Genomic DNA, 57,671 nt, shown 5'->3' on the forward strand with positions numbered 1-57,671 from the left:
GCGATGTTCTCCGGCTTCCACTTCTGGTGGCCGAAGTTCACCGGCAAGATGCTCGACGAACGCCTCGGCAAGATCACTTTCTGGACGCTGTTCATCGGCTTCCACGGGACGTTCCTCGTCCAGCACTGGCTGGGCTCGAACGGAATGCAGCGCCGGATTCCCGACTATCTGGCCGTGGAAGGGTTCACGTTCCTCAACACGGTCTCCAGTATTTTCTCCTTCGTACTAGGGCTGTCGCTGCTGCCGTTCTTCTACAACATCTGGAAGACGGCCAAGTACGGCAAGAAGGTCGAGGACGACGACCCGTGGGGTTACGGGCGCTCACTGGAGTGGGCGACATCCTGTCCGCCGCCGCGGCACAACTTCGTCGTGCTGCCGCGGATTCGTTCGGAGTCGCCGGCGTTCGATCTGCATCATCCCGGTATCGGGACCGCGGAGAGGATTCTTCGGTGACCGCGATGGACGACCGGGCGGTCGATGCGGGGGCGCTGATCGCTGAGGTGGAGGGGCATCTCCTGATCGAGGCCACCTTTGGTGACGGGCGCCTTGCCGCTGCGCGTTTCGCTCGGCAGTTCGGGTGGCTGACGGAGGGGCAACGGGCGGTGCTTGAGGAGCGGTTCGTGGAGGAGTACGTGGCGCTGGCGCGGGCTTCCTGGAGGTGGACGGCTCGGCGTGGGGTGGAATTGCGGGGTGAGTACGAGGGGGTGTACCGCGGGTTGCGGCGGCGGGTCATCCTGGGAGCGGCGCTCGGAATAGCAGGCCTCGTCGCCACGGTCGGCCTGCTCTCCCTAACCCGGTAACGAGGGCGCGCCCATGAGCATCGCCGTCTGCGGCTACGTCGTGGCTGGCCGCGCAGTTCCCCGCGCCCCTAAAGACAAAGGACTGCGCCGTTCCCCGCGCCCCTAAAAGACAAAAGACTGCGCCGTTCCCCGCGCCCCTGGGTGGGACGGGGCGCAGCCCCTCCCCGAGGGGCGCGGGGAACTGCGCGGCCAGCCCCCACCGGGACCGCACCCGAAGACACACGCCCTACCGCCGGTCACGCCACCGCGATGCGGAACCCGCACCCCTCCAGGGGCGCGGGGAACTGCGCGAACGGCCCCCACCGGGCCGCACCCGAAGACGCGCCCGGGCGGTGGCCGCCGGTCAGGCCACCGTGATGTGGATCGTCATCTCGTCGGCCCCGGGCGTACCCACCGTCTCCACGGTCACCCCCGTCCACCTGCCGTCGGGCAGATCGAGCGGCGGCTCGGTCTTCTCTCCGGCCGTGTTCCTGTCCCCGAACGGGTACAGGTCGTCGCTGTCGCCCCGGTTGCCCCGGCCGAACATCCGGGAGAGGTCGCCCCGGCCGTCCGCCTGGAGGAGTTCGATGGCCAGGTTCTGCTCGTCGTTGACGTTGTCGATCGACTCGTCGACGACGTACACGGCGACCCCCTCGTCGGGCAGGAACGCGTCCTGCCCACGACGGCGCCGGTACTCGACGAGGATGTACTGGCTGTCGGACATGGTCCCGGGGTTCTGGACGAACACCGCGCTCCCGTCCTCCGCGGCGGGCCGCAGCCTGATGTCGCGGGTGGTCTTGTTGACCACCTGGGGTTCGATCCAGCCGTGGAACATCCGCAGCATGGCCGTCGGGAACACCGGGGTGAGTCCGCCGTTGCCCCAGGAACCGCCTGCCATGAGGCAGTAGTTGCCGAGGCCGGCCGACCGGGTCAGCTGCTGCTGCCCGGTGTCGTAGTAGTCGGCCCAGCGCGCCGCGAGGTGCCCCCACTCGTGGGCGCAGACTCCGACCGCGCAGTCCTCGGGCACGGTCAGGAACGTACGGACCGACAGGCCGGGCGCGACCTCGACGCCGTCGGGGATCGTCCACTTGAGGCTCCACAGGTCGCCGCGCTGGGTCGTCTGCTCGGCGCCGCGTCCGGCGTGGATGATGAACAGGGCGGTGACGACACCCTCGTTCAGCGCGTCGAAGGAGGAGAAGTCGACCCCTGCTTCGCGGGCCGCCAGTACGGCGTCACGCGCCAACCCCTGTGTGTTGCGGGGGAAGTTGGCGTTCATGCCCGAGTTGCCGTCCGCGTAGAACGACAGCGGCTGCGGCATGCGGAACCAGCCGTGCACCGCGCCCTGGATGTCGATGCCGGTACTGGGCGAGGTGTCGAAACCGCTGACCTGGCGGTAGAAGGAGCGCATGCTGCCGCTCGGGAACTCCTCCAGGCCGAACAGCATGCTGTCGTAGTGGCCGGGGCCGTGATCGGCCTCGTGCGGCTGGTCGGGGAAGTCGACGAGCAGCACCAGCGTCCTTACGGTGCCCCGGAGTTGGGACGCGGGGCGGGTGATCAGCTGCTTGTCGGTGCTGGGGCCCGGGTCGATCGACCCGTCGTCGAGACCGACGAGGTTCTCGCCGCGTCGGCCCGCGCGCCATATGGCGTAGTACTCCTCGAAGGTCGTGTTCCTGGGCAGGCGGCGTTCTTTGGTCAGTTCGAGATAGCGGGCGTACAGCTGCGCCAGGGCCTGCGGTGACAGCGGTACGGGGCAGGCGGCGGCGCAGTCGTGCGCCGGCCGTACAGGGCTGAGCGTGTGACGCATCAGGCACCCCCTTCAGGGGACGAACCCCTCTTTGCCGGATACGGAGGATCCAGAGAAAACCGGCCTTGATGAGGCCTTGTGCCCTCTCATATCCGGGGGTGTCCATGGTGTCAACATGGCTCCACGGCACGGACGTTGGTGCCCGTCAAGCGGAACTCCGCCGTCCTGGCACTGCGGAACTCCGCCGTCCTGGCCCTGCCGAACACCGCCCCTCCCCCCGGCCGACTGTCGGCCTCCCCCGGCCGGCCGTCAGCCCACCGTCGTCGACGCCCAGTTCGCCAGCTCGGTCCGCGCGGCGTTGAGCAGCGTCGCGGACGGGGCCGTCGCGCCGTTGGTGACCAGGGCGTAGTGCAGGACGCCCGACTCGGCGGCGGTCAGCAGGAGGCGGCGGCTGCCCGTGCCGCCCGGTTCGCGCGCGGCGGCGATCGGGGTGGTCCTGGTGTACGCGGGCGGCGAGGCCGTCACTCCGAGGTCGGAGACGACCGTCGTGGAGGCGGTGGGGAAGGACGCGGGAAGGTGCAGTTCGGTGGGTTCCGCGCTGCCGTCCGAACGCCACACCTGGAGCGCGTACTGGCCGGAGCCGACCAGTTCGGCCACGCGCGGCAGCGAGCTGGGGACCGGGTTCCAGGTGAGGGTGGTGGAGCCGTCGCGCGAACGGTCCTCGTAGGTGAAGGCGACCGTCCTTCCCGCGGTGGCGCTCGGGTAGATCCGGTCGAGGAGCCGCGCGTCCTGGCGCAGCACGGCCGTCCCGGAGTCGTCGAGGCGTACGGCGGAGAGGTCCTCGTCGTTCCAGGCGTCGCCGGTGGTGAGCACCTTGTCGGGGTTGCCGTTCATCAGCTCGCGGTGACGGCCGTTGTAGATGTCCCACTGCCACTGGGAGCCGGACAGGACGGGACCGGACTGGGTGGGGCTGGTCCACCAACTGCCGCCTTTCACACGGGAGTCGAGGGCCTGGTACATGGCTTTGAGGACGGTCGGGGCCTTGTCGGAGACGGTGCCGGAGAGGGGGTGGCCGAACTCGCTGACGATCGCTGCGGTGCCGGTGGCGGCGGCCCGGTCGCGCACGGTGCCGAAGTCACCCGCGTACTGCCCGTTCTCCGCCTTGCCCCACATGAAGACGCCCGAGATCGCCTTCTGGTCGTAGAAGTGGGTGTTGAAGACATAGCGCGGGCCGAGCGTGCCCGAGTCGAGGAGGCCGCCCTCCTGCTTCTGGAAGTCGATGTTGGCGTTCCAGAAGAGGTTCGGCTCCACGAAGGCGGGCTTGTCCTGCCAGCCCGCCGCGTCCATCCGCGCCCGGAACTTCACGTAGAACGGCCAGAGCACGTCCTTCTCCCAGGCCCGGCTCGTCTGGCCCGAGTCGTAGACGCCCGCGTGCGGTTCGTTGTACGGGTCGAAGCCGACGACACCGGCGAACTGGGCGTCGGTCAGGTGCTGTTCGACGTACGTCATGGTGGTCTGCGCGGTGGTGAGGAAGGCGTCCTGGAGGCCGTACGTGTTGTGCCAGAAGTCGTACGACGCTTCCGTGACGGCCGCGTTCGAGGTGATGTTCTGGCCCCAGAAGGGGCAGATGCCGCAGTACTCGTCCGGGTAGTCACCGGCGTCGACGGCCCACTTGGGGGCGCCGTCGCCCGTGTACCAGCTGTCGGGGTCGAAGAGGTGGCGCGAGTAGAGGTCCTGGTGGAAGTCGGGGTAGATCCGGATCCCGGCGTCCAGGAAGGCTCCCATCTGGGCCGTGGCCGCGGCCAGGTACGCGGTGTCGACCTGGCCTCGGACCGGTTCGGCGTACGCCCAGGAGAGCAGGAAGCGCACCGAGTTGCCGCCGCCGAGGGCGCGCAGCGCGATCGCGGACTTCCTGGCGTCGGCGACGGAGGCGAACGGCAGGCCGTTGTTCTCCGCCAGCTTCGTCTCGCCGGAGACGTTGTAGCCGCGCAGCACGACCTCGCGGCCGAGCCCGTCGGTGAAGCGGCCGCTTTGGACCGTGAGGGTCGCGGCGGCGGCCGGGTCGAACCACAGGTCGTCGGGGAGGGCGGCGGCGGACCGGGCTCCCGCGGTCGACAGGAGACCGGTCAGGAGGACGAGGACGCCGAGCAGATGCACACGCAACTTCGACATGTACACAACAGTCCCGCGCGCATCTTCAACCCGTCAAGCATCCTGACCTGAGAGTAAGTCACCTTTTTTGAAAGGTAGTTGTGGTATTCGGCCGTCGCCGGACCAGGCTTCCCGGTCTTCGAAAGCCGGACGCTCCGAAGCCGCCCCAGGACGGATTAACGCTCAACAAAGGCCTGTCCGGGCACTCGCCCCTCCCGGGACACGGTTCTAGAGTGACGCCCATCACGTCCGGTGGCTGATTTCCCACGCACCCTCGCACGGTTCCCTGGGAGGGCACATGACCCGAATCTCGGTGACGGTGGACGGCACGAAGTACGAGGACGAGGTCGAACCCCGTCTTCTGCTGGTCCACTACCTGCGTGACCGGCTGGGCCTGACCGGTACGCCCGTCGGTTGCGACACCTCCAACTGCGGGGCCTGCACGGTCGACCTGGACGGTGTGACCGCGAAGAGCTGCTCGGTGCTCGCGGTCCAGGCGGACGGGAGCGAAGTGACCACCGTCCAGGGGCTCGCGGTGAACGGGGAGTGGCATCCCCTCCAGAAGGCGTTCCACGAGCGGCACGCCCTGCAGTGCGGCTACTGCACCCCCGGCATGATCATGGCCGCGCGCGACCTCCTCCGGGAGAACCCGGCGCCGAGCGCGGACGACGTACGCCATGCCCTGGAGGGCAACCTCTGCCGCTGCACCGGCTACCAGAACATCGTGCGCGCGGTCCTCGACGCCGCCGGCTCCACCGAGCCCTCCGCCCAGGAGGTGGCCCCATGAGCGAGCGGACCGGCGAGCGCGAGGTCGGACGGTCCCGCCCCCGCAAGGAGGACGCGCGGCTCGTCACCGGACAGACCAACTGGACCGACAACATCGGCGTCACCGGCCTGCTGCACCTGTCGATCCTGCGCAGCCCGATGGCACACGCCCGCATCGAGCGCGTCGATGTCTCCCCCGCCCTCCAACGGCCCGGTGTGGTCGCCGCGTTCACCGGCCGCGACCTCGCCGAGGGCCTGGCCTCGCTGCCGTGCGCGTGGCCGGTGACCGAGGACATCGTCCTGCCCGACCATCCGGCCGTGGCGGTGGACGAGGTCAGGTACGCGGGCGACCCGGTGGCGGTCGTCGTGGCCCGCGACCGGTACACGGCCGCCGACGCGCTCGAAGCGATCGAGGTCGACTACGAACCCCTGCCCCCGGTGCTCGATTTGGAGGCCGCGCTCGCGGACGACGCCTCGCTGGTCCACGCGGACAAGGGGACCAACCGCTGCTACGTCTGGCCGCTGGCCACGGGCGAGAGCTACGAGACGGTCAGGGAACGCGCGGACGTGGTCCTGCACCGCCGCTACCACCAGCAGCGGCTCATCCCCAACGCCATGGAGCCGCGCTCGGTCGTCGTCACCCCGCTCGCCGCGTCCGGCGAGTACACCGTGTACTCGGCGACGCAGATCCCGCACGTCCTGCGCGTGATGCTCTCCATGGTGACCGGCGTCCCCGAGCACAAACTGCGCGTGGTCGCCCCGGACGTCGGCGGCGGCTTCGGCTCGAAACTGCAGGTGTACGGGGAAGAGGTCATCGCCCTCGACCTCGCCCGGCGGCTGGGCCGGCCCGTCAAGTGGACCGAGTCCCGCTCCGAGGGCTTCCTCGCCACCCACCACGGGCGCGGCCAGATCCAGGACATCGAGGTCGCCGCGACCGCCGAGGGCAGGCTACTCGGCCTGAAGGTCGACCTGCTCGCCGACATGGGCGCCTATCTGATGCTCGTCACGCCGGGCATCCCCATCCTCGGCGCCTTCATGTATCCGGCGATCTACAAGATGGACGCGTACGAATTCACCTGCACCGGTGTGTTCACGACCCGGACGCCCACGGACGCGTACCGGGGTGCCGGGCGCCCGGAGGCCACGTACGCCATCGAGCGGATCATGGACGAGCTGGCCGTCGAAGTGGGGCTGGATCCGGTGGAGTTGCGGCGCCGGAACTGGATCGGGCACGAGGAGTTCCCGTACACGTCGATCGCGGGGCTGACCTACGACAGCGGCAACTACGAGGCCGCCACCGACAAGGCGCTCGCCCTCTTCGGGTACGACGAGCTGCGGGCCGAGCAGGCCAAGCGCAACGAGAGCGGTGACTCGGTCCGGCTCGGGATCGGTGTGTCGACGTACACCGAGATGTGCGGGCTCGCGCCGAGCCGGGTGCTGCGGGATCTGCGGTACGGGGCCGGCGGCTGGGAGGCGGCGAGCATCCGGATGCTGCCCACCGGCAAGGTCGAGGTGGTCACCGGGACCAGTCCGCACGGGCAGGGGCACGAGACCTGCTGGAGCCAGATCGCCGCCGACGTGCTCGGGGTGCCGTTCGAGGACGTGGAGGTCGTGCACGGCGACACCAGGTCGGCGCCGCAGGGCATGGACACGTACGGCTCGCGGTCGCTGGTCGTCGGAGGCGCGGCCGTGCACCACGCGGCGGAGAAGGTGGTCGAGAAGGCGCGGAAGGTCGCCGCGCATCTGCTGGAGGCCGACGAGCGCGACCTCGACTTCGCGGACGGCGTGTTCTCGGTGAAGGGGTCGCCCGAGGAGCGCAGGACGATCCAGGAGGTCGCCTTCGAGACGTTCTCCTCGCACGACCTGCCCGACGGCATGGAGCCGACCATCAACGCCGAGCACCTGCTCGACCCGGAGAACTTCTCCTACCCGCACGGCACCCACCTGTGCGCGGTCGAGATCGACACGGAGACGGGCCGGACCTCGATCCGTTCGTACGTCTGCGTGGACGACGTCGGCAAGGTGGTCAACCCGGTGATCGTCGAGGGCCAGGTGCACGGCGGCCTGGCCCAGGGCATCGCGCAGGCGCTCTACGAGGAGGCCGTGTACGACGACGAGGGGAACCTCGTGTCGGGCACCATGGCCGACTATCTGGTGCCCGGCGCACCGGACCTGCCCGAGTTCACGACCGACCGCACGGAGACGCCCGCCACCTCGAACCCCCTGGGCGTCAAGGGAGTCGGGGAGGCGGGGACGATCGCCTCCACCCCCGCCGTCGTCAACGCGATCGTGGACGCGCTGCGGCCCCTGGGCGTCCACGACGTGCGGATGCCCTGCTCACCGGGGCGCATCTGGGAAGCCCTGCGGTCCGCGCAGTCGGACCGGTCCGGGTGGGAAGGGGCTGAGCGGTCATGATTCCTCCGGCATTCGAGTACACGCGGCCCACGAGCGTCGAGGACGCCGTCCGTACGCTCGCCGAGAGGGGCGAGGACGCGAAGGTGCTGGCCGGCGGGCAGAGCCTGCTGCCGCTGCTGAGGATGCGGCTCGCCTTCCCCGAACTGGTCGTCGACGTGGGCCGGATCCCCGGCCTGCGCGGGGTCCGCGAAGAGGGCGACGCGCTGGTCATCGGCGCGCTGACCAGCCACCACGACGTCATCGCCGACCCGCTGGTACGCCGTCACGCGGGCCTCCTCGCCGCCGCGGCGGCCACGGTCGCCGACCCGGCCATACGCCATCGGGGCACCCTCGGCGGCTCACTCGCCCACGCCGATCCCGGCGGCGACCTGCCCGCCGTGGCGCTCGCCCTGGACGCGGAACTGGTCGCGGCGGGGCCGGGCGGTCGACGGAGCGTCCCCGCCCGGGAGTTCTTCGTCGACTTCCTGCAGACCGCCCTGCGGCCGGACGAGTTGCTGGTGGAGGTGCGGATCCCGAAGACCGGCGACCACGACGGCTGGGGCTTCCACTACGAGAAGTACAGCCGGGTGGCACAGGCCTGGGCCATGGTCGGGGTGGCCGCGCTCGTACGGCGCGAGGACGGACACATCGCGGAGGCCCGGATCGGGCTCACCAACATGGGATCCACTCCCCTGCGGGCCTTCGCCGCCGAGGAGGCGCTGGCGGGCGTGGGCCCCGACGGGGTGGCACGGGCCGCGCAGTCGGCCGCCGAGGGGACACGGCCGGCCTCCGACCCGGCGGCCTCCGCCGAGTACCGGGCGCAGCTGGCACGGGTGCTCACACGGCGCTCGGTGCTGGCCGCCGCGGGAATGGGGTGAGGCCGATCGCACGCGACGAGCAGGCTAGCGAGAGCGAAGGGGGCGGCGGCCGGACCGCGTGGCCGGCCGGGCCCGACGAGGTGCGGGTCCGGCTCGAACAGAGCGGGTATCTCGTCGACGAGGGGCTGGCGGTGGCCTGTTTCCTCGCGCTCAGGCTGCGCCGGCCGATCTTCTGCGAGGGCGACGCGGGCGTGGGCAAGACCGCGCTCGCGTCGGCCCTCGCCACCGCTCTGGACGCGCCGCTGATCCGCCTGCAGTGCTACGAGGGCATCGACGCCTCCCAGGCGCTGTACGACTGGGACTTCCCGCGCCAGCTGCTGCATCTGCGGGCGGCGGAGGCGGCCGGGCTCACCGACGCGGACCGGCTGGAGGGCGAACTGTACGGGCGGCGGTTCCTGATCGCCCGGCCGCTGCTGCGAGCTCTGGAGACCCGGTCGTGCGTCCTGCTCGTCGACGAGATCGACCGCGCCGACGACGAGTTCGAGGCCTTTCTCCTGGAACTGCTGTCCGAGTACACGGTGACGATCCCGGAACTCGGCACCCTGCGCGCGAAGTCGCCGCCGGTCGTGGTGCTCACCTCCAACCGGACCCGTGAGGTGCACGACGCGCTGAAGCGGCGCTGTCTCTACCACTGGTTCGACCACCCCGGCTTCGCCCGCGAACTCGCCATCGTGCGGCGGCGGGTGCCGGGCGCGTCGGCGCGGCTCACCGAGCAGGTGACGGCCCTCGTACAGGCCCTGCGGGCGCAGGAGCTGGTCAAACCACCGGGGGTCGCGGAGACCATCGACTGGGCGGAGGCGATGGCCGCGCTGGGCGCCACGGAGGCCGACGCGGAGCTGGCGGTGGCCACGCTGGGCTCGGTCCTGAAGTACCGGGAGGACCTGGAGCGGGCCCGCGGGCTCGACCTGACGGCGCTGCTCGCGGTGCGCGGGGCGTGAGCCGGGACATGACAGGGGACATGAGCCGGGGCGTGAACACGCGAGAGGCTGTCGACGCGCCCGCCGTGCTGGTGGGCTTCGCCCGTGCCCTGCGGGCCGCCGGGGTCGACGCGGGACCCGATCGCGTACAGGCGCTCATCGGCGCGCTCGATGTGCTGCGGCCCGGGACGCGGTCCGACGTGTACTGGTCGGGGCGGCTCACCCTGTGCGGGAGCCGGGACGATCTGGAGCGGTACGACCGGGTGTTCGCGGCCTATTTCGGGGGCGCGGGGGCCGGAGGCAGGGCGGTGCGGGCCGCTCCCGCCCCGAGGCTCAGGGTGGCCGTACGGGATGCCGGGCCTGCGCCCCGTACCGGCGGTGAGGGCGAGCGGGACGGCGTACCCGCGGCGGTGCTGGCCAGTTCGGCCGAAGTGCTGCGGCACCGGGACTTCGCGGGGCTCACCGAGGCGGAGCGGGTTCAACTGCGGCGGCTGCTGGCCGCGTTCGCGCCGCGCGGGGAGCCCCGGCGTACCGCGCGGCTGCGGCCGGCCCGGCGCGGTGCCGTCGATCCCCGCCGTACCGTGCGGGAGATGCTGCGGCGGGGCGGTGAGCCCGCGCCGCCCCTGCGCAGGGCGCGGGCCGAACGGCCGCGGCGGGTGGTGCTGCTGGTGGACGTGAGCGGTTCGATGGCGGCGTACGCGGACGCGCTGCTGCGGTTCGCGCACGCCGCCGCGCACGGCGGCCGGGTGCGCACGGAGGTGTTCACGGTCGGTACGCGGCTCACGCGGGTGACCCGTGAACTGGCGCACCGAGACCCGGACGCCGCGCTGGCCGCGGTCGCCGCCGCCGTGCCCGACTGGCGCGGCGGCACCCGGCTCGGTGAGCTGCTGCGGGACTTCCTCGACCGGTGGGGGCAGCGCGGCATGGCACGCGGCGCGGTGGTCGTCGTGCTGTCGGACGGCTGGGAGCGTGGCGATCCGAAGCCGCTCGCCGCCCAGATGCGACGCTTGCACCGGCTCGCGCACCGGGTGATCTGGGCCAATCCGCGCAAGGCCCGCCCCGGATACGCGCCCCTGGCCGCCGGTATGGCGGCGGCACTGCCGAGCGTGGACGCGTTCGTCGAGGGCCACAGTCTGGCCGCGCTGGAACGTCTGGCCGCGGTGGTGAGAGGAGCGGACCATGCGTGAGATCCTCCCGGCGCTCGGCCGGTGGTACGCGGAGGGCTCCCCCTTCGGGCTCGCCACCGTCGTCGCCGTCAGCCGCAGCGCCCCCCGGGACCCCGGCGCCTCCATGGCCGTCGGGCCCGGCGACGAGGTAGTGGGCAGTGTGTCGGGCGGCTGCGTCGAGGGCGCGGTGTACGAGCTGGCGCAGGAGGTCGTCGGATCGGGCGAGGCACGGCTTGAGACCTTCGGGTACAGCGACGAGGACGCGTTCGCCGTCGGGCTGACCTGCGGCGGGGAGATCACCCTCCTCGTACGGCCCGTGACGGCCGCCCTCGATCCGTCCTTCGGGGCGGTCGCGGCGTCGGTGGCCGCGGGCCGCCCGGTGACCGTGGCGACCGTGATCGACGGCCCCGCGGAGCGCGGGGCGACCCTCGCCGTCTGGGCGGACGAGGTGTCCGGAACGCTCGGCACGACGGGCCTGGACGTGGCCGTGACCGCCGACGCGCGGGGCGAACTGGCCCTGGGCGCCACCGGCCGGCGGCACTACGGGCCGCACGGGGAGCGGCGCGAGGACGCGGTGACGGTCTTCCTGCACTCCTTCGCTCCCCCGCCGCGCATGCTGGTCTTCGGGGCGATCGACTACGCGGCGGCGGTGGCCCGGATCGGCGCCTTCCTCGGCTACCGGGTCACGGTGTGCGACGCGCGGCCCGTCTTCGCCACCCCGAAGCGCTTCCCGGCGGGCGTCGAGGTCGTCGTCGAATGGCCGCACCGGTTCCTTCAGCGGACGGACACCGACGAACGCACGGTGATCTGCGTCCTCACCCATGACCCCAAGTTCGACGTGCCGCTCCTGGAGGAGGCGCTGCGCCGCCCGGCCGCGTACATCGGGGCGATGGGCAGCCGTCGGACGCACGACCACCGGATGAAGCGGCTGCGGGACGGCGGGCTCGACGAGGCCGAACTGGCCCGGCTGCGTTCGCCGGTGGGCCTGGACCTCGGGGCGCGTACGCCCGAGGAGGTGGCCGTGTCCGTCGCCGCGGAGATCGTCGCCCTGCGCTGGGGCGGCAGCGGCGCCCCGCTGGCGGCGACGGCCGGGGAGATCCACCCGCGGCACCCCTGACGGCTAGGTACGCGGCGGCAGGCGGTGCAGTTCGACGGCGTCGAGCACGCCGCCCGTCACGGTCGCCGTCATGTACGTGCAGTGCGGCTGACGTCTGCGGTCGGTGGGCGAGCCCGGGTTGAGCAGGCGCAGTCCGGTGGCGGCCGTGGTGTCCCAGGGGATGTGGCTGTGGCCGAAGACCAGGACGTCGAGGTCGGGGAAGCGTTCCGCGCACCGCCGTTCGCGGCCCTGGGCGGCGCCCGTCTCATGGACGACGCCGAAGCGCAGTCCGTCGAGTTCGGCGCGGGCGATCTCGGGGAGGCGGGCCCGCAGGTCGGGGCCGTCGTTGTTGCCGTACACGCCGACGAACCGGCGCGAGCGGCTTTCGAGGAGGTCGAGGGTCGCGGTGTCCACCCAGTCGCCGGCGTGGATCACGACGTCGGCGCGCGGGAGCTCCGCGAGGAGCCGCTCGGGGAGTTCCTTGGCGCGCTTGGGGAGGTGGGTGTCGGACATGAGGAGGAGGCGCATGCGGATCAGTCTCCTCGCCCGGCTCCGTACCGGGCCTGTTCGGTCAGTCGCCGACGGGCTCGATCAGGGGGAGTTCGGCCCAGACCTGTTTGCCGCCGCTGACCGGGACGGTCCCCCAGGTCGCGGAGAGGGCCTCGACCAGCAGTATGCCGCGGCCACCGGTGGCCTCCCAGCCGATGCTCGTGGGCTTGATCGGCGAACGCGGTGATCCGTCGACGACGGCGACCCGCATGCGGTTGTTGATGAGGGTGAGGTCGAGACGGACCTGGCCCTCGGTGTGCACGAGGGCGTTGGTGACGAGTTCGGAGACGATCAGGAGGATGGCGTCGGGCTCGTCCCTGACGCCCCAGGCGCGCAGGGCACGCCGGGTGAAGCGGCGGGCGTGTCGGACCGCCTCGGGGACGCGCCACACCGTCCAGCTCTCCCGCAGCGGCCGCAGCTCCAGGCCGTCGTAGCGCATGAGGAGCAGGGCCACGTCGTCGCCGCGGTTGGCGTCCGCGAGGAGGGCGTCAGCGACGAGTCCGAGGTGGGCGGGGTCGGCGGCGGCCAGTTGCCCGGCGAGCCGGTTCAGACCGTCGTCCAGGTCCAGTTCCGAGGACTCGACCAGGCCGTCCGTGGTGAGGGCCACCACGGTGCCGGGCTGGAGCGGCAGGGGGCTCATCGGGAAGTCGGCCTGGGTGATGACGCCGAGGGGCGGCCCGCCCTCCGTGACGACGACGGCGGTGGTGCCGTCCGGGTGCCGCAGGACCGGCGGCAGATGCCCGGCCCGTACGCACCAGGCCGTGCCCTCCGCCATGTCCACGTCGACGTAGCAGCAGGTGGCGAAGAGGTCGGTCTCCATGCCCATGAGGAGCCGGTTGGCGTGCGAGACGACCACGTCCGGGGGGTGGCCCTCGACGGCGTACGCGCGCAGGGCGGTACGCATCTGGCCCATCAGGGTGGCGGCCTGGGCGTTGTGTCCCTGGACGTCGCCGATGACGAGGGCCACGTGGTTGTCGGGCAGCGGGATGACGTCGTACCAGTCGCCGCCGACCTCCAGGCCCGCCGTGGTGGGCAGATAGCGGGCGACGGCCTCGGCGCCGGGCAGGGGCGGCAGCCGGCGTGGGAGGAGGGTGCGCTGGAGCATGCCGACGAGTTCGTGTTCGGCGTCGAAGGCGTGGGCGCGCATCAGGGCCTGCCCCGCGAGACCCGCGGAGGCGGTGAGCAGGGCGCGCTCGTCGGGCCCGAAGTCGTGCGGGGTGTCCCAGCCGATGAGGCACGCCCCGGCCATCCGGCCGCCGGCCGGCAGGGGCAGGACGGCGAGGCCGCCGGGGCCGACGTCGGCGAGCGCCGGCTCCAGCGGGGTGCCCGCGGGCCAGATCGCCGCGCGGCCCTCGCGCAGGGCGGCCTCCAGGGTCGGCATGGAGCGCACGGGGGCGTCGGGCCACTCCGAGCGCCACTCGGTGCGCCACACCTCGGGCCAGGCCTCCGGCTCCGGCGGGTCCAGGACGGTGACGACGAGGCGGTCGCCCTCCAGCTCGGCCAGGGCGATCCGGTCGGCGTTCAGGGGCCGGCGCAGGGCGGTGACGACGGCCTGGCCGACGTCGTGGACGGTGCCCGCGGTGGCGAGGGCCGCGGCGAGACGCTGGACGCGGGCCACCTCGTTGCCGCCGGACCGCAGCTTGGAGGCGTCGGCGACGGTGCCCACCAGCCGGGACGGACGCCCGTCGGCGGCGGGCAGCAGCCGGGCACGCAGCCTCAGCCACCGCTGCTCGCCGGAGAGCTGGAGGATACGGAACTCCAGCTCGCGCTCGCCGAGGGACATGTGGTCGGCCTCCACCACGGACATCAGCGTGGGCAGGTCCTCCGGCACGGTCATGCTCAGCAGCGTCTCGACCTTGCCGTCGAACTCGGCGGGCACGAGTCCGAACAGTTCCAGCATCTCGTCGTCGACCTCGACCCGGCCGGAGTCCATGGCCAGGCTGAACGAGCTGCTGGCCAGCGGCTCGGACTCGCCGGTGTCGGCCGGGGGCGGGAAGGAGACCGCCTCGGCGAACAGCTCCAGGCACTTGCGGTCCTCGGTGTCGAAGCCGCCCGGGTTCTCGCTCACGGCCACCAGGCAGCCGCCGCCCCGCGGGTCGGGGGGCAGTGGCAGGGCCGCCAGCCAGTGGTCCCCCGCCGGTGTGGGCCGGGCGCCGGGGAGCACGGCCAGTTCGGCGGGGCCGAGCCACCGGGGCTGCCCGGCACGGTAGGCGTCGGCCGCCGGTGAGCCGCCCGAGAGCGGATAGCTGTCGCGTACGCCGTACAGGACCCGTGGGACGCCCGCGGACTCGATCAGGCACAGTTGGTCACCGCGGTCGCCCGGCGCGTACACGAGGGCGAGGGTCGCCCCGCCGTAGACGAGTGCCTGTTCGAGCACGCTCCGCAGCCGTTCGGGTGAGCCGAGGTCCGTGCGGAGCGCCTTGAGGGCAAGTTCGGCACGCACCGTTCGCGTGCTGCGTCCCGCATCGCCCTCACTGACCACGTCCGTCATTACAGCGCTTCCGGGACGCGGGCGCAGCCCCTGTGAACGTCACGAAGTGAGGTGGCCCGTCGGCCGGACGTGTGTGAGGCCCCTCCTGCGGGCCCTTCGATGGCGTCACGGAGAGTTTCCGGGGCTCGCCGGGGATACCGCCGACAGGGGTCACGCTGCGTAGAACGGCGCGCGGAACGGACAGTGGGGGCGCCCGGCGATGGCGCGGCGGCGCGCCCCGGGCATCCTCACCGTGCCTCGCCGTGCGGGAACCGCTCCCACGGGAGAGCCTTGACCCCTGGGCTCCTCCGTGTGGCCGAGGGAGGTGGTCGATGTGTCCCACTGGCAGGCGTCCGGGCATCCGTCCCGGGCCGCTCCGGCTCCGGTCGGCCGCCCGCTGCTCTCCCTCACCCTGGCCGCGCTCATGGACGACGTGCACGCGCACTCGGGCGCGGTGTATCTGCTGACCCCGGGCGAACCGGTGCTGGAGATGGCCGTCATGGCCGGGCTGCCCCGGGCGTTCGCGGCTCCCTGGGAGCGGCTGGGCCTGAGCGCGCCGATCCCGGTGGCGGAGGCCGCGCGCCACCGGCGGCTCGTGTGGGTGGGCGGCGAGCAGGACATGGCCCGCCGCTATCCGCGGATCTCGGTGGTCCTGCCGTATCCGTTCGCGCTGGCCGCGTTGCCGGTGGCGACCGACCGGGCCACGTACGGGGCGATCTTCGTGACCTGGCCGGGCGCGCATCCCCCGGAGCTGTCGGACTGGGAGCGGGACCACCTGACGGCCGCCTGCGACCGGCTCGCGATGCGGCTGGAGCGCGCCCACGAGTCGGGCCGGCAGATCCGGCCCGAGCCCGATCTGCTCTCGCCCGCGCCCATCGCCAGCGTGGCGGGGACGCTCGGCACGGTCGAGGCGTCCCGGATGGTGGCGCGACTGCCGTACGGGCTGTGCGCGCTGGATCTGCAGGGGCGGATCACCTTCGCCAACGCGTCGTCGGCCGAGCTGCTGGGGCTGCCGGTCAGCGCGCTGCTGGGCATGCAGCTGTGGGCGTCGGTGCCCTGGCTCAACGACCCGGTCTACGAGGACCGCTACCGCGCCGCGCTGCTCAGCCAGCAGGTGACGTCGTTCGTGGCGCTGCGGCCGCCCTCGGACTGGCTGTCGTTCCGCCTCTATCCCAGTACGAACGGGCTGAGCGTACGCATCACCCGGGCGCGGGCCGTGGCGCGGGAGGGCCCCGCGGCCTTCCAGCACGGCGAGACCGGTACGCGTCTCGTCTCCATCTCGCAGGTACTGAGCCTGGCCGGGGCGCTCACCCAGGCGGTGGGTGTGCAGGACGTGGTCCAGCTGGTCGCCGACGAGATCGCCCCCGCCATGGGCAGCCAGGGGCTGGTGATGCTCGGCTCGGAGGGCGGCCGGCTGCATGTCCTGGGACAGCGCGGCTATCCGGATCCGCGGGAACTCGAACGGTTCGACGGGATGCAGCTCAGTGAGCCCTCGCCCGGTACGCACGCGCTCGTGAGCGGTGTGCCGGCCTTCTTCGCCTCCGGCCAGGAGCTGGCGCGTCTGTATCCGGACCAGCGGCCGGCCGGTGACATGGCGGCCTGGGCGTATCTGCCGCTCATCGCCTCCGGACGGCCGGTCGGCACCTGCGTCCTCGCCTACGCGGCACCCCATCCCTTCCCGGCCGACGAGCGTGCCGTGCTGACCAGCCTCAGCGGGCTGGTCGCGCAGGCCCTCGACCGGGCCCGCCTGTACGACGCGAAACACAAGCTGGCACACGGCCTGCAGGCCGCGCTGCTGCCTCCCTCGCTGCCGTCGCTGCCCGGCGTCGAGGCAGCCGCCCGCTATCTGCCGGCCACCCAGGGCATGGAGATCGGCGGGGACTTCTACGACCTGGTCCCGACCGGCGCGGAGGTCACGGCGGAGGCCGCCGCGGTGATCGGGGACGTGCAGGGCCACAACGTCACCGCGGCGGGCCTGATGGGCCAGATCCGTACCGCCGTACGCGCCTACACGACCGTGGGGCAGTCGCCCGGGGAGGTCATGCGCAGCACCAACCGGCTACTGATCGACCTGGGCACCGAGCTGTTCGCGAGCTGCGTCTATCTGCGGCTGGACCCGGCGAACGGGCGGCTCGTGATGGCCCGCGCGGGACATCCGCCGCCCCTTGTGCGCAGGCCGGACGGCAAGGTGCGGGTGCTCGACCTGGCGGGCGGTCCGCTGCTGGGCATCGACGCGGACGCCGTGTACCCGACGACCGACGTGGCGCTGCCGCCCGGCTCGCTGCTCGCCCTCTACACCGACGGGCTGATCGAATCCCGCGGCGTCGACATCGAGGACGCGCTGGCGGGCCTCGCGGAACTCCTCGCCGAGGTCGGCGACCGCCCCCTGGACGAGGTGGCCGACAGCCTGGTCCACCACAGCGGCACGGCAGACCAACGCCTGGACGACGTGGCCCTGCTCCTGCTCCGGGCGACGCCGACCCGCTAAGGGGCGCGGGGAACTGCGCACCCAGCCCCAACGCGCCCGCACCCCACAACACCCCGCGCACCCCCACCCCCCAAGGGGCGCGAGGAACTGCGCGACCGGCCCCGACGCACCCGCACCCCACAACACCCCGCGCACCCCCACCCCCCAAGGGGCGCGGGGAACTGCGCGACCGGCCCCCACCGGCCCGCAGCCAAAAACCAACACGGAATGGCCCGATCCTCCCGCCGGAGGACCGGGCCACTCAGAACGGCACCGCTACTGACGCGAGGTCAGATCACTGGTCGTGACCCGAACCATCACCCGCAGCGTCACCGGCCTGGTCACCGGCATCGCCGGCCTGCTCCTCGCCCCCGACGGCCTCACCACCGACATCCTCACCGCCGACCGCGTCACCACCGGCCCCGGCTTCCTCACCGGCACCCGCCTCTTCACCAGCGCCCGCTTCCTCGCCGGCCCCGGCCTCTTCACCAGCACCCGCTTCCTCACCGGCCCCGGCCTCCTCGCCCGCACCCGCGCCGCCCTCGCCGAGCGTCGCGCCCACGGCGGTCAGCGCGGTGGTCACCGGCTGGAAGAAGGTCTCGCCACCGACCGTGCAGTCGCCGCTGCCGCCCGAGGTCAGCCCGATCGCACTGCCCTCCGCGGTGAACAGCGAGCCGCCGCTGTCCCCGGGCTCGGCACAGACGTCGGTCTGGATGAGGCCGGTGACCGTGCCCTCCGGATAGTTCACGGTGGCGTCGAGACCGGTGACCTGACCGTCGTTGAGACCGGTGGTGCTGCCCATCCGGATGACCGTCTCGCCGACCGTGGCATCCGCGGCCGCCAGGATCTCCACGGTCTGCTCACCGGTGTTCACCGTGCTGGGAGCGACGGTCGCCGGGTCGTCGTACTTGACGAGGGCGAAGTCACCGGCACCGGGAAACGTGGCCGTCTCGACCGTGCCGATCGGCGCGCCGTCCTGCGCGTCCGACCACTCCGCGGCGGCGACACCGCAGTGGCCCGCGGTCAGGAAGGCCGGGCTGCCGTCGTCGGCGACGACGTTGAACCCGAGCGAGCAGCGCGCGCCGCCGCCGAAGATGGCGTCGCCGCCCTCGACGAACGTCTTGAACTCACCGGCGGACTTCTTGATGGTCGCCACGCCCGCGCCGAGCGTCTGGACGGTGGACTCCAGCTGGTCCCACTTCGCACCTGTGACGGTGCTGTCGGCGGTGACCTGGATCTTGTTCGTCCGGGGGTCGACGGCCCAGGAGGTGCCGGGGATGGTCGCGTCGGCCTTCAGCGTCTGGGACGCCGTCTTGAGTTCGGCGGTGCTGTTCTCGACCTGCCGGACCACCGCGCCCTTCTTCTCCGCCAGGATGATGTTGTTGTTGTCGCCCACGACGTTGATGATGAGCTGCTGCTTGCCGGAGTCGTAATATCCGCCGGCGTAGCTCTCACCGAGCAGTTCGGCCAGTTGAGAGGCGAGGTCAGACGCGTCCGCGGCCTTCAGCGTTCTGGGGGCGGCACCTTCCGTCGCATCGGTCTGGGACGCCATCGCGTTGGGCAGGATGAGGGCTGCCGCGCCGAGCGCGACCACGCCTCCTGCGGCTATGACGGCCTTGCGCTTCGGTATCCGCTTGTGACTCAACTTCATGACCTCCTGGGGACTGGGGGTCCGAGCCGCCGAATGACGGCTGACTGCGGGCGCCTGGATGGCTGTTGATACGCAAGCGGTACGTGGGGCGTTCAAACTTGTTGCGCAACTTCCTTTGCGAAAGCGCGAATCGGCCGCGCGGGAGGTTCGGGCCGCGACGACGGGGACCGACGGCCCCATGACGCTGACCACCACGGATACCGGCCGGCCCGCCCGGACGGCGTCACCCGCTCGATGCCGGAACCGGTCGGCGGCGCGGGAAGCATCCCAGCCGAAAGCGCGAAAGTGACGGGAATACGGCCACATGGCTCTCGGGCCGCGCCGGTTCATTCGGGTGTATTCGGGACTGTTCCCGCGACGTCACAGGAAATGCGGCGCCCCTGACGCATCCATGGGGATCCCCCCATTGATCCCCCATTGGATCTCTGTGTCCCATAGGCCTACCTTCGATACATGTCGAAGATTCTTTTCGTAGTGACCGGTGCCGATTCCTGGACTCTCGCGGACGGCACGAAGCACCCGACCGGATTCTGGGCTGAGGAGGCCGTCGCCCCGTACGAGGCATTCAAGGCCGCCGGCCACGAGATCGTCGTGGCCACCCCGGGCGGGGTCGTCCCGACCGTGGACCAGGGCAGCCTGGCCCCCGAGCTGAACGGCGGGCAGGAGGGCGCGGAGAAGGTCGCCGCCACCCTCGCCTCGTTCGACGGGCTGCGGCGTCCGATCCGCCTGGAGGACGTGGACCTCGACGCGTACGCGGCCGTCTACTACCCCGGCGGCCACGGGCCCATGGAGGACCTCGCGGTCGACGCCGACTCGGGCCGCCTGCTCGTCCGCGCCCTGGAGTCGGGAAAGCCGCTGGGTGTGGTCTGCCACGCCCCGTCCGCGCTGCTGGCGGCGACCACGGAGGACGGCGGCAACGCCTTCGCCGGCTACCGCCTGACGGGGTTCACCAACATCGAGGAGACCCAGGCGGGGTTCGCGGAGAAGGCCAAGTGGCTGCTCCAGGACCGTCTGGTGGAGATCGGCGCCGACTTCCGGGAGGGCGAGCCGTGGGCCCCGTACGTGGTCGTCGACCGCAACCTCGTCACCGGCCAGAACCCCGCCTCCTCCGCTCCGCTCGCGGCCGAGCTCCTCAAGAAGCTCGACTGACCGCGGACCGGTCACCTTCAGCGACCGGGCGGTGACGGAAAGCCCGCCGGCCGGAGCGGAATCCTGGCTTCAGCAAATCTGCACAGCGAATACGCAGTGGAGTCACGGCACGCGGCGAATCCGCACAACGGATCGTCGCGTGCCGCGCCATTGGCGAGGTGTGCCCGATTCAGGTTCCGCCTTGTGTTGCGGAGATGTGCATGACCTCCGGGGCCATGTGAAGAAGTCGCCACCACGCGGTGCGCAGGCCTGCACGGTTGAACCGATCGGGCTCCGAAATGCCCCGTTCGTATGGCCCGTTGATTGGATGAGCGATGCGCCGCCGTGCTTTGATCCATTGCACCGCGGGGGCCGTTCCTCGGATTTCGTTTTCGGGATCCGGGCGCTCGCGGTCGCGGCCGACCATCTGTCCCCAGAGGGGGCCGCTCCCCCCTTGTGAATATCAATAGGAAGGGAAGTTCATCATGAACTCCACCCCCCAGGTCCAGACCGCCGAGATCTCCGACGCCGACCTCGACAACGTCTCGGGTGGCCTCGCGCTGAACGCCCTCAGCACCGTCACCGGTGTGGTCGACGGCATCGCCCCGGTCTCCGGCCTCGTCGACACCGTCGTGGGCACGGTCGAGGGTGCGACCGGCCTGAACACCGCCCCGGTCACCGGCCTGGTCGCCGGTCTCTGATCACTTCTGTGATCGCTTAGCGTGCCGTGAGTCCCGGAACCATTCCCCGGTTCCGGGACTCACGGGTGCTGCCTCTTTCTTTTGTTTTCTGGCTCGGTTCGTCTTCGGGACGCGCCATCAGTCACTCGCAGGTGAGAATTCCGTGCAGTTCCGTCAACAGGCCCTCGCCAAACTGCAGTCGCCGGAGGAGCTGGACCTGCCGGTGCGCTTCGCCCGCCCCCAGGGCTGGCTCGTGCTGTGCGTGACGGTCGTCGTCATGGCGGCCGCGTCGGTCTGGGCCGTGACGGGCTCCGTGGCGTCCACGGTGAGCGCGCCCGCCATCCTCACGCACGGGCAGGGCAGTTACCTTCTGCAAAGCCCTGTCTCCGGCCAGGTCACCGCGGTCCTCACCGAGCAGGGCCGCCGGATCAAGGCGAACGCCCCCGTCCTCAAGGTCCGTACGGCCAGGGGTGAGACGGTCGTACGCAGCGTCGCCGCGGGCCGGGTCTCCGGGCTCGCCGCGACGATCGGCGCGATCATCAGCACCGGCACGAACGTGGCCGCGGTGGAGAAGGTCGCGGGCGCCGACGACCCCCTGTACGCGACGGTGTACGTGCCCGCCGAGAACGCCGCGACGATCCCCGCGAACGCCGCCGTCGACCTGACCGTCCAGTCCGTGCCGACCCAGGAGTACGGGGTGCTGCGCGGCCATGTGAAGTCGGTGGACCGGGCGGCCCAGTCACCGCAGCAGATCGCCGCCTTCCTCGGCGACAGCCAACTGGGCGAGCAGTTCACCGAGAAGGGCCGGCCGGTGGCCGTCCTCGTCCGGCTCGACACCTCCTCCGGCACGAAGTCCGGCTACAAGTGGTCGTCGGCCGAGGGCCCGCCGTTCCGGCTCGACTCCATGGCCATGGCCGCCGGCTCGATCCGCCTGGACGACCAGCGCCCCATCGATTGGCTGCTGCCGTGACCGCACCCCAGGACACCTCGTCCGCCACGCACACCACCGGAGCCGAACTGCCGCCGCCCGTACGGGGCCGCCGCCGCTCGGCGCCCCCGAAGCGCAAGGTCCCCAAGGGCCGGGGCGGACGCGCCCGTACGCCCACCGTCCTGCAGATGGAGGCCGTGGAGTGCGGCGCCGCCTCCCTCGCGATGGTCCTCGCCCACCACGGGCGGCACATCCCGCTGGAGGAACTGCGGATCGCCTGCGGTGTCTCGCGCGACGGCTCGCGGGCCAGCAACCTGCTGAAGGCGGCCCGCAGTTACGGCCTGACGGCCAAGGGCATGCAGATGGACACGGCGGCGCTCGCCGAGGTGCAGGCCCCGGCGATCCTGTTCTGGGAGTTCAACCACTACGTCGTCCTCGATGGGATCGGGCGCCGTCTGGGCCGGCGCGGGGTGCACATCAACGACCCCGCCAAGGGCCGGCGTTTCATCTCCATGGAGGACTTCGACACCAGTTTCACGGGCGTCGTCCTCGTCCTGGAACCGGGTCCTGATTTCGAGAAGGGTGGCCGCAGGCCCGGCGTCATGGGTGCGATGCCCGCCCGGCTGCGCGGCACCTCGGGCACCATGCCCGCCGCCGTGCTGGCCAGCCTGCTCCTGGTGGCGGTCGGCGCCGCCGTGCCTGCGCTCAGCCGCACGTACATCGACATGTTCCTGATCGGCGGGCAGACCTCGCTGCTCGGGGTGCTGTTCGCGTCGATGGGCGCGAGCGTGCTGCTGACGGTGGTGCTGACCTGGCTGCAGCAGGCGAACCTGCTGCGCGGCCGGCTGATTTCCTCGACGCTCAGCAGTGCCAAGTTCCTGCGGCATCTGCTGCGGCTGCCGGTCACGTTCTTCTCCCAGCGCAGCCCTGCCGACCTGGTGCAGCGGCTCCAGTCCAACGACGCGGTGGCCGAGACCCTGGCCCGGGACCTCGCGGCGGCGGGCGTGGACGCGGTCGTCGTGGTCCTGTACGCCGTCCTGCTCTACACCTACGATCCGCAGCTCACGGCGGTGGGTGTCGGAGTGGCGCTGCTCAACGTGGTGGCGATGCGGGTCGTGATCCGGCTGCGGGCGACGCGCACGGCGAAGCTGCGGGCCGACAACGCGCGGCTCACCAACACGGCCTATACGGGCCTGCAGTTGATCGAGACGATGAAGGCGACCGGCGGCGAGGACGGCTACTTCCGCAAGTGGGCGGGACAGCACGCCACCACGCTGGAGGAGCAGCAGCGCCTCGGCGTGCCGAGCGCCTGGCTGGGTGTCGTGGCGCCGACGCTGGCGACGCTCAACAGCGCCCTGATCCTGTGGATCGGCGGCATGCGGGCCGTGGAGGGACACATCTCCGTGGGTCTGCTCGTGGCGTTCCAGGCGCTGGTGACCCGCTTCACCGCGCCGATCACCCGGCTCAACGGTGTGGCGGGCCGTATCCAGGACTTCGCGGCCGACGTGGCCCGGCTGAAGGACGTCGAGAACTTCGCCGCCGACCCGCTCTACTCGCGGCGCGGCGCGAACGACAGCACCCGTCGGCTGCAGGGCCATGTGGAGCTGGAGAACATCACCTTCGGCTACAGCCCGCTCGACAAGCCGCTGCTGTCCGGCTTCTCGCTGACGGTCGGTCCGGGCCGGCAGGTGGCCCTGGTCGGCGGTTCCGGCAGCGGCAAGTCGACGGTGTCCAGGCTGATCTCGGGCCTGTACACGCCGTGGGAGGGTGTGATCCGGATCGACGGGCAGTGGCTGGAGGACATCCCGCGCGGCGCGCTCGCCTCCTCCGTCTCCTTCGTCGACCAGGACGTGTTCCTCTTCGAGGGCACGGTCCGCGACAACATCGCCCTGTGGGACCCGTCGGTCCCGGACGAGGCGGTGGTCGAGGCGCTGCGGGACGCGGCGCTGTACGACGTGGTGATGCGGCGCCCGGGTGGCATCCAGAGCCGGGTCGAGCAGGACGGCCGTAACTTCTCCGGCGGGCAGCGCCAACGCCTGGAGATCGCGCGGGCGTTGGTGCGCAGGCCCAGCATCCTGGTGCTCGACGAGGTGACGAGCGCGCTGGACGCCGAGACCGAGCAGCTCGTGATGGACAACCTGCGCAGGCGCGGCTGTGCCTGTGTGGTCATCGCGCACCGGCTGAGCACCGTGCGCGACAGCGACGAGATCGTGGTGCTCCAGCACGGCACGGTCGTGGAACGCGGGCGTCACGACGCCCTGGTGGCGGCCGGCGGCGCGTACGCCGAGCTGGTCAGGGAGCGATGAGATGACGTCCGCGTACCCGCAGAACGAGTACCAGCAGCAACCTGAACATGAGCAACCTGTGACCGAGGGCGACTACGTGCTCGCCGCGCTCGGCGGCATGGGTGTCCCGGTGGACGGTTCGGGCCTGAACCGTCTGGACCTCGAAGGGCCGCACGTCCTGTGGCTCGTCGCGGCCGGGGCCATGGACCTCTTCGCCGTGGACGCGGCGCAGCAGGGCCACTGGCACCATCTCGGCCGCCTCGAAGCGGGTTCGCTGCTGCTCGGCCCGGTCGCCGGACCCCAGCACACGCTCGTCGGCCGGCCCCTGCGTGAGTGCGTCCTGCGCCGTATCGAGCTGCGCGAGCTGCACCGCCCGCCGCAGACAGAGACCTGGACGTACGACGCGTACGGCACCCCCCAGTACGTACCCCCGTCGACCAGCCCCCTGGAGTACGCCCTGTCCCTCGGTGTCGGCCGGGGCCTCGCCATCCTCTTCGAGGCGCCGCTCGCCACCGAGCGGGGCGCGGCCCTCACCGACGACGACATCCTGTGGACGCAGGTACCGCCGGGCAGTGTGCAGTACGGCTCCCTGTACGGCGCCGAGGCCGCGGCGGACCTGCTGGTCGACCCGGCGATGTGGCAGACGATGGTCGACCAGCAGTACCGGCTGCTGGCCACCCTCGACCGCTGGATCGAGCAGCTGGAGCGCACCCACGAGACCCGGACGGCCGCGGGTATCAAGGCGGGCGAGGCGGTCCGCGCGCAGGCCGACCGCACGCTGCTCGCCTCCATATCGAAGCGTTCGGGCCAGGGTCAGGGCGCGGCCGACGCCGATGCCACGTACGCGGCGTGCAGGCTGGTCGCCCGCGCGGCCGGGATCACCCTCGCCGATCCCGCGAAGGGCGGCTCGGAGAGCGACCGTCTCGACCCGGTGGAGCGGATCGCGCTCGCCTCCCGGGTCCGGGCACGTGCCGTCCGCCTCGACGGCCGCTGGTGGCGCGACAACGTCGGCCCACTGGTCGGGCACCGGGTCGCCTCGGGTGCGCCGGCCGCTCTGCTGTGGCGGCGCGGCGGCTATGTGGCGGTGCATCCGTCGAGCGGCCGGGAGACACCGGTGGAGAAGGCGAACGCGGCGGAGTTCGAGCCGCGTGCGGTGATGTTCTACCGGCCGCTGCCCGACCGCGGACTGACCCCGCTGCGGCTGCTGCGGTTCAGCCTCCAGGGGACCGGCGGGGACATGCGCAATCTCGCGCTCAGCGGTCTGGTGACGGTGGCGCTCGGCGCGCTGGTGCCGGTCGCGACCGGCAAGGTGCTGGGCGAGTTCGTGCCGAAGGCCCAGGAGAGCCTGATCGTCCAGATCTGTCTGGCCATCATGATCGCGAGTGCGGTGTCGGCGGCGTTCACGCTGATGCAGAACCTCACCATGCTGCGGCTTGAGGGCCGGATCGAGGCCACGCTCCAGCCGGCCGTGTGGGACAGGCTGCTGCGGCTGCCCACGAAGTTCTTCACCTCGCGCTCCACGGGTGAACTGGCCAGTGCCGCCATGGGCATCAGCGCCATCCGCCGCATGATGGCGGGCCTCGGCCCCGTGGTGGTCCAGTCGGTCACGGTCGGCGCGATGAACCTCGCGCTGCTGTTCTGGTTCAGCGTGCCGATGGCGCTCGCCGCGATCGGCATGCTCGTGGTGATCGCCGGGGTGTTCCTCGGGCTGGGTCTGTGGCAGGTGCGCTGGCAGCGCCGGCTGATCGTGCTGAGCAACAAGCTCAACAACCAGGCCTTCCAGACCCTGCGCGGGCTGCCGAAGCTGCGGGTCGCGGCGGCCGAGAACTACGCGTACGCGGCCTGGGCGGGCGAGTTCGCCCGCAGCCGTGAACTCCAGCAGCGGGTCGGCCGGATCAAGAACCTGACGACCGTGCTGGGCTCGGTGTATCTGCCGCTCTGCTCGCTCATCATGTTCATGCTGCTGGCGGGACCGGCCCGCGGAACGCTGTCGGCCGCCGCCTTCCTCACCTTCAACACCTCGATGACCATGCTGCTGACCTCGGTCACCCAGCTGACGGGTTCCTTCGTGTCGATGGTCGCCGCGCTGCCGATGTTCGAGGAGATCAAGCCGGTCCTCGACGCGGAGCCGGAGGTGCGGGTGGCGAGCACGCGCCCCGCCGAGCTGTCCGGGGCCATCGAGGCGAAGAAGCTGTCGTTCCGGTACACCGACGACGGGCCGCTCGTCCTCGACGACCTGTCCTTCGCGATCAGGCCCGGCGAGTTCGTGGCGGTCGTCGGCCCCAGCGGCTGCGGCAAGTCCACACTGCTGCGGCTGCTCATCGGCTTCGACAAGCCGGTCGCGGGCAGTGTGCTGTACGACGGCCAGGACCTGGCCGCGCTCGACCAGTCCGCCGTACGCCGCCAGTGCGGTGTCGTGCTCCAGCACGCGCAGCCGTTCACCGGCTCGATCATGGACGTCATCTGCGGTACGGAGCCCTACACGCCCGAGGAGGCGATGGCCGCCGCGGAGATGGCGGGGCTCGCCGACGACATCAGGCGTATGCCGATGGGGCTGCACACGATCGTCTCGGGCAGCGGCGCGGTCTCCGGCGGCCAGCGCCAGCGGCTGATGATCGCCCAGGCGCTGATCCGGCGCCCGCGCATCCTCTTCTTCGACGAGGCGACCAGCGCGCTCGACAACGAGACCCAGCGCACGGTCATCGAGAGCACCCGCGCGCTCAACGCGACCCGCGTGGTGATCGCGCACCGGCTGTCCACCGTGATGGACGCGGACCGCGTCATCGTGATGGAGGACGGCCGGATCGCCCAGCAGGGCACGCCCGCGCAGCTTCTCGCGGACACGGGCGGCCGGCTGCACGAGCTGGTGCGACGGCAGATGCAGTAAGGCTCGGCGCAGGGCCCGGGACCGGATTTCCGGACCCTTGACCGGCCCTCCAGGTTGACCGGCGCACGTGTGACGTCCGTCTCGCTAGCGAAACTTTGTCGTTTCGATGAAAGTGGTCTAGCCTCGAAGAGTACGAAACAGTTTCGTTTACGTACTTCCAGTGCCGAGCGAACTTTCCCTGGAGTCCTCCCATGTCCAAGACACAGACCCTGTCCGAGGACGCCCGCAAGGGCGCCCCGGACGCACCCGGCGCGGTGCGCCCGGCGAACCGGTGGTGGATCCTCGCGATCATCGGTATCGCCCAGCTGATGGTGGTGCTGGACGCGACCATCGTGAACATCGCACTGCCGTCCGCCCAGGCCGACCTCGGGTTCTCCGACGGCAACCGTCAGTGGATCGTCACGGCGTACGCCCTGGCCTTCGCCTCGCTGCTTCTCCTCGGCGGCCGGATCGCCGACCTCTTCGGGCGCAAGCCCGCCTTCCTCATCGGTGTCGCGGGCTTCGCCGGAGCCTCCGTACTCGGCGGCGCGGCCAACAGCTTCGGGATGCTGGTCGTCGCACGCGCCCTCCAGGGTGTCTTCGGCGCCCTGCTCGCACCCGCCGCGCTCTCCCTGCTGAACACGACGTTCACCGACGCCAAGGAACGCGCCAAGGCGTTCAGCGTGTACGGCGCGATCGCCGGTGCCGGTGGCGCGCTCGGCCTGCTGCTCGGCGGTGTACTGACGGACGCGCTGGACTGGCGCTGGACCCTGTACGTCAACGTCGTCTTCGCCGTCGCCGCCTTCGTCGGCGGCTGGATCCTCCTGAACAACCACCGTGACGCCGCGAACTCCAAGCTCGACCTGCCCGGCGCGCTGCTCGTCTCCGCCGGTCTCTTCTCCGTGGTGTACGGCTTCTCCAACGCCGAGACCCACGACTGGGGCTCCGCACTCACCTGGGGCTTCCTGGTGGCGGGCGGCATCCTCCTGGCGGTGTTCGGCTGGTGGCAGACCCGTGCCGCGCACCCGCTGCTGCCGATGCGCGTCCTGCTGGACCGGACCCGCGCGGCCTCGTTCATCGCCGTCCTCGTCACCGGCGCGGGCATGTTCGGTGTCTTCCTCTTCCTCACCTACTACCTGCAGCTGAACCTGGGCTTCAGCCCGACGAAGACCGGTGTGGCCTTCCTGCCGATGATGGCCGCCCTGATGGTCATGGCCCAGGTGTCCACGACGATCCTGGTGCCGCGCATCGGACCCAAGACCGTCATCCCCGCGGGCTTCGCGCTCGCCGCGCTCGCGATGGCCTGGCTGACCGCCATCGACGTCGACTCCGCGTTCTCGACCGCGGTGCTGCCGCCGCTGCTGCTGATGGGTGCGGGGCTCGGCATCGTGATGCCGCCCGCGATGGCTCTGGCCACGAGTGGGGTCGCCGCGGAGGACGCTGGTGTGGCGTCCGCCACGGTGAACACCATGCAGCAGGTGGGTGGGTCCATCGGGACCGCGCTGCTGAACACGCTCGCGGCGAGTGCCGCTACCAGCTTCCTGGTCGGCAAGGACGCGACGGACCCGCTGGTGCGGGCCCAGTCGTCGATCGAGAGCTACACCACTGCGTTCTGGTGGTCTGCCGGGTTCTTCGCCGCGGGTGCGCTGATCACGTTCCTGCTGTTCCGTCCCGGGGTTCCGGAGCAGGATCCTGACGCTGCGCCTGTCGTTCACATGTGACGCGTTCGCGTCGCCGCTGGGCCGAGGGGCCGCCGTCTTCAGGGAGACGGCGGCCCCTCTTTGCGTTCCCCTCCCGGGGGTTGCGATGTCGTCTGCGGCGGTGTGGACGGCTGGTCGCGCAGTTCCCCGCGCCCCTCAAGGACGGGGCTGCGCCCCAGTCCTTGCCTGAGGGGGTGGGGCAGTAGTGCTGTCGCCGCCGCCGGGACCAATGCCAGGAGCAGCCAGGGAACGGCCGGGGGGAGGTTCGTGTCCAGGAGGGTGCCTGTCGTGGCGCTGCCCAGGAGGACTATGAAGCCGGAGATCGAGGAGAGGGCGCCTGTGTAGAGGCCCAGTCTGTCCGGCTCGGCCAGGTCGGGGACCCAGGCCCTGGCCGCGGGGGCGACCAGCATCTGGCCCAGGGTGAGCAGGACGACGTAACCGGCCACGGGCAGGAGCCCCACCGTTCCCGTCCAGGCTGCGGGGCGGGCCGCGGCGACGACCGCGAACCCCGCCGAGATCAGCAGCAGTCCCGTCGCCATGGACCGGCGCAGGTCCAGGCGGTTGCCCGCCCAGCGTGTGACGGGCAGCTGGGTCGTCACGACCAGCAGCGAGGAGAGCGCGAACAGCCAGGCCAGCGGCGCCTGTGAGCCCGTCACTCGCTCCACTTCGAGGGGCAGCAGCTGGTACAGCTGGTTGTACGCGAGGAGATAGGCGCCGTACGCGCAGCACAGGGCCAGGAAGCGGCGGTTGCGTGCCAGGCGGCCGAGTCCGCCGCGGGAACGTACCTGCACCCGGCCGGGGATGCGTTGCGGCAGCAGCCACGCGTGGCCCGCCAGGACGAGCACGAAGACCGCCGCCCCGGCGAGGCAGACCGTGCGGAAGTCCACGCCCAGCAGCAGCGCCCCGATGAACGGGCCGATGAACGCGCCCGCCTGCCCCGCCACGGTGAACAGCGCCAGTACGTGGGTCCGCGGGCCCTCCCCCGCCTCCTCCCGGCACACCGCCTGCCGGGCCACCTCCGACTCGACCGCGGGTGAGAAGAGCGCGGCGGCGAAACCGATCAGGAGGACCGCCCCGATGACCGCCCAAGTGGCTTCCGCGTACCCGAGCCAGGCGAAGCCCGCGATGCGCAGGACGCAGCCGGCGAGCACCACCGGCCGCACCCCGTACCGGTCCGCCAGTGCGCCGCCCACAACGAACAGGCCCTGCTGGCTGAAGGTCCGCAGCCCGAGGACCAGCCCGACGAGCCAGCCCGCCATGCCGATCGCCGTGCCCAGGTGTGCGGCGAGGAAGGGCAGGACCGCGAAGAAGCCGATGTTGAAGGCGAGCTGGGTGAGGACGAGCAGGCGCAGCAGCGGGGAGAGGGAGGTGAAGGTGCGGAGGGTGGTGAGGGGTCTCGCAGCCTTGGAGCGCGTTGTTGGTTCAGGCATGTCGTCGCCTGGCGCGTGCCCGCAGGGAGCGGGGCCGGGTGACGCCGCCGCCTGCCGTGACCGCGACGGCTCCCAGCAGGGCCAGCGCGGCGGCCGGTGCCAGTGACGCCCACGGCGCCCGTTCCGCGTACGGCTGGTTCTCGGACAGCAGCAGGCCCCACTCCGGGGACGGCGGCTGCGCGCCGAGGCCGAGGAAGCCGAGGGCCGCGAGGGACAGGGCCACGCCGGGCAGGCGGAGCAGGGCGTGGCGCAGGACCGGGGGCAGGACGGCCGGCAGGACTTCGTGGCGCAGGAGTTGGAGCGGGGTCGCGCCGAGGCCGCGGGTCGCCGCGAGGTGCGTGGTGGCCGTCTCCTGGCGGAGCAGGGCCGAGGTGTGGGCGGCCAGGGGCGCCCAGGCGACCGCGGTCACCGCGAGGGCCGGGGTGGTGGCCCCGCTGCCCGCGACCGCGGTGACGAGGAGGGCGGCCAAAACCGGCGGGACCGCGTTGACCGTGTCGGCGAGCGGCCCGGAGAACCGCGGCAGCAACCCGAGGAGAACGCCCAGGAGCAGTGCGGCGGCGCTGACGGCGGCTGCCAGGGCCAGCGTGTCGAGCGCGCCGTGGCCGACCCGGGCCAGGACGTCACGCCCCAGCGCGTCCGTGCCGAAGGGGTGCGCCCAGGACGGGGGCCGGAGTCGTGCCGTGGTGTCCAGCTCAAGGGGGTCGCGGGCCAGGCCCAGCACCACGACGACGAGCAGCAGGCCCCCGTACAGCAGGGGCGGTGTGGTGGGGCGGGACGGTGTCGGGCGGTGCAGTGAGGGCAGCGCGCCGTCGCGCAGGGCCGGGCCGATCAGGAGGCGGGCGCCGAGGCGGGCGAGGCCGCCGACGGCCGCGGCCAGCACGACGAGGGCCAGGGTGCCGGCCTGGAGGACGGGCAGGTCCTGGGCCACCGCGGCCTGGAGGGACAGCCGGCCGAGCCCCGGGATGTCGAAGATCTGTTCCACGGCCACCGCGCCGCCGGTCAGGCCGACGACGAAGAGCCCCAGGTTCGGCAGCAGGCCGGGGACGCAACGGCGCAGGGCCTGGCGTGCGACGGTGCGGCCGTGGACTCCGCGCGCGGCGGCGGCCAGCGCCCATGGTTCGGCGAACGCGCCCGGCAGCAGGTCGTCGAGCATCCGCCCGAGCAGCGCGCCCGCGGGCAGGCCGAGCGAGAGCGCGGGCAGCACCATCCACTGGGGGCCGTACCAGCCGAGGGCGGGCAGCCAGCCGAGCTGTACGCCGACGACGGAGGCGAGCACCGAGGCGGTCAGGAAGTCGGGCAGGGTGGCCAGGAACGCCGAGCCGGTGCCCGCGGAACGCCGTTCGTCGAGCCGTCGGCCGGCCCCGAACCGCAGGGTCCGCGCGCACACGCCGGCCGCCGTGACCGCCGCGACGACCAGTGCCCCGCCCATCAGCAGCAGCGAGACGCCGAGCGCCTGCATTACGGACGGCATGACCTCCGCGCCGGATATCCACGACACGCCCGCGTCGCCGTGCAGCAGTCCGCCGAGCCAGTCGCCGAGCAGCCGCGCCGGCCCGGCGTCCAGGCCGAGCTGCGCGCGGATCGCGTCCAGGACGTCGGGGGTCGCGGTGCGTTCGGCGGACCGCGCCCTGAGCACGGTGAGCGCCGGGTCGGTACGCGAGAGCCACGGCAGCAGCCCTACTCCGCACAGGAGGACGGCGACGAGGACGGCACGCCAGAGCAGCACCGGCGCCCCGCCCCGGAAGACGACCCTGAGCATGTGGGCCCTCTTGGGCACGGGGGCTGCGTCAGGCAAGGGGGCCGCTTTACGCACGGCGGCTGCCTCGGGCACGTGGGCGACCGCCCGTCAGCGCCGGGTGCCGACGCCGACGAGGCTGCGCTCGTACGGGTCGAGGAGCACGCCGCTGACCTTGGCGCCGACGCCCGTGATGATCCGCTGATGGACCAGCGGTACGACGGCGTCCGTGCCGAGGACCGCCGCCTCGGCGGTCATCGCGGCGTCCTGCCGCTCGGCGGTGTCGCTGACCGACTCGGCCTCGGAGACGGCTTTGTCGACGTTCTTGTCGCACAGCTGAGCCAGGTTGTAGCTGCCCTCGCAGGTGTGGTCGCTGGCGAGGATGGAGACCGGGTCGCCGGTGTCGAGCATGGTGTTGCGGGCGGACACGAACGCGTCGAACTTCCCGGCCAGCGCGTCGCTCTCCAGCCGCGAGTACTCGCGCACCTCCAGCTTCACGGTGAACCCGGCCTTCTCCAGCTGCTGCTTCAGCACCTGGGCGACCTCGGGCAGCTCGGGCCGGTTGTCGTACGTGGCCACGGTGACCGTCTTCCCGGTGGCGGAGCCCGCCGCGGCCCGGCCGGCCGGCTTGACGCGCTTGTCGGCCGCCCAGGTGAGGGCGGGCCCGTAGATGCCGGCTCCGGCGTCGGCGTACCCCTCGTAGACGCCCTTGGCGAGGGCGGAGGTGTCGATCGCCTCGCGGACGGCGGCCCGCGTCCTCGCGTCCTTGAACGCGCCCGACCCGGTGTTGAGCAGCAGGCTGGTGGTGCGGGTGGTGGCCGTCTCGCGACGGGTCGCCTTGTCGAGGGAGGCCGCCTGCGAGACGGGTACGGCCTCGGCGATGTCGGCCTCACCGGTGCGCAGCGCGTTCGTCCGGGCGGTGCCGTCGGCTATGAACTTCGCGTCGACGCCCGAGGCCTGGGCGCGGCCGCCCCAGTAGTCGTCGAAGCGGTCGAGGCGGGCCGCGGTGGTGCCGGTGGTTTTGGTGAGTTCGAAGGGGCCGGTGGCGGTGCCGACGGGGCTGACGGCGTCCTTCTTCGCGTACGCCTTCGCCGAGAGGATCACCAGGCCGGGGCTGGACAGACGCAGCGGCAGGGCCGGGTCGGGGTCGGCGGTGGTGACACGTACCCGGCTGTCGCCCGCGGCCTCGGCGGTCAGTTCGACGCCGGACAGGGCGGCGGTCACGGGGTCGGCGCCCGCGGCGCGGGTGAGGGCGGCGGCGACGGCCTTCGGGGTGACCTCGGTACCGTCCTGGAACGCGGCGTCCCGCAGGGTGAACAGCCAGTCGCGGTCGTTCTCGCGGGTCCACGACTCGGCGAGCGCGGGGGCGGCGGCGCCGTTGGCGTCGAGGCGCGTCAGGCCCTCGGTGACGCCGAGCCGGCTGAGGAGGGTGGCGTCTGCGCCGTACGGGGAGAAGTTCTCGGCGGGCGGGAAGGCGAGCGCGACCTTCAGCCGTACGCCCGCCGCGCTGTCGGAGGACTCGTCGCCACCGCCGGAGGCGAAGCAGCCGGTGAGCAGGGGGGCGAGCAGCAGTCCGGCGACGAACCTGCGACGGCGTGGCAGAGGGAGCATGGCTGCTTTCGTTCGGTACGGGGTGCGGAGTGCGGGGTGCGCAATGCCTGGTGCGGGGTGCCTGGTGCGGGGTGCCTGGTGCGGGCGGGGCCGCGTCGTCAGGCAGGGATCGGGACAGGGATCAGGGCGGTGATCCGGGCAGGGATCAGGGCAGGGGGACTTCGAAGTGGATGATCCCCTGGCCGCCGCCCGGTTCCTCGCGCTCGTCGTGGACGGCCTTGCCCAGCGAACGCCAGAACGCCTCCGCTCCGGGCACCGACGGGTCGGTGTGCAGATAGGCGGAGCGATAGCCGCCGTCGGCCACCGCGAAGTCGAGCAGCCCCGCGACGAGCCGGCGGGCCAGACCCTGTCTGCGGTCCTCCGGGCGGACGTACACCCGGCGCAGCTGGGCGGTCTCGCCGGAGGGGTAGCGCTCGGCCACGTGGCGCGGGTTCGGCGGGTGGGCCGGGCCGCGGGCGTCGAGGGCGGCGGTCGCGGCCACCGTGCCGTCCCGCGGGTCGACCGCGACCAGCAGGGTGTGGCGGACGGGCGCGACGTAGGCGCCGTGGAGGTCGATGATGTCCCGGTGCCAGCGAGGTACGTACCCTGTGCCGAAGTCCCGGTAGACGGTGTCGAGCATCACGGAGCGGGCGCCGTCGACGTCGTCGGGGGTCGCCGTTCTTATGCAGTAATCACGCACTTGCGCATCATATGCATTAAGGCTGTACGGGGCTGCCCGGGGGCCGGTGGATCAAGGTTGCCCGGGTTCCCGGCGGGCGGTGCTTCAAGATTGGCCGGGGCTGCCCGGAGCCACACCGGTTCGCCGCCACGACCCCTTCCACACGACCCAGACATGGCCGTCGGGGCCGTGGTGCACGTTCAGGCCGTCCACGACGGCGAGCAGCGGCAGATTCTTGGCGCCGGCGGGGTCGCCCGCGTCCAGGGGGACCGCCACGTCGTCGGTGGCCGCGACGGTGATGCCCGAGGGGTCCGCCGTGAGGACGATCCGGCAGGTGTCGGCGGCGCTGCGCGCCAGCAGACATCTGCTCGCGGAGCAGCCCGCGTCGAGGACCGGGGAGACGAACGACAGCGGGGCATCGATGACCTGCGTCACCGCCACGGCGGCCGCCTGGGCCGCGAACTCCCCGTCCTGGCGCGCGAAGAGGGCCGTGAACTCCATCTCCCGGACAGGTTCCATGAGCCCGTGCTCGGTGAGCAGCGCAGGCCCGTCCGAGGAAGCGCGTACCGGCGTTCCCACCGCCAACCCTCCTTGGCCAGACAGTCGTACGAAGTGCGTGGTGCGGCCAGGGACTGGGGCAGCACGGTGACTGTACGTCGACAACACCCCCATGAACAGGGCACGTTGAGCAAACATAAAGACCAAAAGTCAACGGCTACAGCTGAAGTTCACTAGGTCGAGTGAACTAGATCTTGCGTTGAGGGCGGTATGGATGGTTCCGGCGCACTACGGGTAACAACCGAGATCGAATACGCCCGTACCTGTACGAGGTGGAGCCGACATGCCACCCCAACCCCATGATCATGCCGCCGGACCGTCCGAGGGCGGCCACGAGGAGCCCGGCCTCGCGGGCGCGGCGGAGCCCGGGCTCGCAGGCGCGGCCCCCGGGCCCGGGAGCGCGGCGGGGTTCAGGCCGCCCCCGGCGAACCCGTACGCACACAGTTACCCGGGCCCCGGGTTCACCGTCGTCGAGGTGCTGGGCGAGATCGACATGGCGACGGCCGGCGCCCTGAGCGAGCACCTGGACGCCCTGACCTCGGACGGAGTGCCCCAAGTCGTGGCGGACCTCCGGGCGGTCGAGTTCTTCGACTGCTCAGGGCTGCGGGTGCTGTGCCGGGCCGAACGCCGGGCCAGGGAACGCGGCGGCACCCTCCGCCTGGTCTCCGACCAGCCCCGCATCCACCGCCTGCTACGCGCCTGCGGCCTCCTGACCCGCTTCCCACCCTTGACGGAACTGCCTCCCGCGCCTCGGGCCGGAAATGACTGCGCCACCGGCCCGCAGTGAAGCCGGACATGCCAGGGCCGGCGGAGAGACGGCCCCACTCCGTCTCTCCGCCGGCCCCTGTTGCGAGGTCACGCGGCACTCCGCGACGGGACTCGCACTCCCCATCCGCTTACGCGGGCCTCCGTCGACGCACTCGGAGGACCACGCGACCCCGGCCCTGTCAGTACGTGAAGACGGTCGTCCCGTAGGAGTTCTTCACGCACTCGTTGGAGAAGGTGCGCTCGTACGAGATCCGCTTGCCCTGCCAGACGCCGTCGACCGTGACGACGACGGGGTCGTACTCACGGGTGCACAGGACGTCGGATCTGGCCGGCAGGGCGTTGAGGTCACCACCCGCCGCACGGAGTTCGGCACAGGCGGAGACCGCGGCCGGGTGGGTGCCCGAGGCCGTCGGCGCACAGTTCAGGGTGACCGCGCGTTCAGGTGTGGCCTCGGCCGCGATCTCCCCGTGGCCCGTGGTGAACACCAGGGACGAGGGGGCGTAGAGCGCGGTCGGCGATGAGGCGGCGAGGGCGGTCCCGGCCAGGGGACCGCAGACGGCGGTGGCCGTCAGGGTGATCGTCGCTGCCCAGCGCGCGGTGTTCGGCATTGTGTGCATCCTTCCGCTCGGTCGAACGCCGCACCGGCTCGGTGTTGCCGGTGCGGCGAGCGCGAGTCTGCCGATTCCGCGACGGAAACACACGTCGACCCCACGCGTTTCAGTAACCTTGCGTATTGAATCAGTGGCGCGAAGTGACGGAAATCGAACACGTCTCCCTTGGAACTGGGCGGGCGCCATGTCGCCGCGCAGGCCCCCTGGCCGGATATCCCCTGCTCAGCAATAGGCCTGAAACATTCCGCTTCGAGCTGAGCGCAGACCTCTTGCGTCTCGCCCGCACCCGCGACGCCTGCCGGTGTGCCTGCTCGCACTGATCGGCGGCATGGCGACGGGCACGACCGCGCTGTACGGCACGGGGCTCGACTTCTCCTCCGTGTTCCCGCGGCTGTCGCGGGTGCAGGCCACGGTGCTGGTGGGTGTGTTGTCCATCGCGTTCATCTTCGTGGGCCGCTTCGGCTTCGACCTCGTCCAGAGCATCTCGACGTTCGCCACGATGATCATCACCTGTACGACACCGTGGATGGTCGTGATGATGCTGGGCTTCCTCACCCGCCGCGGCTGGTACGACCCCGACGCGCTCCAGGTCTTCAACCGGCGCCAGCGCGGCGGCCGTTACTGGTTCACGCACGGCTGGAACTGGCGCGGCATGACCGCCTGGTGGGTCTCCGCGCTGCTCGGTGTCCTCTTCACGAACATCCCCGGCCAGTTCGTGGGACCGCTCGGCGATCTGGCCGACGGGGTCGACATCGGACTGCCGATCTCGCTGGCCGTCGCGGCGGTCCTGTTCCTCGGCCTGCTGTGGTGCTTCCCCGAGCCGAGGGCTGCGTACGGGCCGAAGGGCGCGCGGCTGGTCCGTACCGTGGACGTGCCGGTGCCGCCGATCACGGGGCCGGGCCGGCCGACGACTCCTGGAGCCTGACCCCGCGCGGCTCCCGAGCGCCTCTACCCCGCACCCCGTACCCCGTACTCCTGACAGCGAAATCCGGCCAGCTCCTGCCGCAGGGGGGCTGTCCGGGAACGCCGTCTTCGTAGACTGCCCCGCCATGGGAGAGATCTACGGACTGGGCGAGATCACTTGTCCGTCCGGTGAGTTGGTGATCGTCGACGCCGGTCATCTGGGCATGTGGAGCGGTGAGGGTTCACCGGCGCTGGTGGACCCGGGTGCGTTCGGGGTCCGGGATCCGGCGGTCGCCGCCGATGTGAGCGCGGCGACCGACTTCCTGATCACCGGCCCCGACGCCGACACCGCGGCCCACTCCTTCGACAGGCAGCCCGGCCGGACGCTGCACGACATCCCGGCGTCCGGGGCCGCGCATCTGGTCGAGCTCTTCGACGCGCACTGCCGGGAGCAGGGCCTCGACGCCGCACTCGAAGCCCGCGCCGAACGGGTGCCGCACCGAGAGCGGGTACGCCGGTGCGCGGAACGCGGCGGAGGCTGCTTCCTGATGAACGGCGTGCCGGTCGTGGCCCTCGGCGGAGTACCCCGGGACCGTCCGCTGCCGGTCCTCGCGACGGACAGCGGCATCGTGGTCCCCATCGCCCCCTCCGCCGTCGCCCTCTCCCCCATCGGCTCTTCCCTCGCCCCCTCCTTCTCCCCATCCCCCGCCGTCGCCGCCGTCAAGTCGGTGGAACTCGGGGAGATCCGCGTCGACTGGGCCCGGCTGCTCTTCGGCGACGCCGACGCACTGAGCGCCTGGCGGCACGACGACCCCGTCGACGGGCTGGCCGACGTCGCGTTCTGGGGCGCGGCCGAGGCCGAGGCCGCCACCGAGTTCGCGGCCCCGGACCTGGGCGAGCCCGGTGAGAAGGGCGTGAAGGGCTGGACGGGTCTGCCGATGCCGGACGCGATGCGGCTGGCCACCGCGCTCTTCGATTGGAAGGACGCGGACCCGCGCAGGCGGTTGATGGTGGACTTCCGCCCGCACTCCCACCACTGGCAGATCATGCGAGCGATCCGTGCCTCCCCGCTGGAGTCCGGCACCGTGCGGGTCGGCGGCGCACAGGTGCTGTGCGCGATGACCGGCCAGGGCGACGGCTGGTTCCCGGTCACGGTGGATCTGGACCCGACGGGCCGCCTGGTGTCCGTACGGGTGTCGTTCCCGGTCTGAGCGTGCCGTCCCCGTGCTGGACGGCTCTTGCCCCGCTCGTCAGGATCGTCGCGGGGCCAGGTCAGGATCGGTTCGGTCCCTGCCACCGGAACCAGGGCGAGAGGCGGAACGTACGGATGACGAAGCACTGGGCGGACTTCCAGTACGAGATCTATCTGAACGGGTTGACGGGAGCGGTACCCCGGCTGCCCACCGATCTGACCCGGCTGGAGGAGCTGACCGAACAGCGGCTGGGGCCCGGCCCGGTGGGCTATGTGGCGGGCAGCGCGGGCAACGGCAGTACGGCACGGGCCAACCGCGCCGCGCTGGAACGCCGCCGGATCGTGCCGCGCATGCTGCGGGACGTCCACGAACGCGACCTGTCCGTCGAGGTGCTGGGCCGCCCGCTGCCCGCGCCGCTCGCGCTCGCGCCGGTCGGTGTCCTGTCGATCATGCATCCGGACGCCGAGTCGGCGGCGGCCCGCGCCGCCGCCGCACAGGGGGTGCCGTTCATCCTGTCGTCCGCCTCCAGTACGCCGATGGAGCAGGTCGCGGAGGCGATGGGGGGCGGGGAACGCTGGTTCCAGCTGTACTGGGCGAAGGACCGCGAGGTCACGAAGAGTTTCCTGGACCGGGCGAAGGCCTCCGGGTTCACCGCCCTGTTCGTCACGCTGGACACGCCCCTGCTGGCGTGGCGGCCCCGGGACCTGGACCAGGCATACCTGCCGTTCCTGCACGGTGTGGGCACCGCCAACTACTTCTCCGACCCGGCGTTCCAGGCAGGTCTGGCCAAGCCCGTGCACGAGGACCCGAACGCCGCGGTCATGCACTTCGTCGGGATGTTCGCCGATCCCGCGAAGACCTGGCCCGACCTGGAGTTCCTGCGGGCGAACTGGGACGGCCCCATCGTCCTGAAGGGCGTCCTCCATCCCGACGACGCCCGGCGGGCCGTCAACGCCGGGATGGACGGAGTGGTCGTCTCCAACCACGGCGGACGTCAGGTGGCCGGTGCCGTCGCCGCCGCCGACGCGCTGCCCAGGGTGGTCGAGGCCGCCGGGGACCGGCTGACCGTCTTCTTCGACAGCGGGATCCGCTCGGGCGACGACATCTTCAAGGCACTGGCGCTGGGCGCCGAGGCCGTGCTCGTAGGGCGTCCGTTCGCCTACGGGCTCGGCCTCGACGGCCAGGCCGGCGTCGAGCACGTGATCCGCTGTCTGCTGGCCGAACTCGACCTCACGCTCGCCCTGTCGGGACACGCCGGACCGGGCGACCTCGGCCCCGACGACCTGGAGGAGGAGACCGCCTCCTGACCGTCACCTGACCGGGGCCGTGGCCGCCAAGTCGGCCGCAGCCCCGCCGAATCCGCAGGTCACAGACCGAGGGCGGTGACCGACCTCGCCAGCAGGAGGGGCAGTGGTTCGGCGGGAGACGTACCGGAGTCGTCGACCGTGGCGGCCCGGCGCTCCGCGTAGGGATCCCTGTGGGGATCCGCGTAGGGACTCGACGCCGAGGGGGTCGACTCCGCCCCCTCGTCCAGCTGGTCCGGTCCGTCCGCTCCCGACGTACCCGGCTCGGCCTCGCACCTCGGCCCGGCGCACCCGGACCCCGAGCCGGCCCCGTCCCCGCTCCCGGCGTCGGCGTCGGAGCCGATCCGCGTGTCCGACGCGGACCGGCCGGCGGTCGGCTCGCCGGACGGCGCGTCCGTGCCCGCTATCGACAGCGACTCGGGCGTCGCTCCGGTGTCGTCGGTGAGCCAGCGCTGGTCGTCACCGCGGTCCCGGATCTTGACCACCACATCCGCCTCGGCCTCGTCCGCGGCGGGGGCGACGGCCAGTTCCGCCTGCCAGCGGGGCAGCAACTCGCCCCGCACGGTGAGGTCGTAGCGCACGTCGTCACCCCGCTCGGCGGACGCGGCGGCGCAGTTGCCCAGGACGACCACACCGGCGTCCACATGGGAGTCCAGGCACAGATCGGGTTCGGCGGCGCTGCGCAGGAGGCCGTCCTTCTCGTACGACCACTTCTGTGTCGCGACGGCCGAGCACGTGTCGAGTTCGGCACCCGCGCCGGCTTTCGCCCTGCCGCCCTTGATGTCGAGGCAGAGGTCGGCGGCGAGGTTGCGCAGCCGGGTCCGGACGGGCCCGGTGGGAAGGCCCGCCGAGTCGGGCGGGGCGGACGACCGGGCGGGCGGTGCCTGCCCGCCCGGGGAGAGACCGGCGGACGCCCCGGCGGTGGCCGACGGGTCGGCCCCGTCGTCGTCCTGCGACCACAGGCTCGTGACCAGGACGGTCGCGAGCAGGGCCACCGAGACCAGGCCTGCTCCGGTGAGGATCGCCTTCGAGTGCCGCGGGCCCGGGGAGGAGTGCCGTCCCTGCCGGGCGGAGCGCTGGGACAGCGGACGGGGTCGGCCGGTGCCGCCCGCGCGTCTGCCGGTGTGCCGGACGGACCGGACCGCCGGATGACCGCCGCTCGGCCGCGATTCGAGATAGCGGCGGGCACCCCAGCCGAGCACGCCTTCGGCGAGCAGTCCGCCGAGACCGCCCTCGAAATGGCTCAGTTGCTCGGCCGCGTAACGGCAGAATCGGCACGCCAGCAGATGTTGCTGCACATCGGGGAGCAAGGCGCCGCCACGCCGAATGGGAACGTCCAGGAGACGGTTGTAGTGGCGGCATTCCTTGTTCGGCGCGAGTTCACGGTGGGCCCGTACACAGCCTTCGCGGAATTTCTCGCGGGCCTGATCGAGCGCCGCCGACGCGTTGTCGACATCCATGCCCAGCAGACCGGCCGGTACGGATATGTGCTCGGCCTCGACCTCGGTGTGCCAGAGCACGCACTGGGCGAGTCCCGGGAGAGCCTGGAAAGAACGTTCCGCGAGCTTGCGATTTTCCGGTGTCGTGGACTTCGTCACGCGCATACCGCGACCGCCGGCCGGTTTCCGGAGATCCGGAAGTGCCTCGGATATTCGGTCCTCCGCGGACCACACCGTGATGATGTCCCGTACGGCCACCAGGAGCTGGGGGCGCAGGGCGGCGGCGGACCCGGCGCGCCGGAGGCGTTCCAGTACCTGCTGGAAGGCTGCGGCGGTGACCATCGAGGCGACGTCCGTCGAGGAGGCGAGGCAGATGACCGCGTAGTCGTGTGTCGGCTGCCAGTGCCGCGCGAGCAGGAGCGCGGCGGGGTGCGCCAGTTCGCCTTCCGGCTGCGCCCGCAGGAGGGCGGCGAGGCTCTCGTCGGATTCTCCGGGGGCGGCACCGGAGGCGGGCGGATACGGCGGACGTGGCGGGTGGGGGGTGTGCACTGAGCGGTTTCCTTCCAAGGCACAAGGTGGCACACAGGAGTTCTGACCGCCGAAAAGGAGCTCCTGTTGGTGCGTACCTTTCGGGCTTGGCGCACGGAAAGCGGCCGGGACGTCTCCCACTCGGCATCCGCCGGCCACGAGCCTTTCGGGCCCGACAGCACGATGAAATCCCGAACGGTGAATCAGACCTGGCCATTGGCCATGTGCGAGGAAGTTCACCCTTGCACATGACGCTCACGCCCAACAAGGCGCGTGAGCCACTTCGACGACATCCGCCCATTGAAGGAAAGTCAGTTTCCATCCCGGTCAAGTCGTCCGGCCCTTCTCGGCAACTCGTCCGGTCCCTCTCGGCAACTTCGCCCGGTCCATCTCGGTCAACTCATGACGGGCGGAACGGTTCGGCAGGGTATTGCCCGCCGAGCACCCCGTGTGAAGCGTGTACCCGCGCCGGAGGCCCGCGCACGCTCCCGGCGCGAGAGGGCGGGGAGTCCACTGGTACCCGGCCCTTCTCGGAAGGCCCCGCGCGGGACGGCGGCTCTCCCCCGCGAAACGGGCCGTCGACCCCGATCTCCCGCCCTCGGTCGGCGGCCCCGAGGGCGGGTCGGCCCGCCCCCCTCCTCCTGAATGCGCCCGGTGCCGCACACGCCTGAGACCTGGGTCACATTCCGCGGTGACCTGTCACATCCCGGCCCTCCGGAGCCCTCGCAGTAGTGAGCGCGCTACGGGAGGCACAGGCATGTCCGACAGTCCGTCACCTCAGACCCATGAGCAACCGACCGCGGCGACACGGCAGTTCATGGAACACCGCGAGCTGTTGTTCGCGATCGTCTACAACATGCTCGGTGGCGTCGCCGACACCGAGGACGTACTCCAGGACACCTGGCTGTCCTGGTCCGGCAGCCGCGACCGGTCGCCGGAGCGGCACATCGAGAACCCGCGCGCGTATCTGGTGCGCGTCGCGGTGAACCACGCGCTGACCCGCCGGGCCGCGATCAGCCGGCGGCGTGAGACGTACATGGGTCCGTGGCTGCCCGAGCCGCTGGTGGCCGCGGCGGGCGAGGAGCCGGCGACGGACGCGGCCGAGCGCACCCTGCGCACCGAGTCCGTCTCCCTGGCGATGCTCGTCGTCCTGGAGTCGCTGACCCCGCTGGAGCGGGCGGTGTTCGTCCTCAACGAGGTCTTCGGGTACGCCCACACCGAGATCGCGGAGATCATCGACCGCACCCCCGCGGCGGTACGCCAGCTCGCGCACCGCGCCCGCGGGCACGTCCACGCCCGCCGGCCGCTGTACGAGGCACATCCGAGGGTGCGCAGGGAGGCGACCGAGCGGTTCGTCGAGGCCACGCTCGGCGGGGACATCGGCGCGCTGATGGAGATCCTCGCGCCGGACGTGACGGTGTGGACGGACGCCGGCGGCAAGCGGCGGCCGGCGGGGCTGCGCCCGGTGCACGGGCGGGACAAGGCCGTCCGCCTCCTCACCGCCGGTGCCTCGCGGGGCGCCGGACAGCATCTGGACCTGCGCTACCGGCGGGTCAACGGCGACGACGCGGCGGTGCTGTTCGCGGGCACGGCCCCCTACGCCGTGATCGTCCTGGACCTCACCCCGGAGGGCGACCGGGTGTCCGGGGTCTACGTCGTCACCAACCCCGACAAGCTCACCCACGTGCATCCCGCGAAGGCCGCCGAGACCACCGGAACCGCCGAGACCACCGAGACCGCCGAGACCGCGGGGAAGAGGGCAGACGCGTGACCGCCACCGAGCAGGAGACGCCCGGGTCGAGAGGGCCCGCCGCGTCCTCCGGTCAGCGGGTCGCCGACTGGTTCGACGGCCGCCTCGGCACCCACACCCTCGGCAGGAAGTATCTGCGCAAGGTCTTCCCGGACCACTGGTCGTTCCTGCTCGGGGAGATCTGCCTCTACAGCTTCGTCATCCTGATCCTGACCGGCGTCTACCTGACCCTGTTCTTCCACCCGTCGATGAACGAGGTCACGTACAACGGCAGTTACGTCCCGCTGAACGGCATCAGGATGTCGGAGGCGTACGCGTCCACGCTGGACATCAGCTTCGATGTGCGGGGCGGTCTGCTGATCCGGCAGATCCACCACTGGGCGGCGCTGATCTTCATCGCCGGGATGCTCATGCACATGATGCGGCACTTCTTCACGGGCTCGTTCCGCAGGCCCCGTGAGGTCAACTGGCTCTTCGGCTGGACGCTGTTGTTCCTCGGCCTCTTCGAGGGGCTCTTCGGCTACTCGCTCCCCGACGACCTGCTGTCCGGCACCGGGATGCGGTTCGTGGACGGCGCCGTCCTGTCGGTGCCGATCGTCGGCACGTACCTGTCGTTCTTCCTGTTCGGCGGCGAGTACCCCGGCCACGACATCATCGCGCGCTTCTACTCGCTGCACATCCTGGTGATTCCCGGGATCATGGCGGCCCTGGTGGTCGCCCACCTGATCCTCGTCGTGTACCACAAGCACACCCAGTTCCCAGGCCCGGGAAAGACCGAACGGAACGTCGTGGGCTCGCCGTTCATGCCGGTCTACCTGGCCAAGGCGGGCGGCTTCTTCTTCCTGGTGTTCGGGGTGATCGCCCTCATCTCGGCGGTCGCGTCGATCAACCCGGTCTGGTCGTACGGCCCCTACCGTGCCGACCAGGTGTCCACGGGGGCGCAGCCGGACTGGTACCTGGGCTTCGCCGAGGGGCTGGTACGCATCATGCCGGGGTGGGAGATCACGGTGGCCGGGCACACGCTGGTCCTCGGTGTGCTGATCCCGATCGTCGTCTTCCCTCTCCCGCTGGTCTTCATCGGCGCCTATCCGTTCCTGGAGTCATGGCTCACCGGCGACAAGCGCGAGCACCATCTCCTGGACCGGCCCCGCAACCGGCCGGTCCGTACGTCCATCGGCGCCGCGTGGATCAGCCTCTATCTGATCCTGCTGGCGGGCGGCGGCAACGACATCGTGGCCACCCGTCTGCATCTGTCCATCAACACGGTGACCTGGGCCGTGCGGATCGCCGTGTTCGCCGTCCCGGTGCTCGTCCTCGTCGCGACCCGGCGCATCTGCCTCGGCCTCCAACGCCGGGACCGGGACCTGGTGTTGCACGGCCGCGAGACCGGCGTGATCAAGCGGCTCCCGCACGGCGAGTACGCCGAAGTGCACCGGCCCCTCTCCCCCGCCGAACTGCACACCCTCACCCAGCACGAGCAGCCGCAGGAGGTCAGCGGGACGGGACGGCCAGGCGGCTGATCCGCGGGCCACCACGAGTCGAGGCCCGGTCGGGAGCCGGTGCGCGGGAGGCGGGAAGCGCCGCGCCGGGTGCGGAAGGGCCGGACGCACTACCCTGGAACACAAGTGATGCACCTGTTCACCGTGAGTGTGTGCGCAATGGAGTGGCGGCGATGTGAGGAGCCACAGCGAGACGTCGGGCGACGGCCCGGGCTATCCGTTCGACGAGACCTCCACGGCACGAGCCGTCATCGACGGTGACGGCGTCGTCGTCGAGTGGAACGAAGGCGCCCGGCGTCTGCTCGGGCATGCGCCGGCCGACGTCGTGGGCCGGCCCGCCGCGCGGCTGCTGGCGCCGGACGCCGGTGAGCTGTGGCGTCCGTCCGCCGACAACCGCTGGATCGGCACCCTCGCGCTGCGCCACGAGGACGGCCGCACCCGGCGCGTCTGGCTGCTCGCGCACCGGCGGCGCCCCGAGCTGGGCGCCCGCAGCGACTGGCTCGTCGTGACCCCGCTGGAGAACGGCGCCCTGGTCGCGCAGGACGACTCCCTCACCTCCACCTTCCTGGACGAGTCGCCCTGCGCGACCGCGATCTTCGACGAGCGGCTCCGGCTGCGCAGGGTCAACGCGGTGATGGCCGAGTCGATGGGCCTCCCGGAGGAGCACATCCGTGGCCTGCGGATCCCGGAGATCGGCGGCCGGCCGCAGAACGAGGAGCTGGAGGGGCACATGCTCCGGGTGCTCCGGACCGGCAGACGTGAGGACGTGCAGACGTACCTGGGCACCGCTCCCGAGGGCCGCGCCCAGGCCTGGCTGGCGCGGATGGCGCCGCTGACCGACGCGGAGGGCCGGGTGCGCGGCATCTGTCTGTCCGCCCACGACTTCACCGAGCAGTACCTCGCCCGGGAGCGGCTGCAGCTCGTGAACGAGGCGAGCATCCGTATCGGCTCCACCCTCGACGTCACCCGTACGGCGCAGGAGCTGGCCGACGTCTGTGTGCCCGCGCTCGCCGACTTCGTCAGCGTCGACCTGGTGGACCCTCCCGACCGCGGCGGCGAACCGCACAACGGACCGGTCTTCGCCCCCGTGAGCCTGCGCCGCGCCGCCCACCGGTCGGTGCACCCCGGCGACCCGGAGTCGGTGGTCAAACTGGGAGAGGTCGACACCTATCCGGCCGGCTCACCGCAGGCCGACTCCCTGGTGGCCGGCCGGCCCATCGTGGCCGCCGATGCCGCGAACACCCTCTCGGAATGGCTCGCCTGGGACCCCGTACGCGCCGACCGGGTCCGGGAGCACGGCATCCACTCCACGATGTCCGTACCCGTCCAGGCCCGCGGCGCGACCCTGGGCGTCGCGGTCTTCACCCGGTTCCGGCGGCCCGACCCGTTCACCGCCGACGACGTGCTCCTGGCCGAGGAGGTCACGGCCAGGGCGGCCGTCTGCATCGACAACGCACGCCGGTTCTCCCGCGAACGCGAGACCGCGATCGCCCTGCAGCGCAGCCTGCTGCCCCGCTCGCTGCCGCACACGGCCGCCGTCGAGGCGGCCTCGCGCTATCTCCCCGCGGCGCGGGCGGGCGTGGGCGGCGACTGGTTCGACGTGATCCCGCTGTCGGGGATGCGGGTCGCCATGGTCGTCGGAGACGTCGTCGGCAACGGGCTGCAGGCGTCCGCCACCATGGGCCGGCTGCGGACCGCCGTGCGCACCCTCGCCGACATCGACCTGGCGCCGGACGAACTGCTCACCCACCTCGACGACCTCGTCGTACGGCTCTCCGCGGAGGCGGGCGGCGAAGGCACCACCGGCGAGGTCGGCGCCACCTGCCTGTACGCGGTCTACGACCCGGTCACCCGGTGCTGCACCCTCGCCAGCGCCGGTCATCCGCCGCCGGTGATGGTTCCGCCCGGCGGGCCGCCCGAGGAGATCGACGTACCGCCGGGGCCGCCGCTCGGCCTGGGCGGGCTGCCTTTCGAGTCGGCCGAGCTGCGACTCGCCGAGGGCACCGTCCTCGCCCTCTACACGGACGGTCTCACCGAGAGCCGCGAGCGTGACCTCGACGAGAGCCACGCGCTGCTGTCCCAGGCACTGGCGCGGGCCTCGGGATCCCTGGACGAGACCTGCCACGACATCCTGCAGTCGCTGCTTCCGCCCACCGGCGCCTCGGACGACGTGGCCCTGCTGCTCGCCCGGACGAAGGGCCTGCCGTCCGCCCAGGTGGCTACCTGGGAAGTACCGGCCGACCCCGCGCTCGTCGCCCCGATCCGCAAGCAGGTCGTCCGGCAGCTGGAGACCTGGGACGTGAGCGAGGCGGCGTTCACGACCGAGCTGGTGGTCAGCGAACTCGTCACCAACGCGATCCGCTACGGCGAACGTCCGATCCGGCTGCGGCTCATCCACAACGCCGCGACGCTGATCGTGGAGGTCTCGGACTCCAGCCACACCGCGCCGCATCTGCGCCGCGCCAAGACGTTCGACGAAGGTGGCCGCGGGCTGCTCCTGGTCGCCCAGCTCACGCAGCGGTGGGGCAGCCGCCACACCACGGAGGGCAAGACGATCTGGGCGGAGCTGGTGTTCGGCGAGGACGGCGAGGGCCGCGAGGGCGGCGAGGGCGGCGAGGGCTGATACGCCGCCGGTTCAGCGCCCGCCGCCGTAGCCACCCCCGTAGCCGCCACCTCCGTAACCACCCCCATATCCGCCCCCGTATCCGTCGCCGTGGCCGCCGCCGGATCCGTCGTCGTACCAGCAGTAGTAGCCGTAACAGGTCCAGCCGGAAGCGGAGACCGTGGGCCGTGGGGTCGGGGTCGCCTCGGACGGCGTGGGCTTCGGTCCGGGGGTCGGTGGTGCGGTGCGGCCGGGCTTCGGCTCGACGGTCGGTGCCGGTGCCGGTTTCGCCGTCTCCCCGTCCGTGTACGAGGTGATCCACTCCATCTGGACCGAGTCCACCGAGGCGTCGATCTCCCACCGCTGGGCGGGTCCGCCGGTACGGGACGTGAGGACCAGCCCTGCCTCGTCGCCCCCGGAGCCGGGAGCCAGCGCTAGCGCCGGCTGCCCGAGGGGGACGAGGCTTCCCTCCGAGGTGAAGTCGTAGCGGACGCCCGCCCGGTCCTTCTCGCCCTCGCACGGCCCCAGCCGGACCGAGGAGGGGAGCCGGGAGTCGAGGCACAGGTCCTCGTCCGCCAGGCTCCGCAGCAGCCCGTCGCTCTCGTACGACCACTGCTGGCGCTCCGAGGCGGTACAGGTGGCGAGGACGACCTCGGCGCCCACGCCGACCTTGCCGTCGGCGACACCGGCGCAGTCGCCGCTGCCTCGGTTGCGGAGCCGTCCGCCGAGAGCACCGGGCCCGGTGTCGCCGGCGCCGATCCTGGTCGGAACGTCGACGGGCTCATCGGCCGTCGCCCCGGCGCCCGGGGATCGGGCGGGTTCGTCCCCGCCACCGGCCCACAGGACCAGCGGCACGAGGACGCATCCGCTGACGACGAGCACGGCCAGGGCGAGGTCCCGGCGCCGCCGCGGGGAGCGCCTGCCGGTGGTCCCGGGGGCACCTCCGTCCCCGTCCGTCATCGGAAGCCGCAGGGCATGCCGCGGCCGGCCACTACCGAGGTACGAGCCGATACCGAGGTGAGCGCCGACGGCCCCTGCGTCCGAACCCGCCACCCGGCCTCCGGCCGCGGCGTCACCCGCCCGAGAGCGGGCCCCCCGGCGGGGATCGGCCTTGCGCCGGGGACTCGCACCCCAGACGGAGTCGGCATCGACGTCCAGCTCGTCGGCGAGGTCGGGGACGGGGCCGGGGATCGAGCGGGGCCCGCCGCCCGGACCAGGCCCGTCGCCCGACAGCGGGCCGACCCCTCGGGAAGAATCCGCCTCCGCCCCAGGACCACGACCGAGACGTCGGCCGGGGCCTTGCCCGGAGCCGGAGCCGGAGCCGGAGCCGGGGCCGGGGCCGGGGCCGAAGCTGGAGCCGGAGCCGGAGCCGGAGCCGAGGCCGAGGCCGGAGCCGGAGCCGGGGCCGAAGCCGGAGCCGAGGCCGAAGCCGGAGCCGAGGCCGAAGCCGGAGCCGGAGCCGGAGCCGAGGCCGGAGCCGGAACTGAGGCCCGAGTCGGGAATCGAACGCGGCCCGCCGCCCGAACCGCGTCCGGCGCCGGCCTGCGGGGCGGACCCCCGGGAGGAATCCGCCTCCGGGCTGGGACCGCGACCAAGACCTGGGCCTCGGCCCTGACCGGGGCTGGGGGCCCAGCCTGCGCCGGAGGCCGAGCCAGATGTGGAGCCCGAGTCGGGAATCGAACGCGGCCTGCCGCCCGAACCGCGTCCGGCGCCGGCCTGCGGGGCGGACCCTCGGCAGAAATCCGCCTCCGGGCTGGGACCGGGTCCAGGGCCTCGGTCGTGTCCCTGTCCGGAGCCGGGACCCGAGCCGGTGGTCGAACGAGACCCGCCGCCCGAGCCACGCCCGGCGGCGGCTGTTGGGTCGGGCCCACGGTAGGACCCCCCTCCCCGGCGGGGACCAGGCCCGAGACCTCGTCCCGAGCCGGGGCCGGGACCAAGGCCGGGGCCCGAGCCGGGGCCGGGGCCCGAGCTGGAGCCCGAGCCGGAGCCGGAGCTGGAGCCCGGGCCGGGAACCGCACCCGCACCGCTACCGGAGCCCCCGCCACCACCCCCCGGATACGACCCTCCGGTCGAGTGGAAGTCCACTCCCGGATGGCGCCCGGCGTCCGGGTCCGGGCCCGGGGCCGTGGAGACGACCGGGCCCGCCGTCGGCTCCTCGCCTCCGGGGCGGCGGCCGGGCCTGGAGGCCAGGTAGGGCAGGGCCGCCCATCCCAGTACCCCCTCCGCCAGCAGTACGGCCAAGCGGTCTCCCGACTGGTCCAGTTGTTCGGCCGAGTACGGGCAGTGCTCGCAGGCCGTCATGTGCTGTCGCAGGTCGGGGTCGACGCTGTTGCCGCCCCGGCGGAGCGAGACGTCGAGGAGCCGGCTGTACCGGCGGCACTCGTCGTCGGGAGCGAGTTCGCGATGCGCTTCGAGACAGTACTGACGCAGTAGTTCCCGTGCGCGTTCCAGGGCCTGGGAAGCGTCCCGTACGGGAAGGCCGAGCAGCCGCGCCGGCACGGCGAGTTCCTCGGCCTCGACCTCCGCGTGCCACAGCACGCAGCGCGCCGCCTCCGGCAGCCGTTGGAACGCCAGGGACACCAGTCGCCGGTCATTCGGCGGAAGCAGCCGATTCACGGCAGAACCGCTGTCGCCCCGCGCGGACCGCAACTCCGGACTCAGCATCCCCCGGCGTTTGTCCGCGTCCCATTCGCCCGCTGTTCGGCGTACCGCGACCAGCAACTCCGGCCGCCAAGCCGCTCTGGGGCCGACCTGTCGAACGGATTCCCCGAAGAGGCGGGTGAATGCGGCCGTGGCGAGCATTCCCGCGTACTGCACACCGTTCGTGCACAGACGCGCGTACGAGAAGACGGGCACCCAGTGCCGGCCCAGCAGTTCCCCCGCGGGATAGCGGGCGGGCGCCTTGCCCGACCCCTTCTTCAGCTCTGCCGCGAGCCGTTCGTCGGTCGTCTCGAACAGGCTGCCGGTCGCGGGGGAATGCACCGGGGTCGCGTCGTTCACGTGCACTTTCCTCCAGAGCCGCAAGCGGAATTAGTCCATACCAACGGGTACGGAAAGCGTTGTCTGCACGCCGACAAGCTGCACCTTGGCACAGCGAACCCTCAGGTAACAAGAGACGGGCTCTCAATCTCCTTCACCCGTACGCTTTTTGTCAGAGACAAAGTGTCAACAGTGCGCCGGGGCAATGCAATTCGGAATGAGCACGGGGATCGCTATTCCGTTGGAATATGCGACCCGGGAGCGAGCAGAAGGACGGGGCGGCGACACTCGCGCCCCCGTCCACCTCGGCACTCCGTCGTCTGATTCGATTGCACCGACCCACCGCCCCACCGAACGACCCGAACGACCCGAACGACCGAAATCGACAATCACTTTCCAAGGACGAACCCCTGAGCTCGACACTCGCGACCGCCCTTTCCGCTCTTCTGCTCGTAGCGGTGCTTGCCGGTGCCGTGATCCGGCCGTTCGGTCTGCCGGAGGCCACCGTGGCCGTCCCGGCCGCCGGGCTGGTGATGGCCACCGGCGCCATCTCCCTCGACCACGCGCGGGAGGAGGCCGAACTGCTCGGCCCGGTCGTGGGCTTTCTCGCCGCGGTGCTCGTGCTCGCCAAACTCTGCGACGACGAGGGCCTCTTCCGGGCCTGCGGCGCCTGGCTGGCCCGTACGTCGAAGGGCCGGCCGCAACGCCTGCTTGCCGCCAACTTCCTGCTCGCGTCGGTCATCACGGCCGTACTGAGCCTGGACGCCACGGTCGTCCTGCTCACCCCGGTGGTGTTCGCGACCGTGGCCCGCCTCGGCGCCCGCCCGGGGCCCCATGTGTACGCGTGCGCCCATCTGTCGAACACGGCGTCGCTGCTGCTGCCCGTCTCCAACCTCACCAACCTGCTCGCGTTCACGGCCAGCGGTCTGAGCTTCACCCGCTTCGCCCTGCTGATGGGCCCCGCGTGGGCGGTCGCCATCGCCGCCGAGTACCTGGTCTTCCGGCGCTTCTTCGCCGCCGAACTCGCCGAGCCGAGCGACCTGGACGGGGACTCCGAGGACTCGGCCGGGACCGATCCCGTCGACATGCCCGTGTTCGCGCTGGTCACGGTCGCCTGCACCCTCGCGGGCTTCGTGGTGACGTCCGCGGTCGGCATCGAGCCGGCCTGGGCGGCCCTCGCGGGAGCCCTCGTCCTGGCCGTCCGGGCGCTGGCCCGCGGGCGCACCACCCCGCTCGCCGTCGTACGGGCCACCTCGCTGCCCTTCCTCGCCTTCGTCCTGGCCCTGGGCATCGTGGTGCGCGCCGTGGTGGACAACGGCCTCTCGGACGCGCTCGGCCACCTGGTCCCGGACTCGTCGAGCCTGCTCGCGCTGTTCGGCATCGCGGTCCTCGCCGCCGTACTGGCGAACCTCATCAACAACCTGCCCGCGGTCCTGGTCCTGCTGCCCCTGGCCGCGGCGGCGGGCCCCGGGCCGATCCTCGCCGTCCTGCTCGGGGTGAACATCGGCCCGAACCTCACATACGCGGGTTCGCTGGCGACCCTGCTGTGGCGGCGGATCGTCCACCAGCACGATCACAGCGTGAATCTCGGTGAGTTCACCCGCCTCGGCCTGCTCACCGTGCCCGCCACGCTGATCCCAGCCGTGGTGGCGCTGTGGCTCTCACTGCGTGTGTTCGGGGCCTGAGTTCATACGTTCGGGCCCCGTGTCACGCGTACGGGCGAGGTCGCGCGAAGGGCATTGACGCTGTGACATGGCCATGCAATGCTCCCGTTTTGGGAGCGCTCCCACCCTTCTGTCGTCCACACCGGACGCCGTCCATGGACCCCCATTCCAGGCACCGGGAGACGCTCCATGCCCATGTTCCCGCACGCGCACCGCCGCCGTCCCACCGATCGCCGTACCGGAAGCACCGGAAGCCGCGGCAGTACCGGGGGCGCCGGGAGACGTACGACAGCCGCGCTGCTGACCGCCGTCCTGCTGACCGGCGGCCTCACCCTCGCGCCCGGCGCGGCCGGGGCGGCCGGAGCCCAGGCCGCCGCCGACTCAACCGCGGCCACCACACCGGTACGAGTCAACCAGGCGGGTTACCTGCCGGACGGCCCCAAGCGCGCCACGATCGTCACCGCGGCCCCCGAACCGCTGAACTGGCAGCTGCGGAGCGCGTCGGGCGCCACCGCCGCCTCGGGCCGGACCGTCGTACGCGGCACGGACGCGGCCTCGGGCGAGGCGACCCACGTGGCGGACTTCTCCGCGTTCCGCAAGGCGGGAGCGGGCTTCGTCCTGGTGGTCGACGGGTGGAGCAGCGCGCCCTTCGACATCCGCGCGAACCTCTACGACACCCTGCGCACCGAGTCCCTGGCCTTCTTCTACCACCAGCGCAGCGGCACGCCGATCGAGGCCGCCCTGGTGGGTCCCGCGTACGCACGGCCCGCCGGGCACCTGGGGGTCGCGCCCAACCAGGGCGACACGAACGTGCCGTGCCAGGCGGGGGTGTGCGACTACACCCAGGACGTGCGGGGCGGCTGGTACGACGCGGGCGACCACGGCAAGTACGTCGTCAACGGCGGTATCTCCGTCTGGACGCTCGTCGACTCCTTCGCGCGCGCGAAGCGGGCGGGCACCGCGTCCGCGCTCGGCGACTCGACCCTGCGGATCCCCGAGCGCGGCAACGGCGTCCCGGACATCCTCGACGAGGCCCGCTGGGAGCTCGACTTCCTCATGCGGATGCAGGTCCCCGAGGGCAGGCCCTACGCGGGGATGGCCTTCCACAAGATCCATGACGCGGCCTGGACGGGCATCCCGACGCGGCCCGACCTGGACCCCCAGCCCCGCGAGTTGCACCGCCCGTCCACCGCGGCCACGCTCAATCTCGCCGCGACGGCCGCGCAGTGCGCGCGGGTGTTCAGGCCGTACGACTCCGCGTACGCGAAGCGGTGCCTGAGCGTGGCACGCACGGCGTGGACCGCGGCGAAGGCCAACCCCGCGCTGTACGCGCCGGATTCGGACAGCACCGGTGGCGGCCCCTACAACGACACCCAGGTCACCGACGACTTCTACTGGGCGGCGGCCGAGCTGTACGCGGCGACCGGTGAACGCGCCTACCGGGACGCGGTCACCTCCTCGCCCTGGCACACCTCGGCGGACGCGCTCACCGCGACCGGCTTCAACTGGGCCGACACCGCGGCGCTGGGCCGGCTGACCCTGGCGACCGTGCCGAACGGGCTGCCCGCCTCCGACATCCGGCGCGTACGGGCGTCCGTGACCGCCGCCGCCGACGGGCACCTGGCCACGATGGCCGGGCAGGGCTACGCGGTGCCCATCCCCGCGAACGGATATGTCTGGGGCTCCAACAGCCAGGTCACCAACAACGCGATCGTCGTGGCCACCGCCTACGACCTGACCGGTCAACAGCGTTACCGGGCAGGGGTGTTGGAGTCGATGGACTATCTGCTGGGCCGCAACACCCTGAATCTCTCCTACGTCACCGGCTACGGCGACACGTACGCCAAGAACCAGCACCACCGGTTCTGGGCGCACCAGTACGACGCCTCGCTGCCGAACCCGCCGGCCGGCTCCCTCGCGGGCGGTCCCAACAGCGGTCTGCAGGACCCGGTGGCGCAGGAGCATCTCGCCGGGTGCGCCCCCGCCGCCTGCTACATCGACGACATCGGCTCGTACTCCACGAACGAGGTGACGATCAACTGGAACGCCCCGCTGGCGTGGCTGGCGGCCTTCGCCTCCGAACGCCGCCTGCCTCGCGCCTAGGGCGCTTCTGCCGGAAGGCGGGTTGCCTGTCCGCGGGTGCGTCGTGGCGGGGCGCGCAGTTCCCCGCGCCCCTTCGGGGCACGCTGTCGTCAGCGTCGGAGTCCCGCGCGGTACGCGCCGGGCGGGGCTCCGTAGCGCTGCCGGAAGACCCGGCTGAAGTGGAAGGGGCTGCTGAAGCCGGCGGCCACCGCGACCCGTTCCACCGGCAGGTCGGTCGCCTCAAGGAGCCGTGCCGCGTGCAGCAGCCGGGCGGCGAGCAGCGCCCGCATCGGTGACTGGCCGAGCTGCTGGGTGAAGAGGTGGGCGAAGCGGGAAGGTGAGAGCGACACCCCGGCGGCCAGGGTGTCGACCGTGTGCGGCGCTCCCGGGTCGGCGGCGATGCGCGCTTCGGCCCGCCGGATCCGCAGGTCGACACCCGGCCGGTCCGACCCCTCGCCCGCGCCCGCGGTCGCGGTGGCGGTGGCGGTGGCGGTCGTGAGCAGGACGATCGACTCCAGGGAGCAGAGGGTGAGTTCGCGGGCGGCGGTGCCGTGGGCGACGGCGACCGGGCCGCCCCCGGGCCCGTCGGATCCCCCGGATTCCCCGGGCTCGATGGCCGGCGGGGCGCCCTCCCCCGTCCACCTCGCGTCGGCGAGCATCCGCCGGAACGCCTGCTCCAGCCGGTCCCGCACCCCGGCCGGCACCCCGGCCGGCACCGGCGTGACGGCATACAGCCGGTCACCGCGCAGATGGGGCCGCAGCCGGTCCGTCCAGGCCGGGCGGGCCTGGCAGTGGACCCACCAGAACGTCCACCGCCGGGCGTCCGGCGCGACCGCGTAGCGGTGGGGCACACCGGGGCCGAGGACGACCAGGTCACCGGCGGCCGACCGCGTCCGGGTGGCCCCTTGGACCAGCAGCCCCGCGCCGTCCGTGGTCCAGGTGAAGAGCCAGCTGTCGGCGCCGCCCGGCCGGTCGACGCTGTAGCCGGGTCGCTCGTCGAAGCGGCCGACGGTCACCAGCCCCGGCGGCGGGGACGGCGCGGCAGCCTCGGGCAACTCGTCAGCATGCACAGGCATCCTCCCGGAAAGCGCTTGTCCCTAGCGTGAGGCATCCAGGACACCGGAGCGAAAGGGTCGTCGCATGAGCGGTCGTACGACAGTCACGGGCAGGGGCCTCGCCGACAGCTTCGAGGGGGACGGCTTCGCGGTGGCGCGCGGGCTGTTCGCCCCGGCGGAGATCGAGGCACTGTGCGCCGAGTTCGCCGCGCTGCACGCGGCCGGACCGGTCCCGGGACACTTCCAGCCCCGCGCGACCGGGACCACCGGGACCACCGGAGTCGCCTCGGCCGCCGACCCGCTGGACGTCCACCCCCGGGTCATGCAGCCGCACCTCATCAACAATCTGGCCCGGCGCTTCCTCCTCGCACCCCGGCTGCGCGAGGTGCTCGAACTCCTGCTGGGCGAAGAGGTGCTGGCGGCGCAGAGCATGTTCTACTTCAAGCCGCCGGGCGCCCGCGGGCAGGCCCTGCACCAGGACAACTTCTATCTGCGGACCGAGCCGGGCACCTGTGTGGCCGCCTGGATCGCCTGCGATGCGATCGACCGCGGGAACGGCGGTCTGGAGGTCGTCCCGGGCACCCACCGCATGGACCTGTTCTGCCCCGAAGAGGCCGACGAGGGGCTGTCGTTCGCCCGCGAGTACGTGCCGCCGCCGCCCGGTCTGTCCGCCGTGCCGGTCGACATGGCACCGGGCGACGTCCTCTTCTTCAACGGCAGCCTGGTGCACGGTTCCCCGCCCAACCGCAGCACCGACCGCTTCCGCCGCTCGTTCATCGGCCACTACGTCGGCCGCTCCACGGAACGCATCGGCCGCTACTACCCCACCCTCACCATGAGCGGAGATTCCGTCCCCCTGCTGGAGAGCGAGGGCGCTGGCCCGTGCGGCACCGAGTTCGCACCGGCGGGACCGCACTGAACCCGGGCACCCGCCAGGTCACGAGCGCAGCAGGTCCGCGGCACTCAGGTCGAGTACACCGTCGTGCCAGGTCAGCCCGCGCAGATCGCGGACGACGACCTGGGCGCCGGTGTCGAGGCCGCGCGGCCCGACCCCGATGACGTACGCACCTGCCGCCTCCCCCGCCTCGGCACCCGCGACGGCGTCCTCCAGGACGACGGTCCGCGCCGGGTCCGCACCGAGGCGTGCCGCCGCCGCGAGGTAGCCGTCGGGGGCGGGCTTGCCGTGCGTGACGTCGTCCGCGGTGATGAGCACGGGCGGCAGGGGAAGGCCCGCGGCGGTGAGGCGGGCACGGGCCAGCCCGGTGACCCCGGAGGTCACGACGGCCCAGCTGCCGTCCGGCAGGCTCGACAGGAGGTCGAGGGCGCCGGGCAGCGCGGTCGTGGTGGCGGCGGCCTCGATCTCCAGGCGGTCGATCTCGGCGAGGGCGGACGGCCGCTCCCCCGGGTCGGTCACCAGGAGGGCGACGGTGTCGGCCGAGCGCCGTCCGTGCACCATCGCCGTGACCTGCTCGGCGGACAGCCCGCGGGCCAGGGCCCAGCGGCTCCACGCCTGGTCGACGCCGAGGTCGGAGTCGACGAGCACGCCGTCGTTGTCGAAGAGGAGGCCGTCACAGGGAATCTTCATGTGCGCAATCATGTCCGGGATCTCCGTGTCCGGGATCTCAGGGTCCGGGATCTCAGGGTCCGGGATCTCAGGGTCCGGGGTCCGGTCTTTCAGACGACGGGACGGTTGCGGTAGCGGCCGACGAGTTCGCGGGCGGCGGTCTGCATCCGGGCGGGCGGCAGTCCCCGGGCCAGCAGGGTGAGATCGTCGACGACCATGTCGCCGATGCTCAGGAAGGCGTCCGGGATGCCGCCCGCGCGGTGGGCGGAGAGGACCAGGCCCTCCAGGGAGCGGGCGGGTTCGTCGGCCGCGACGGGTTCGTCGGGCCAGACGTCGATACCCGCGAGGAGCCGGCCCTCGGCGACCCGGGCGAGCAGTGCGGGGAAGTCCACGACGGGCGCGCGGCTGACGAGGACGAGCCGGGCGCCGTCGGGCAGCAGTGCCAGCTCGCGTGCGCCGAGCAGATGGCGGCTGTCGTCGGTGACGGTGGCGAGCACGAAGACGAACGTGCTGCGGGCCAGCGTCTCGTCGAGCGTGGCCGGCACCAGGCCCTGGTCGCGCAGGACGGCGGGCGGCAGCCAGGGGTCGTACACGCGCAGGGTCGGGCGGAAGGGCGCGAGGAGCGGGTGGAGGCTGCGGCCGAGGTTCCCGAAGCCGATGAGGCCGATGTCGGCGCCGCGCAGCAGTACGGAGTCGGCGGTGCCGTCGGACACGTACCGCTCCCGGCCGGCGCGGAAGGCGCGGTCCTCGCGGCTGATGCCGCGGGCCAGGTCGAGGGCGAGCCCGAGAGCGTACTCGGCGACGGCCTGGGCGTAGGCGGGTCCGCAGCCCAGGACGTGGATGCCGCGGCGGAAGCACCCGTCGTAGTCGACGTTCGGGAAGAAGTTGCCCTCGATGTTGAGCAGGGCTCTCAACTCGCCCGCGCGAGCGAGGCGTTCGGCGGGCAGGTCGGGCTGGCCGACGACGGCGAAGGCCTGCGGCAGCACCCGGTCGAAGGCATCCTCGCTGTCGGGCTCGACGACGGTGAAGCGGTCGTGGAGCCGGGACAGCGTGCCGGGCCTGAAGATGCGTTCTGTGGGGTGCGGGTCGGGGCGCAGGATCACGAGCGGCTTGTGCGGGGTGCT

Annotated in this window: 40 protein-coding genes and 1 pseudogene (1 of these 41 running past the window's edge); 25 read left to right on the plus strand and 16 right to left on the minus strand. The window is 72.1% G+C overall.

Annotated elements, in window-relative coordinates; all coding sequences use genetic code 11:
- On the plus strand, positions 1-453 hold a 453-nt coding region (locus tag C6Y14_RS42310; RefSeq protein WP_199855061.1), incomplete at its 5' end, for a cbb3-type cytochrome c oxidase subunit I.
- Positions 450-800, plus strand: a complete 351-nt coding sequence (locus C6Y14_RS42315) for a hypothetical protein (RefSeq protein ID WP_404828926.1) — start codon at positions 450-452, stop codon at positions 798-800. The genes C6Y14_RS42310 and C6Y14_RS42315, both read left to right, overlap by 4 nt.
- A gap of 343 nt (positions 801-1,143) precedes the next feature.
- Here the strand turns inward: C6Y14_RS42315 and C6Y14_RS42320 are convergent, their stop codons facing one another.
- A complete protein-coding gene (locus C6Y14_RS42320; RefSeq protein WP_199855062.1) occupies positions 1,144-2,583 on the minus strand; it encodes a M6 family metalloprotease domain-containing protein in 1,440 nt (479 codons plus the stop codon).
- A 249-nt stretch (positions 2,584-2,832) separates the two neighbouring features.
- A complete protein-coding gene (locus C6Y14_RS42325; protein WP_107022318.1) occupies positions 2,833-4,695 on the minus strand; it encodes a glycoside hydrolase family 5 protein in 1,863 nt (620 codons plus the stop codon).
- Between the two features lie 277 nt (positions 4,696-4,972).
- Between C6Y14_RS42325 and C6Y14_RS42330 the strand changes: the two genes are divergently transcribed.
- Genes C6Y14_RS42330 through C6Y14_RS42355 form a run of 6 tightly spaced genes read left to right on the plus strand, consistent with a single transcriptional unit; the run spans position 4,973 to position 11,911 of the window.
- Complete coding sequence (locus tag C6Y14_RS42330) at positions 4,973-5,461, plus strand: (2Fe-2S)-binding protein (protein WP_107022263.1); 489 nt, start codon at positions 4,973-4,975, stop codon at positions 5,459-5,461.
- Positions 5,458-7,854 carry a xanthine dehydrogenase family protein molybdopterin-binding subunit gene (locus tag C6Y14_RS42335; protein WP_107022264.1) on the plus strand — a complete coding sequence of 799 codons (2,397 nt, stop codon included), beginning with the start codon at positions 5,458-5,460 and terminating at the stop codon, positions 7,852-7,854. The genes C6Y14_RS42330 and C6Y14_RS42335 overlap by 4 nt, the downstream gene beginning before the upstream one ends.
- Complete coding sequence (locus tag C6Y14_RS42340; RefSeq protein ID WP_107022265.1) at positions 7,851-8,711, plus strand: FAD binding domain-containing protein; 861 nt, start codon at positions 7,851-7,853, stop codon at positions 8,709-8,711. Before C6Y14_RS42335 ends, C6Y14_RS42340 begins: the two co-directional genes overlap by 4 nt.
- A 5-nt stretch (positions 8,712-8,716) precedes the next feature.
- Positions 8,717-9,649 (plus strand): AAA family ATPase, encoded by a 933-nt coding sequence (locus tag C6Y14_RS42345; protein ID WP_107022319.1) that lies wholly within the window; start codon positions 8,717-8,719, stop codon positions 9,647-9,649.
- A gap of 20 nt (positions 9,650-9,669) precedes the next feature.
- Positions 9,670-10,815, plus strand: a complete 1,146-nt coding sequence (locus C6Y14_RS42350) for a vWA domain-containing protein (RefSeq protein WP_107022266.1) — start codon at positions 9,670-9,672, stop codon at positions 10,813-10,815.
- Positions 10,808-11,911 carry an XdhC family protein gene (locus C6Y14_RS42355; protein ID WP_107022267.1) on the plus strand — a complete coding sequence of 368 codons (1,104 nt, stop codon included), beginning with the start codon at positions 10,808-10,810 and terminating at the stop codon, positions 11,909-11,911. The genes C6Y14_RS42350 and C6Y14_RS42355 overlap by 8 nt, the downstream gene beginning before the upstream one ends.
- Positions 11,912-11,914: 3 nt before the next feature.
- On the opposite strand, the gene C6Y14_RS42360 is transcribed toward C6Y14_RS42355, so the two are convergent.
- Together C6Y14_RS42360 and C6Y14_RS42365 are read right to left on the minus strand one after the other, a co-directional pair.
- A complete protein-coding gene (locus C6Y14_RS42360; protein WP_107022268.1) occupies positions 11,915-12,418 on the minus strand; it encodes a metallophosphoesterase family protein in 504 nt (167 codons plus the stop codon).
- Positions 12,419-12,461: 43 nt separating this feature from the next.
- Positions 12,462-14,930, minus strand: a complete 2,469-nt coding sequence (locus C6Y14_RS42365; RefSeq protein WP_107022269.1) for a SpoIIE family protein phosphatase — start codon at positions 14,928-14,930, stop codon at positions 12,462-12,464.
- Between the two features lie 304 nt (positions 14,931-15,234).
- Between C6Y14_RS42365 and C6Y14_RS42370 the strand changes: the two genes are divergently transcribed.
- On the plus strand, positions 15,235-17,397 hold the full coding sequence (locus tag C6Y14_RS42370) for a SpoIIE family protein phosphatase (protein WP_404828927.1): 2,163 nt from the start codon (positions 15,235-15,237) through the stop codon (positions 17,395-17,397).
- Between the two features lie 274 nt (positions 17,398-17,671).
- On the opposite strand, the gene C6Y14_RS42375 is transcribed toward C6Y14_RS42370, so the two are convergent.
- Positions 17,672-19,021: a S1 family peptidase gene (locus tag C6Y14_RS42375; protein WP_107022321.1), complete on the minus strand. Its 1,350-nt coding sequence runs from the start codon at positions 19,019-19,021 to the stop codon at positions 17,672-17,674.
- Between the two features lie 459 nt (positions 19,022-19,480).
- Here C6Y14_RS42375 and C6Y14_RS42380 point away from each other — a divergent pair, with 459 nt between their 5' ends.
- From C6Y14_RS42380 to C6Y14_RS42405, 6 genes are all read left to right on the plus strand, one after another.
- A complete protein-coding gene (locus C6Y14_RS42380) occupies positions 19,481-20,176 on the plus strand; it encodes a type 1 glutamine amidotransferase domain-containing protein (protein ID WP_107022270.1) in 696 nt (231 codons plus the stop codon).
- Positions 20,177-20,640: 464 nt separating this feature from the next.
- Positions 20,641-20,856, plus strand: a complete 216-nt coding sequence (locus C6Y14_RS42385) for a type A2 lantipeptide (RefSeq protein ID WP_107022271.1) — start codon at positions 20,641-20,643, stop codon at positions 20,854-20,856.
- 142 nt (positions 20,857-20,998) lie between these two features.
- Complete coding sequence (locus C6Y14_RS42390) at positions 20,999-21,805, plus strand: HlyD family efflux transporter periplasmic adaptor subunit (RefSeq protein ID WP_107022272.1); 807 nt, start codon at positions 20,999-21,001, stop codon at positions 21,803-21,805.
- A 47-nt stretch (positions 21,806-21,852) separates the two neighbouring features.
- Positions 21,853-24,069: an NHLP family bacteriocin export ABC transporter peptidase/permease/ATPase subunit gene (locus tag C6Y14_RS42395; RefSeq protein WP_107022322.1), complete on the plus strand. Its 2,217-nt coding sequence runs from the start codon at positions 21,853-21,855 to the stop codon at positions 24,067-24,069.
- Positions 24,070-24,166: 97 nt separating this feature from the next.
- On the plus strand, positions 24,167-26,935 hold the full coding sequence (locus C6Y14_RS42400; RefSeq protein ID WP_225891556.1) for an NHLP bacteriocin export ABC transporter permease/ATPase subunit: 2,769 nt from the start codon (positions 24,167-24,169) through the stop codon (positions 26,933-26,935).
- A 191-nt stretch (positions 26,936-27,126) separates the two neighbouring features.
- Complete coding sequence (locus C6Y14_RS42405) at positions 27,127-28,635, plus strand: MFS transporter (protein ID WP_107022274.1); 1,509 nt, start codon at positions 27,127-27,129, stop codon at positions 28,633-28,635.
- A gap of 38 nt (positions 28,636-28,673) precedes the next feature.
- On the opposite strand, the gene C6Y14_RS42410 is transcribed toward C6Y14_RS42405, so the two are convergent.
- The 5 genes from C6Y14_RS42410 to C6Y14_RS42430 all read right to left on the minus strand — a co-directional run bounded on the left by C6Y14_RS42410 (position 28,674) and on the right by C6Y14_RS42430 (position 34,627).
- Positions 28,674-30,044 carry an MDR family MFS transporter gene (locus tag C6Y14_RS42410; RefSeq protein ID WP_107022275.1) on the minus strand — a complete coding sequence of 457 codons (1,371 nt, stop codon included), beginning with the start codon at positions 30,042-30,044 and terminating at the stop codon, positions 28,674-28,676.
- A complete protein-coding gene (locus C6Y14_RS42415) occupies positions 30,037-31,803 on the minus strand; it encodes an ABC transporter permease subunit (RefSeq protein ID WP_107022276.1) in 1,767 nt (588 codons plus the stop codon). The genes C6Y14_RS42410 and C6Y14_RS42415 overlap by 8 nt, the downstream gene beginning before the upstream one ends.
- Before the next feature lie 87 nt (positions 31,804-31,890).
- On the minus strand, positions 31,891-33,390 hold the full coding sequence (locus tag C6Y14_RS42420) for an ABC transporter substrate-binding protein (RefSeq protein ID WP_107022277.1): 1,500 nt from the start codon (positions 33,388-33,390) through the stop codon (positions 31,891-31,893).
- Between the two features lie 145 nt (positions 33,391-33,535).
- Positions 33,536-34,069 (minus strand): GNAT family N-acetyltransferase, encoded by a 534-nt coding sequence (locus C6Y14_RS42425; RefSeq protein ID WP_107022278.1) that lies wholly within the window; start codon positions 34,067-34,069, stop codon positions 33,536-33,538.
- A gap of 84 nt (positions 34,070-34,153) precedes the next feature.
- Positions 34,154-34,627, minus strand: coding sequence for a hypothetical protein (locus C6Y14_RS42430; protein WP_107022279.1), 474 nt, complete (start codon positions 34,625-34,627; stop codon positions 34,154-34,156).
- A 262-nt stretch (positions 34,628-34,889) separates the two neighbouring features.
- Here C6Y14_RS42430 and C6Y14_RS42435 point away from each other — a divergent pair, with 262 nt between their 5' ends.
- On the plus strand, positions 34,890-35,393 hold the full coding sequence (locus C6Y14_RS42435) for an STAS domain-containing protein (protein WP_107022280.1): 504 nt from the start codon (positions 34,890-34,892) through the stop codon (positions 35,391-35,393).
- A 160-nt stretch (positions 35,394-35,553) separates the two neighbouring features.
- Here the strand turns inward: C6Y14_RS42435 and C6Y14_RS42440 are convergent, their stop codons facing one another.
- Positions 35,554-35,982, minus strand: coding sequence for a protease inhibitor (locus C6Y14_RS42440; RefSeq protein ID WP_107022281.1), 429 nt, complete (start codon positions 35,980-35,982; stop codon positions 35,554-35,556).
- A gap of 292 nt (positions 35,983-36,274) precedes the next feature.
- Here C6Y14_RS42440 and C6Y14_RS42445 point away from each other — a divergent pair.
- The 3 genes and pseudogenes from C6Y14_RS42445 to C6Y14_RS42460 form a co-directional block, all read left to right on the plus strand.
- A pseudogene (locus tag C6Y14_RS42445) lies at positions 36,275-36,910 on the plus strand (cytosine permease); the annotation flags it as partial.
- A 124-nt stretch (positions 36,911-37,034) separates the two neighbouring features.
- The gene (locus C6Y14_RS44395; RefSeq protein ID WP_159074414.1) at positions 37,035-38,099 is read left to right on the plus strand and encodes a hypothetical protein; all 1,065 of its coding nucleotides are present in this window, start codon (positions 37,035-37,037) and stop codon (positions 38,097-38,099) included.
- A 116-nt stretch (positions 38,100-38,215) separates the two neighbouring features.
- Complete coding sequence (locus C6Y14_RS42460) at positions 38,216-39,388, plus strand: lactate 2-monooxygenase (RefSeq protein ID WP_107022284.1); 1,173 nt, start codon at positions 38,216-38,218, stop codon at positions 39,386-39,388.
- 59 nt (positions 39,389-39,447) lie between these two features.
- On the opposite strand, the gene C6Y14_RS42465 is transcribed toward C6Y14_RS42460, so the two are convergent.
- A complete protein-coding gene (locus C6Y14_RS42465) occupies positions 39,448-41,373 on the minus strand; it encodes an RICIN domain-containing protein (RefSeq protein WP_107022285.1) in 1,926 nt (641 codons plus the stop codon).
- Between the two features lie 736 nt (positions 41,374-42,109).
- Between C6Y14_RS42465 and sigJ the strand changes: the two genes are divergently transcribed.
- The 3 genes from sigJ to C6Y14_RS42485 all read left to right on the plus strand — a co-directional run bounded on the left by sigJ (position 42,110) and on the right by C6Y14_RS42485 (position 47,224).
- A complete protein-coding gene (gene sigJ, locus C6Y14_RS42475; protein WP_107022287.1) occupies positions 42,110-43,123 on the plus strand; it encodes an RNA polymerase sigma factor SigJ in 1,014 nt (337 codons plus the stop codon).
- Positions 43,120-44,622: a cytochrome bc1 complex cytochrome b subunit gene (qcrB, locus tag C6Y14_RS42480; RefSeq protein WP_107022288.1), complete on the plus strand. Its 1,503-nt coding sequence runs from the start codon at positions 43,120-43,122 to the stop codon at positions 44,620-44,622. The genes sigJ and qcrB overlap by 4 nt, the downstream gene beginning before the upstream one ends.
- Positions 44,623-44,776: 154 nt before the next feature.
- Entirely contained in the window at positions 44,777-47,224 is a 2,448-nt protein-coding gene (locus C6Y14_RS42485; protein ID WP_107022289.1) for a SpoIIE family protein phosphatase, read from the plus strand.
- A gap of 12 nt (positions 47,225-47,236) precedes the next feature.
- On the opposite strand, the gene C6Y14_RS44400 is transcribed toward C6Y14_RS42485, so the two are convergent.
- On the minus strand, positions 47,237-50,203 hold the full coding sequence (locus tag C6Y14_RS44400) for a ricin-type beta-trefoil lectin domain protein (RefSeq protein WP_159074415.1): 2,967 nt from the start codon (positions 50,201-50,203) through the stop codon (positions 47,237-47,239).
- Between the two features lie 389 nt (positions 50,204-50,592).
- Here C6Y14_RS44400 and C6Y14_RS42505 point away from each other — a divergent pair, with 389 nt between their 5' ends.
- The gene (locus tag C6Y14_RS42505) at positions 50,593-51,867 is read left to right on the plus strand and encodes an arsenic transporter (protein ID WP_107022323.1); all 1,275 of its coding nucleotides are present in this window, start codon (positions 50,593-50,595) and stop codon (positions 51,865-51,867) included.
- Between the two features lie 168 nt (positions 51,868-52,035).
- Positions 52,036-53,949 (plus strand): glycoside hydrolase family 9 protein, encoded by a 1,914-nt coding sequence (locus C6Y14_RS42510; protein WP_318658086.1) that lies wholly within the window; start codon positions 52,036-52,038, stop codon positions 53,947-53,949.
- Positions 53,950-54,038: 89 nt separating this feature from the next.
- Here the strand turns inward: C6Y14_RS42510 and C6Y14_RS42515 are convergent, their stop codons facing one another.
- Complete coding sequence (locus C6Y14_RS42515; protein WP_107022293.1) at positions 54,039-55,004, minus strand: helix-turn-helix domain-containing protein; 966 nt, start codon at positions 55,002-55,004, stop codon at positions 54,039-54,041.
- A gap of 64 nt (positions 55,005-55,068) precedes the next feature.
- On the opposite strand from C6Y14_RS42515, the gene C6Y14_RS42520 reads away from it, so the two are divergent.
- Positions 55,069-55,902 (plus strand): phytanoyl-CoA dioxygenase family protein, encoded by an 834-nt coding sequence (locus tag C6Y14_RS42520; protein WP_107022294.1) that lies wholly within the window; start codon positions 55,069-55,071, stop codon positions 55,900-55,902.
- A gap of 18 nt (positions 55,903-55,920) precedes the next feature.
- Here the strand turns inward: C6Y14_RS42520 and C6Y14_RS42525 are convergent, their stop codons facing one another.
- Together C6Y14_RS42525 and C6Y14_RS42530 are read right to left on the minus strand one after the other, a co-directional pair.
- A complete protein-coding gene (locus C6Y14_RS42525; protein WP_107022295.1) occupies positions 55,921-56,568 on the minus strand; it encodes an HAD-IA family hydrolase in 648 nt (215 codons plus the stop codon).
- 89 nt (positions 56,569-56,657) lie between these two features.
- A protein-coding gene (locus tag C6Y14_RS42530) for an NAD(P)-dependent oxidoreductase (protein ID WP_199855064.1) crosses the window boundary here: on the minus strand, positions 56,658-57,671 show its 3' portion. The gene runs 3 nt beyond the window's last position; the window shows 1,014 of its 1,017 coding nt (coding positions 4-1,017); its start codon lies off the right edge, out of view — the gene reads right to left on this strand; its stop codon occupies positions 56,658-56,660.

This window comes from Streptomyces dioscori (assembly GCF_003024195.1).
GTDB classification, from domain to species: domain Bacteria; phylum Actinomycetota; class Actinomycetes; order Streptomycetales; family Streptomycetaceae; genus Streptomyces; species Streptomyces dioscori.

Coding starts and splice junctions, on each gene's coding strand:
- C6Y14_RS42510 (WP_318658086.1), top strand. CDS start 52,036: ATGCCCATGTTCCCGCACGCGCACCGCCGCCGTCCCACCGATCGCCGT.
- C6Y14_RS42525 (WP_107022295.1), bottom strand. CDS start 56,568: ATGAAGATTCCCTGTGACGGCCTCCTCTTCGACAACGACGGCGTGCTC.
- C6Y14_RS42405 (WP_107022274.1), top strand. CDS start 27,127: ATGTCCAAGACACAGACCCTGTCCGAGGACGCCCGCAAGGGCGCCCCG.
- C6Y14_RS42410 (WP_107022275.1), bottom strand. CDS start 30,044: ATGCCTGAACCAACAACGCGCTCCAAGGCTGCGAGACCCCTCACCACC.
- C6Y14_RS42385 (WP_107022271.1), top strand. CDS start 20,641: ATGAACTCCACCCCCCAGGTCCAGACCGCCGAGATCTCCGACGCCGAC.
- C6Y14_RS42435 (WP_107022280.1), top strand. CDS start 34,890: ATGCCACCCCAACCCCATGATCATGCCGCCGGACCGTCCGAGGGCGGC.
- C6Y14_RS42330 (WP_107022263.1), top strand. CDS start 4,973: ATGACCCGAATCTCGGTGACGGTGGACGGCACGAAGTACGAGGACGAG.
- C6Y14_RS42415 (WP_107022276.1), bottom strand. CDS start 31,803: ATGCTCAGGGTCGTCTTCCGGGGCGGGGCGCCGGTGCTGCTCTGGCGT.
- C6Y14_RS42325 (WP_107022318.1), bottom strand. CDS start 4,695: ATGTCGAAGTTGCGTGTGCATCTGCTCGGCGTCCTCGTCCTCCTGACC.
- C6Y14_RS42360 (WP_107022268.1), bottom strand. CDS start 12,418: ATGCGCCTCCTCCTCATGTCCGACACCCACCTCCCCAAGCGCGCCAAG.
- C6Y14_RS42380 (WP_107022270.1), top strand. CDS start 19,481: ATGTCGAAGATTCTTTTCGTAGTGACCGGTGCCGATTCCTGGACTCTC.
- C6Y14_RS42350 (WP_107022266.1), top strand. CDS start 9,670: ATGAGCCGGGGCGTGAACACGCGAGAGGCTGTCGACGCGCCCGCCGTG.
- C6Y14_RS42420 (WP_107022277.1), bottom strand. CDS start 33,390: ATGCTCCCTCTGCCACGCCGTCGCAGGTTCGTCGCCGGACTGCTGCTC.
- C6Y14_RS44395 (WP_159074414.1), top strand. CDS start 37,035: ATGGGAGAGATCTACGGACTGGGCGAGATCACTTGTCCGTCCGGTGAG.
- C6Y14_RS42515 (WP_107022293.1), bottom strand. CDS start 55,004: ATGCCTGTGCATGCTGACGAGTTGCCCGAGGCTGCCGCGCCGTCCCCG.
- C6Y14_RS42440 (WP_107022281.1), bottom strand. CDS start 35,982: ATGCCGAACACCGCGCGCTGGGCAGCGACGATCACCCTGACGGCCACC.
- C6Y14_RS42460 (WP_107022284.1), top strand. CDS start 38,216: ATGACGAAGCACTGGGCGGACTTCCAGTACGAGATCTATCTGAACGGG.
- C6Y14_RS42320 (WP_199855062.1), bottom strand. CDS start 2,583: ATGCGTCACACGCTCAGCCCTGTACGGCCGGCGCACGACTGCGCCGCC.
- C6Y14_RS42365 (WP_107022269.1), bottom strand. CDS start 14,930: ATGACGGACGTGGTCAGTGAGGGCGATGCGGGACGCAGCACGCGAACG.
- C6Y14_RS42520 (WP_107022294.1), top strand. CDS start 55,069: ATGAGCGGTCGTACGACAGTCACGGGCAGGGGCCTCGCCGACAGCTTC.
- C6Y14_RS42335 (WP_107022264.1), top strand. CDS start 5,458: ATGAGCGAGCGGACCGGCGAGCGCGAGGTCGGACGGTCCCGCCCCCGC.
- C6Y14_RS42400 (WP_225891556.1), top strand. CDS start 24,167: ATGGGTGTCCCGGTGGACGGTTCGGGCCTGAACCGTCTGGACCTCGAA.
- sigJ (WP_107022287.1), top strand. CDS start 42,110: ATGTCCGACAGTCCGTCACCTCAGACCCATGAGCAACCGACCGCGGCG.
- C6Y14_RS42340 (WP_107022265.1), top strand. CDS start 7,851: ATGATTCCTCCGGCATTCGAGTACACGCGGCCCACGAGCGTCGAGGAC.
- C6Y14_RS42355 (WP_107022267.1), top strand. CDS start 10,808: ATGCGTGAGATCCTCCCGGCGCTCGGCCGGTGGTACGCGGAGGGCTCC.